Consider the following 57130-nt stretch of genomic DNA (forward strand, 5'->3'; position numbering starts at 1 on the left):
GCTTAGCGCCGATGGTAGTGTGGGGCTTCCCCATGCGAGAGTAGGTCATCGTCAGGCATTTATTTCGAACCCCGGCCATTGGTCGGGGTTCATTCATTGAGGGCCTTCCCCATGGAGAGTCCCGGATGGCCGGCCCCGTCATCGGCAGGCATTTATTCGAAAACCCCCGCTTCATACGAAGCGGGGGTTTTGTCGTTCAGGGGCCTCTACCCACATGCACGTCTAAGCAGTACAATTCGCGGCAAGAATCCATCCTTTTCAGTCAGATGCTTGATCAGCCTCGACTGCCGCAAATCAGCGAAGTATATCGATGTCAGACACTCAAGTGGCTAAAGAAGCAGAATTACGCCGGACCTTCGCCATTATCTCGCACCCCGACGCTGGCAAGACCACTATTACCGAAAAGATGCTGCTGTTCGGCAACGCCATTCAGCTCGCCGGCTCGGTCAAGAGCAAGCGCGATGAACGCCATGCGACCTCCGATTGGATGAAGATGGAGCAGGATCGTGGTATCTCGGTGACGACTTCGGTGATGCAGTTCCCGTACAACGGACGGATCGTCAATCTGCTCGATACACCTGGCCACGAAGACTTTTCCGAGGATACCTACCGTACGCTGACAGCCGTGGATTCGGCGCTGATGGTGATAGATGGCGCCAAAGGAGTCGAGGACCGTACCATCAAGCTGATGGACGTCTGTCGTTTGCGGACGACGCCAATCCTGACATTCATCAACAAGATGGATCGTGATGTCCGTGATCCGGTCGAGGTGATGGATGAAGTCGAAACGGTACTGAACATTCAGTGTGCACCGATGACTTGGCCGGTGGGGATGGGACGCCATTTTCGGGGTGTCTACCATCTCTACAATGACGTCATTCACCTTTACAAGCAGGGCCAGGGCAACCGGATTCCGGAAGATCTGCGTATCGAAGGGCTCGATAGCCCCGAGGTAGAGGAAACGTTGGGCAAAGAGGCTGCGGAGGAATTGCGAGCGGAAGTCGAGCTGGTCCGCGGCGCGTCTCATACTTTTGATCTTGATGCCTATCGCCGAGGTGAACTTACTCCTGTGTATTTCGGCACGGCGATGGGGAATTTCGGGGTGCGGGAAATGCTCGATGGTTTCGTCGAATATGCCCCCTCGCCGTTAGCGCGCGATACCGATAAGCGTACCGTAGAAGCAAGTGACGAACGTTTTACCGGTTTCGTCTTCAAGATCCAGGCCAACATGGATCCCAAGCACCGTGACCGTGTTGCTTTCCTGCGTGTATGTTCGGGCAAATACGACAAGAACATGAAGATGCGCCACGTGCGCATTGGCAAGGACGTCAAGATTGCCGATGCGCTGACTTTCATGGCATCCGACCGCTCGCATGTCGAAGAAGCCTGGCCCGGTGACATCATCGGCCTGCACAATCATGGCACGATTCAGATCGGCGATACGTTCACCCTGAACGAGAACATGCGCTTCACGGGCATTCCGCACTTTGCGCCCGAACTGTTCAAGCGTGTGCGATTGCGTGATCCACTCAAGATGAAGGCCCTGCAAAAAGGATTGAAGCAGCTTTCGGAGGAGGGGGCGACACAGGTGTTCATGCCCATGGACAACAATGACTTGATTGTCGGTGCCGTAGGGTCGCTACAGTTCGATGTCGTCTCGCATCGCCTAAAGCAGGAATACAAGGTCGACTGCCTGTACGAGCCGGTCAATGTGCAAACGGCACGGTGGGTGTATTGCAACGACGCCAAGATGCTTGATGATCTAAAGCGCAAGGCTAGCACCAATCTTGCCTGGGACGGCGGAGACTACCTCACTTATCTGGCACCGACGCGCGTCAACCTGCAGATGACGCAAGAGCGTTGGCCAGAAGTCAAATTCCGTGCCACACGTGAACACTGAGGCCTAAGCTCTGTCTGAAGTCGGCTCGAGAGGGACGCATGTCCGCAACGCTGATCGATGCCCATTGTCATCTTGACTTCGATGTCTTCGATGAAGACCGCGACGCTGTACTGGCACGTGCGGCCAACGCCGGAGTGGGGCACTACATCGTCCCGGGGACGACGCGTGAGCGTTGGCCACAGGTAGCCGATCTTGGGCGACGTCAAGAGATCAGCGTCTGCTATGGGCTGCACCCTTACTTTCTTTCAGTGCACGCGTCGGGAGATATCGATGCTTTGGAAACCCAACTCGACGCTCACCCCGAGACCGTCGCTCTCGGCGAATGTGGCATTGATGCGCGTCTTGATGACCTCGATCGTCAATGGCAACTTTTCGATGCGCAATTGCGCGTTGCGAAGCGCCGTCATCTGCCAGCCGTGATTCACTGTGTCCAAGCCAACGACCAGGTGGTAAAGCGCTTGCGTCAGCTCGCATTGCCCGCCGGTGGCCTGATACACGCGTTTTCGGGAAGCCCGGAGCAAGCTCGGGGCTTTCTGGAGTTGGGATTCGTTCTGGGGCTCGGCGGGGGGGCGACCTACACACGCGCCAAGCGCCTGCGCCGTACTATACGTTCGCTGCCCGACGACGGTTATGTACTCGAGACCGATAGCCCCGACATGCCGCTTTCCGGCGCGCAGGGACACCGCAATGAGCCATCTCGTGTTCATGCTATCTGTGCAACGCTAGCCGAGCTCCGAGAACAGTCCTATGCCACGGTGGCGACGCAGAGCACCGCCACCGTGCGCCGCCTATTCGGATTGGTGGCACATCAGGCCTGAAGGGGCATGCTTTCCGGATCGACACGTTCGATTGCATAGGGCAACGCCAGGCGCTCGAGCGGCACGCCATCGACGTTGAGATCGCGGGGTTCGTCGCGCTGAGTGATGATGGCGAGTACCTCGGCCTTTCCATCCACGTTCAAGGCGGCGCATACGACATCGCCTTGAGACTTGCCGTTAGCATCGTGGACGGGCGTCCCCGGCGCCGGTAGCGTGTCGTTTTCTAACTGAGCACGCAGCAGACGCTTCTTGACCTGACCGCGGAAATGCGCCCGCGCAACCACTTCTTGTCCGGTGTAGCAGCCTTTGCGAAAACTGATTCCGCCCAACGCTTCCCAATTGATCATCTGGGGAAGATAACTGTCACGTTGCGCATCTCCCAGCCAGGCGAGACCGGCCTGGATGTCATGCAGGCGCCATACTGAGTTCCCGACGGGCGTAGCGAAGCTCTCGAAAGCCTTCCATGCGGGCAGGGCTGCATCCTCCGGGACGACGACCATGAACCTTGGAGTCGGGCCGGGATGGTGAAGGATGGCCGCTGCATCGCTTTGAGCCATGGCCCATGTGGCAGGGGTCGCGACATCGAGTTGCGCCTCGACCTGAGCTGCCGCGTCCTCGCCTAGCACACCGAATATCTGCGTTGCCGGCTGCGTGATCTCGACCTTGTAAAAGGGCGCATATTTCGCCAGATGCGTGTGCAGCGGATCGGCCACGCCGATATCCAGCACCAGCCAATAGCGTGTCTCGTCCACGCGCATCAATTGGCCGTTGGCCAGCATGCGCCCCTTGGGAGAACAAAACGCCGTCAAAGGTGCGAACTCACCATCGGCAAGCGCTACCTGGGCACTGGTCTGGCCCTGGAGAAAACGTTCGGCATCGGGACCGGCAATTTCCATGATCGAGTACTGCGGCAGCGGCGCAATTGCCGTGGACGACAAGGGCACGCGAGCCTGGGACACGGCCTCGCCGAAGTGCCACTCATTCTCCGCTGCGCGCACTAGCCCTTGCGTTTCAAGATGCCTGATCCAATCGTTCATGGAATAACTCCGTATCGCGAACGCGACGGTCACTCGACCGTATTCGAATGTCACTCATGAATATCAGGGCGGGCAAGGGATTTTCCAACCACCGCGGCGCTGCCGTCGTGCCATGATAAACTTCCACCTGCAAACGAATGAATAGATGGAGAAACCCCATGGCGCGTATACCACTGACCTTCGAGCAGGTCGATAGTACCGAGGATGTCAATCGCATCACCACGGCTCTTATGGAGATGGACGGCGTCGAAGAGGCCGAAGTCGGTCGTCATGGTGCCGAAGTGGAAGGGCGCGTGCGGCGCGAGGCGTTGCTGAGAACCGTCCAGGCATTGGGGTACAAGGCACACTGACTGCCATACGGGAACAACTAATGATTGTCAGCGACGTGGATATCGCTACGCGGCCGGCCTGACCGCGGGTACGGCTCGAGGCTTGAACAGCCCTTACCTCGCCCTTATGTGAGACTCATGAGCAAACCCTTTCGCATTCAGTCGCAATTCCAGCCTGCGGGCGATCAGCCAACGGCCATTGAAGGCTTGATACATGGCTACAACGCCGGGCTTGCGCATCAAACGCTGCTCGGTGTCACTGGGTCGGGGAAAACGTTCACCATGGCCAACGTGGTGGAACGCTTACAGCGTCCGACCATCGTCATGGCGCCGAACAAAACGCTGGCCGCCCAGCTTTACGGCGAGTTCAAGAGCTTCTTTCCTGATAATGCGGTCGAGTATTTCGTTTCGTATTACGACTACTATCAGCCGGAAGCCTATGTGCCGTCATCGGACACATTCATCGAGAAAGATGCCTCGGTCAACGACCATATCGAGCAGATGCGTCTCTCGGCAACCAAAGCGCTGCTCGAGCGTCGTGATGCGTTGATCGTGGTGTCCGTCTCGGCCATTTACGGCTTGGGGGACCCCGATCAATACCTGAAGATGCGCCTGCACTTCAACCGTGGCGAGTTGATCGATCAGCGCACCTTCCTGCGGCGCCTCGCCGAACTACAATATACCCGCAACGATATGGATTTCCGCCGCGGTACTTATCGCGTTCGTGGCGATGTCATCGACGTTTTTCCGGCGGATGCGGAAGATGAAGCGGTGCGAGTGGAGCTATTCGATGACGAGATCGAGACCATCAGCTTGTTCGATCCGCTGACCGGCGAAGTGCGTGGCAAGGTGCCGCGTATGACGATCTACCCTAAAAGCCACTACGTGACACCGCGCGAGACGATACTCAGCGCTGTGGATGACATCAAGGCCGAGCTGGCCGAGCGGTTGGATTGGTTGCGCAAGAACGATAAGCTCGTCGAAGCCCAGCGTCTCGAGCAGCGTACGCTTTATGACATCGAGATGATGCTCGAACTGGGCTATTGCAACGGCATCGAAAACTACTCACGTTATCTATCGGGCCGCGCGCCGGGCGAGGCGCCCCCAACGTTCTTCGATTACCTTCCGGATGACGCGCTGTTGTTCATCGATGAATCCCATGTCAGCGTTCCCCAAGTGGGCGGCATGTACAAGGGGGACCGTTCACGCAAGGAAACGCTGGTCGAATACGGCTTCCGATTGCCTTCGGCACTGGACAATCGTCCCATGAAGTTCGAGGAGTGGGAGCGTATTTGTCCGCAGGCTACCTTCGTCTCCGCGACGCCGGGCAAGTATGAGGCCGAACATGCCGGTCAGGTCGTCGAACAGGTCGTGCGTCCCACCGGCTTGGTTGACCCCGAAATCGAAGTGCGGTCGGCGGGGACGCAGGTAGACGATTTGCTCTCCGAGATTCGGTTGCGTACCGACGTGGGAGAGCGCGTTCTGGTAACCACGTTGACCAAGCGCATGGCCGAGGACCTCACCGAATATCTCGGCGAGCACGATATCCGTGTTCGCTATCTGCACTCCGATATCGATACCGTCGAGCGCATAGAGATCATTCGCGATCTGCGATTGGGGAAATTCGACGTCCTCGTAGGCATCAACTTGCTGCGCGAGGGACTGGATATACCGGAAGTCTCGTTGGTAGCGATTCTCGATGCCGATAAGGAAGGCTTTCTGCGCGCCGAGCGCTCACTGGTCCAGACGATCGGGCGTACAGCACGTAACGCACACGGCAAGGCGATTCTCTATGGTGACCGGATAACGGATTCGATGCGTCGGGCGATGGATGAAACCGAGCGCCGTCGTGCTAAGCAGATTGCGTTCAACGAAGAGCATGGCATCACGCCCAAGACAGTGACGAAGTCGGTTGCCGACATCATGGAAGGAGCGCAGACACCGGGTAAGAAAGTAGGTCACCAGCGCCCCGACAAGCGTGTTGCCGAAGCTCCCGGCGATTACAGTGCCGAGCAGCTCAATCAGATGGATGCTGCGGGCCTGACCCGGGAAATCGGCAAGCTCGAGGATGCCATGCACGAAGCCGCTAAAAATCTGGAATTCGAAGAAGCCACACGGCTACGCGATCAGTTGCAAACCCTGAAGGCACGGTTAATCGAGTTGGGTTAATATCCAAAACTAAATTTTATACCGTTATCTCATAAAAAATACCCGACAACAAAAGAAAGACTTTAGGCGTGAAGAAGCCCCGTATAGTCGCCATCGAGGCTATCAGTATGGTGGAATTTATGAGTTCGATGTCGAAGACATGCCGTTGACAGTCAAGGCGAATCGGCCCAGCAGATCGGTCCGGCGAAATGGAAAGAGATTATCGCCGCGAGTGCATGATCATGCGATGATCGTCGACTCAGGCCCCGTCCACGCGGGGCCTGATTTTTAACCAGTGTGCGCTTCGAAGGTTTCAGGGAGGAGCCGACATGACATCCGGACTGATCGGTATCCTGATCGTGACGATCCATGTACTGGGTGCGTTGTCCGCCATCATGGCATTGATGTCGAGTCGTACCTCTCAAGGGGCGGTTGCCTGGATCGTTACGCTGTTGACCTTTCCCTATCTGGCCGTTCCCATCTACTGGATCTTTGGGCGCCCACGTTTCTACGGGTACACCTCCGCACGTGGCGAACGCGATACCGTACTACGCCAGGTCCTATTGCGTTTCAGGCCTCGGCTCGAACCTTTCTTTTCCCGTCCTTCGTTTGACACCACGCGCATTCAAGCCGTCGAGCGCTTGGCCATGATGCCCATGAGCACAGGCAATCGAGCCGAACTGCTCATCGATGGGGACGAAACCTTCCAGAGCTTGCTAGAGGGAATCGATGCCGCACGCGAATATATCCTCATGCAGTTCTTCATTCTCCGGGCCGATGAAATAGGTACCTTGTTCAAGCAGCACTTGATGCGTCGGGCAGAGCAGGGCGTGCGGGTTTGCCTGCTGTATGACGAAATCGGCAGCCGCAGTTTACCCAGTGACTACTTGCACGAGTTGTCGGATGCAGGCATCGAGGTCACCGCCTTCAACTCGTCGCGCGGGTGGCGGCACCGTTTCCAGATCAACTTCCGCAATCATCGCAAGATCGTGGTCGTCGACGGTCGAGAGGGTTGGACCGGCGGCTTCAACGTGGCCGATGAATATCTAGGGCGGGTGGCGCGCTATGGCCCCTGGCGCGATACTCATCTCAAGCTTACCGGGCCGAGCGTCATGGGTTTGCAGGAAGCCTTCTGGGAGGATTGGTACTGGGCCACTGAAGAGATCCTGTCCCTGAACTGGGAACCGTCGATTACCTGCGATGAATGCCAGCACGTGGTGGTCGTACCCTCCGGGCCGGCTGATAACTGCGAGACAGCAAGCCTGCTGATTCAGCACACCATTCATGGGGCTCATGAACGACTTTGGGTGACCAGCCCATACTTCGTCCCGGACCAGGGGGTGCAAGATGCCTTGAAGCTTGCCGCGCTGCGCGGTGTCGATGTGCGCGTGATGATCCCTGAGCGTCCCGATCACTTGCTGGTCTTCCTCTCGGCTTTTTCCTTCTTGCCCGAGATGATTCGCCACGGCGTGCGTATTTTTCGCTATCAGCCGGGATTCTTGCACCAGAAAGTCGTTCTGGTCGATGACGAGACGGCGCTGGTCGGCTCAGTCAATCTCGATAACCGCTCGTTTCGACTCAATTTCGAGATTACCGCGTATGTTCCCAATGCGATGTTTGCTAGCCAGGTAGAGGACATGCTACGTCGGGATTTTGCCGCATGCCGCGAGGTATCGCTGAACGAACTCAACAATCGTCCCATCTGGCGTAAACTCGTGTCTCGGGCAGCGTACCTGCTAGCCCCCATACAATGACATCCTTTGGGTGTCGAGACGTCAGATCCACATGCTGGCGACTGTCGTACATCTACTGTGTGACCACCAGGAGTACCGGTGAATCTTGAAACCAAGTGGCTCGAAGATTTCGTTGCCCTCGCCAATACACGCAGTTTTTCCGCGTCGGCGAGGCAACGGCACGTCACCCAGCCTGCTTTCAGCCGACGCATCCGCTCCCTGGAACAAGCCGTGGGGGCTACCTTGGTCGACCGTTCCACGACCCCTATCGGGCTGACGCCGGAAGGGCAGTTGTTCCTGGTCACGGCCCGCAGCATGGTCGAGCAGCTGAGTGAATGCCTTGCCCATTTGCGCGGCCTGTCGATGGCCAACGAAGCGCTCGATATCGTCGCCGCGCATTCGCTGGCGTTGACGTTTTTCCCGCGTTGGATTTCGCGCTTGCAAAAGGGCGTGGGTGAACTTCCGACCCGGCTGGTGGCCATGAATGTCGGGGATGCCATTCATGTGTTGCGCGAGGGCAACTGCGATCTGATGCTGGCGTATTACGATCCCTACGCCAGCATGCAACTCGACGCCGAGGCCTTTCCATCGTTCTCCATCGGGCAAGTGAAAATGCTGCCGGTTTGTGTGCCCAATAGCGATGGTACGCCACGCTTTGCGCTGGACGACGAGGCGGGGATCCCCTTTCTCGCCTATACACAAGGCGCTTTTCTGGGACGTAGCGTACGCATGCTGCTCAAGAATGATCCACTACGCATGCGCCTCAATACCGTTTATGAGACCGCCATGGCGGAAGGCCTCAAAGGTATGGCTCTGCAGGGGGTCGGCATGGCATGGATTCCCGATTTCTGCATACGCGAAGAACTCACCGCAGGGCGTTTGATCCGCGCGGGAGACTCGCAATGGGACATTCCGCTCGAGATTCGCTTGTACCGGTGTTCGCTGGTGCATAAGCCCGGCGTCGAGAAGCTCTGGCGACAGATGATGAAGTTACCGCGCGACTTCTTGCAGGCATGAACATCTGACAGCGAGTCGCGTCACGGTGTGGCCATGCCGGCCGGCAAGCCTAGAAAGTTCTGAATGATGAAGAAATGGTCCTCGAACAACGCTTCGGGGTCGAGATCAGCCAATGCCACCCAATGCGCTTGCTCGCCACTGCGTGAGGGCTTGAGATGGGGGAGTTGCTGTTCGGGCCGCAGGGCGAAATAGAAGGCTTGCGCCAAGGTGCGTCCGCGCCAACTGCGATGGGGAGCATCGAACAAGCGCTGGCCACGTAAAGAGCCTTTGAGAACGGCTTCGGGAATCTTGAGTCGTACCCTCTCACGCAGCTCGCGCAAGCAGGCATCCAGCAAGCGCTCCTGGGGCTGAATGAAGCCTCCCGGCAAAGCGAGTAACCCTTTGCCTGGCGCGGCTCGACGCTCGACCAGCAGCACATGCCCGGATTGCACCACGACAGCATCGACAGTCACGAACATCGGCGGATAGGGTGCCTGCGACCAAGCCTCACGATACTGCTCGAGCAGGCGCTGTTCTTCCCACAGTTGCGCACATTCAGGCGTTTCGATAAAGCGCCGCAACACATCGCGTACCGGTGCCGACAGTCCGCTGCTTTCCTCGCGTGCCAAGTAATCACCTGCCAATGCCGGTTGGCTAAACAACGCCTCGCGAATTCGACTGGCCGAGACATCACTGACCAGCGGGACACTGACCGACTCCCACTGCGGAAACAGCGTGAGATAGTAGCTCGATTGACCGCGACCGGCGCCAATCAAACCGATTCGGGGTAACCGACCTTGTTGGGGAACGGCCACATCACGCACCCGACGCTGCACATCGCGTACCCAAACATCGTTATTGTAGAGTGCATCCAGTAACGGCGTGATTTCGAGACGCGCGTTGTCATCGGCGTCGAAGCATTCGCGCAGCATGTCTCGGCGCTCTTCGAAGCGCCAGGGGTTGCGCAGTGAGCGAGCCTGCCAGGCGGATCCCACCATGACGACCACCTGCCGTGCCTGCCGCAACGCCTCGCGTATGACACTGATATGCCCTAGATGCGGCGGTTGGAAACGCCCAATGAAGACCAGGCAATCGAAGGCATAGGATGTATTAGAGGCGGGAATGGGCGTCGTGGCGTTGGACATGAAAGCTCCGTCAGCAAGGCCGAGACATTATGGGCAGCCTCAAGGGGCTCTGCAATATAAGCAGTGGCCCGGGATATCTGCGCTATCCTGAGACCAAGCTTCGCTATGCCCGGCATGTATCATTTCCGACAAGGAGTGTCCGTGATCAATCTCTCGCCGCGCTATTGGTACCGAATCGTCGTCAACGCCGTTACCTTATGGCTTGAACACAATGCTTTCAGTTTCGCGGGTTCCCTGGCGTTTTACACTCTGTTTTCACTGGCGCCGACGATCATCATCGCCGTCACCGTGATTGGGCTGGTACTGGGGGAAGACGCCGCGCAAGGCCAGATCGTGGCGCAGTTGCAAGACACCATGGGTCAAGACGCCGCTACAGCGATACAGCAAGCGGTGGCCCAGTCGCGCATCGAAAGCTCCGGTATCTTGCCGACTTTACTGGGCATCGGCGCGCTGGTGGTGGGGGCAACGACCGTCTTCGCGCAGATGCAATTTTCCCTCAATACGCTGTGGGGCGTGACGGCGCGTCCTGATCGTAACGGGCTTTGGCTGTTCATCAAAAAGCGGCTGCTGTCGCTGACCGTGGTGCTGGCGGTGGGCTTCATCCTCATGGTGTCGTTGGCGCTGAGCGTGATGCTGCGCGCCTTCTTCAGGTATGCAAGCGACTGGCTGCCGGGGGCCAACGCGCTCTTGGGCAGTGCCGAATTTCTCGTCTCACTGGCGGTGATTGCATTGTTTTTCGCCGCTATTTTCAAGGTGTTGCCGGATGTCGTGGTGAGTTGGCGAGATGTTATGGTCGGCGCGATCGTGACGGCGGTGCTGTTTGCGATCGGGCGCTACGCTATCGCTGCCTACCTCGCGTATACCGCCACGGCATCGACGTATGGCGCAGCAGGCTCGGTCGTTTTGGTATTGCTATGGGTTTACTACAGTTCGCTGATACTACTGTATGGCGCCGCTTTCACCCGCACCCATCTCGAAGCGCGTGGCAAGCGTATCGTGCCTCGCAATTCTGCAGTCTTGGTCAAGCGCGAGTTCGTGGATTCGCAACGTTATGCTGCACACAACGCGACACCCCCAAGCAAAGGAGAGGGCCATGCATGAATATTGTCTCAAGGCCTGGGTCACCGGCCGCGTGCAAGGCGTCGGATTTCGCGCCGCGTCACGCGCTCAAGCGTTGCGGGAAGGACTCACGGGGCACGCCAGGAATCTTGGCGACGGCCGTGTCGAAGTGCTGCTGTGCGGCGAGCAGGCGGCCGTTGACCGTGTCGTACGCTGGTTATGGCAAGGGCCACCGGCGTCGCGCGTTACGCATGTCGAGTGCGAAAAGGTCGACGTTGCGTCCCCGAGTGCCTTCGAGCTCGGGTAAAACTGCCCCCGAAACGTTCCAGTATGATCGTGCAAGCGGGGGCAGTGATCCTCAACGGGTCAGTATCTCGACGATCCAGTCCACGACGGCTTTACCTTCGGCGTTCATGCACACATCGACGAGCGGCGAACGCGCCCAACGCGGATCGATGAAGGTCCGCTCTTGTGGTGCGAACAGCGTCTGACCTTCGGCGTCACCCTCGGTGACGACATTCAAGTGCCCGCGTGCGGTGGTGAAGAGTTCCGGACGCATCAACCACGCCAAGGCACAGCTGTCGTGCGGGCAGCAGCCATCGATATCCAGCGCGGTACGGTAGAACGCACGATAAAACGAATAGCTACCCGCCAATACCTCGCCCAGCTTGCCTTGGGCCGCGGCGATCTTGTCCATCTGCGCGGGGCCCAGCACGCAGCGATGCGTGGCATCGAGCCCCACCAAAGTCAGTGGCCAGCCCGCCGTCAATACTCGTGCAGCAGCATGCGGATCATTGAAGATATTGGCCTCGGCAACAGGCGTTACGTTGCCGCCCTCGCGAATCGATCCGCCCATGACGACGACCTGCTTGACGCGGTCGACGATACCCGGGTCGAGCTGTAGTGCGGCGGCGAGATTGCCCAGCGGGCCCACGGCGACCAGCGAGATCTCGCCGGGGCGGGCATTGACCTGTTCGACGATAAACTGTGGCGCACTGGTCGTCTCGGCGCGATGGTTCGGAGTAGGCAAGGGATGGTTGCCCAGCCCGTTGTCACCGTGTATATGGGCGGGCGCCGGATGCTTGCGCTTGATCAGAGGCGCCGCCGCGCCTTGCGCTACAGGGATACGCTGGTCGGCGAGTTCCGCGAGCAGCAGCGCATTGGTGGTGGCGGTATCGATATCGACATTGCCGTAGGTCGTGGTCATGCCGAGCAATTCGATCTCGGGATGCGCCAGGGCAATGGCAATGGCTTGGGCGTCGTCTACGCCAGGGTCGGTATCGAAAATCAGAGGTGTCGTCATGAGAATCCTGTTTCAAATAATGTCCAAGTAATCCCAAAAGGAGGCGCCGGTAAATCAATGACGCAAGATGTCGCGCGCTAGCCAATCACGAGAAGGACGCTGCTACCTCGCTGGCAAGCGGAATGCTTGGCGCCGCGCCGCTGCATTGCACGCACAAGGCCGCGGCGGTGCTCGCTTCATGCAGGCAAGTCTCGATGGGCTCGTTGCGCTGGCGTGCGGCCATGAAGTAACCGATGAAAGTATCGCCGGCCGCGGTCGTATCCACGGCTTCGACAGGGAAGGCAGGAAGCTCGAGGCGCTGAGCGCCATGCTGATAACGCACGCCATCGCGTCCCAGCGTCAATACCTGCTCGACCTCGGGCAGGCGTTGATAGAGGGCATCCATGAGTTCGGCGACCCCAGCGTGTTCGTCGAGCCCCGCCAGTGCCGCAGCTTCGCCACGATTGAGGAAGAGTATCTGGCACAATTCAAGCGGTAACGCATGCACATTGTCCCCTAGGGGGGCGGGGTTGAAAGCGATCCGCATGCCATGTCGCGCGGCAAGCGTCATGACACTCTCGAGTGCATTGCACTCGTTTTGCAGCAGCAGCCAATCGTCAGGACTCACCGAAGTCATGAGGGCGTCGAGGTGACGCTCGCTGAAGCCGTGGTTAGCCCCGGGGCTGAGAATGATGGCGTTCTCGGCGTGATCGTCGACCTGAATGATGGCGTGCCCGCTAGCGTCGGCGGTGAGTTCGATCAGAGACGTGTTGACGCCCGCCTGAGCCAGGATTTCCAGCACCCAGCGATCCTTCTGCGACACTCGCCCCCAATGCGTCACGTCACCGCTTGCACGCGCCATGGCCAATGACTGATTGGCGCCTTTACCCCCCAGTACCTGCGTAAAGCTCTGGCTGGACAATGTCTCGCCGGGGCGCACCAGATGACTGACACGGTAGACGTGGTCGATATTGATGGAACCGTAGTTGTAAAGCATGCAAGCTCCCGGCTTCAAAGCTTATGTATTAAGCACGCGAGGCGAGCCAGTCGCGCAGGTTGTCACGCGTCAGACTGACGACGTTGGCGCGAGCTTCCGGCGAGATCCAAGCGCTGTGCGGCGTGACGATGAGATTGAGCGCCTCGTCCATGGCATCGATGAGCGCATGTCCCTCGCGTGGTGGCTCTTGAGGTAGGCTATCGACGCCGAGTCCACCGATCGATCCGTCCCGAAGCGCGTCCAACGCGGCGTTTTCATCTATGATACCGCCCCGCGCACAATTGATCAGCAAGGCACCGGGTTTGAAACGGGCCAGCATCTCGGTGTCGACGAGATGCCGCGTGTGATCGGTCAGCGGGCAGTGCAGGCTCAATATATCGAGCTCACTTGCCAGCGACGCGAGGGAAGGGCGTGAATCCTGCGTTTCGTTGCCGGGGCGTGCGGCGAACGTGACGCGCATACCGAAGGCCTGGGCCAGGTGGGCCACCGCACGCCCGAGTTCACCGTGCCCGACGATGACAAGGTGCTTGCCGGCCAGTTGCAGGGTGCGATGGTCGAGCAGGCAGAACATGGGGCTATCGTTCCAGCGACCGGCAGCGACATCGCGCATGTAAAGGGGAAGGCGGTTGGCCAGAGCCAGCATCAGCATCAACGTATGCTGCGCCACGCTCGCCGTGCCGTAGGCAGAGACGTTGCGCACCTCGATGCCACGGGCTCGAGCCGTCTCCATGTCGATATTGTTGGTGCCTGTCGCCAACACACAGATCAACTTGAGGGTGGGCAGTGAAGCGAGCAGTTCGCCGTCGAGCACGACTTTATTGGTGATGGCGATATCCGCGTTGTCGAGACGCGCCTGGCGCTCATCGAGGGCGGTATGCGCATGGACCTCGAGGGTATCGACCGCCGCGTGCAACGGCGAGAGGTCAATATCGTCGCCGAGGCTGGCGGCATCGAGAATCACGGCTTTCATGCGAGATCCTTTTCTTTTAACGGAATCAAGTGAGTCTAGCATCGTGGCGGCAAGCTACATGATCGAGCTTCGATACGCTTGCCCGCTGGGTGGCGCAACGCGCTATAATGAGCGACTTTCGGAAAAGGCTTGGAAAGTGCGATCTCCGGCCCTATATCCCTGCCACCGCGCGAGCGTCGCGCGGGCGCTTCTTGATGACATGAATGGTGAGAACCATGCCCATCTACGAGTATGAGTGCAAGGCCTGCGGCCATCGCCTGGAAAAGCTGCAAAAAGTCAACGCGGCAGCGTTGACCGATTGTCCACGCTGCGAGCGCGCAGAATTATCACGTCTGGTCTCCGCAGCGGGCTTTCGCCTGGCCGGCGGCGGGTGGTATGAAACTGACTTCAAATCGGGGCAAAAACGCAATCTCGCGGAAGAGGCTTCCGCGCCCTCCACGTCTACCGAGACCGGCGGCAAGACGTCCGCCTGACGCGTTCGGTGCCGTTCGGGCGGCGCCGAATCGCCCCATGAAATACGCAACGAAACAGGATAAGACATGCGCAGTCACTATTGCGGTCAATTGAACGAAACCCAGGTGGATCAGGAAGTCGCACTCTGTGGCTGGGTACATCGTCGTCGCGACCACGGGGGAGTGATCTTCCTTGATTTGCGCGACCGCGATGGTATCGCCCAGGTGGTGGTCGATCCCGATACTCCCGAGGCATTCGCCAATGCCGATCGTGCCCGCAACGAGTTTGTACTGCGCATTCGCGGACGCATTCGCCTGCGCCCCGAAGGTACCCAGAACCCCAATATGCCCACCGGCATGATCGAGGTGCTGGCATCAGACGTCGAGGTGCTCAACACGGCAGCGACGCCGCCATTCCAGCTCGACGAGCATGGCAAGGTCGGTGAGGAAATCCGCCTCAAGCATCGTTACATCGATCTGCGCCGCCCGGAGATGATCGACAAGTTGCGATTGCGTTCGCGGATCACGCATAGCGTGCGAGCCTATCTCGAAGCCCAGGGCTTTCTGGACATCGAGACGCCGATTCTGACGCGTGCCACGCCGGAAGGAGCTCGCGATTACCTGGTGCCGAGCCGTACGCATCCGGGTGACTTCTTCGCTCTGCCGCAGTCACCGCAGCTGTTCAAGCAACTGTTGATGGTGTCGGGCTTCGACCGTTACTACCAGATCGCCAAGTGCTTCCGTGACGAAGACCTGCGTGCCGATCGTCAGCCCGAGTTCACCCAGATCGACCTGGAAGCCTCGTTCGTCGAAGAAGACGACATCATGTCCTTGGCCGAAGACATGATCCGTCAACTGTTCCAGAACGTGCTCGATGTCAGCCTGCCGGCATTCCCCAAGATGCCGTACAGCGAAGCGATGAACCGTTACGGCTCGGACAAGCCCGATCTGCGTATCCCCCTCGAGCTGGTCGATGTCAACGATCTGATGCGTGATGTCGATTTCAAGGTATTCTCCGGCCCAGCCAAGGCTGATGACGGGCGCGTTGCAGCGCTCAAGGTCACCGATGGCGCCAAGCTGTCACGCAAGGAAATCGATGCCTATACCGATTTCGTGAACATCTATGGCGCAAAGGGGCTGGCCTGGATCAAGGTCAACGAGCGTGCCAAGGGCATTGAAGGGCTGCAGTCGCCCATCGTCAAGTTCATGGACGGCATCATCGAGCCGTTGCTCGACCGCGTTGGCGCCGAGGATGGCGACATCATCTTCTTCGGCGCCGACAAGACTCGCGTCGTCAATGAGGCGCTAGGCGCGTTGCGCGTCAAGCTCGGCGAGGATCTCGATCTTTATACCCAAGCGTGGGCGCCACTGTGGGTCGTGGACTTCCCCATGTTCGAAACTGACGACGCCGGTCGCCTGGCCGCCTTGCACCATCCGTTCACCGCGCCGTCGTGCACGCCGGAGGCGTTCAAGGCGGATCCCGCCAATGCGTTGTCGCGCGCCTACGACATGGTCTTGAACGGTACCGAACTGGGCGGTGGTTCGATTCGTATCCACGATCAATCCATGCAGCGTGCGGTCTTCGAGGTGCTGGGCATTGGCGAGGCCGAAGCAGAAGAGAAGTTCGGCTTTTTGCTCGACGCCCTCCGCTTCGGCGCTCCCCCCCACGGTGGACTGGCCTTCGGTCTCGACCGTCTGGTCATGTTGATGAGCGGTGCCAAGATGATTCGTGAAGTGATCGCCTTCCCCAAGACGCAAAGCGCCGCTTGCCTGATGACCGATGCGCCGGGCGAGGTCAGCGCCGAGCAGCTCAAGGAGCTCAACATTCGCTTGCGCCAGAAGGCACAGCAAGGTGGCAACGGCGAGGCCTGATGGGCCCGTTGGTCTCACTTTCTTCTCGTTTTCCCGGCGTCGCCCTCGGCGTCGGGTGTGCTGCAAACGCGAATGCCTGTTTTTTCAAGGAGTGACGTCGATATGGCAGGCCATAGTAAATGGGCGAATATCAAGCACCGCAAGGCCGCCCAGGATGCCAAACGCGGCAAGATCTTCAGCAAGCTCATTCGTGAGCTGACCGTTGCTTCCCGCCAGGGTGGCGGCGAGGTGGCCGATAATCCTCGCCTGCGCGCCGCCATCGACAAGGCGCTGGCCAACAACATGACCAAGGACACCATCCAGCGTGCCATCGAGCGCGGCGCCGGCAATACCGATGGCGACGAGATGGAGGAAACCGTCTACGAGGGCTACGGTCCCGAAGGCGTCGCCGTAATGGTCGAGTGCATGACCGACAACCGCAATCGCACGGTTTCCGAAGTGCGCCACGCCTTCAATAAGAACGGCGGCAATTTGGGTACATCTGGGTCCGTCGCCTTCATGTTCCATAAGCAAGGGCGTTTGACGCTGCCGACAGGTGTCTCCGAGGAGGCCGCCATGGAGGCAACGCTAGCCGCCGAGCCCGAGGACATCGTCACTCAAGATGATGGTACGCTCGAGATCGTGACGTCCGTGGAAGGCTTTGGTGCGGTCAAGGATGCGCTCATCGAAGCGGGCATCGAGCCCTCCGCGAGCGATGTCGGATCCTATCCCGATAACTATTCCTCCATCGACGACGTCGACACGGCGCGCAAGGTTCTCAAGTTGTTCGACAGGCTCGAAGACCTCGACGACGTGCAGAACGTTTATTCCAACGCCGATTTCTCCGATGCGGTCATGGCGGAACTCGAGTGAGTGACGTGACGCGAGTCAGTAGCGCCACGGAGATGGTGAGTCGATGATCCTGCTGGGAATCGATCCCGGGTCGCGCATCACCGGTTACGGCGTCGTCGATGTCGCCTCGGCGACGCCACGTTACATTGCCAGCGGCTGCATCCGCATCAAGAGCGACCCACTGGCCCAGAAGCTCGCCCAAGTGTATGCCGGCATCGCCGAGTTGATCGGCGTGCATCGTCCGTATGAAGTCGCCATCGAGCAGGTGTTCATGTCCAAGAATGCCGACTCCGCACTCAAGCTGGGGCAGGCACGCGGCACGGCCATCGTCTGCGCCGCCAATCATGGCCTCGAAGTCTTCGAGTACGCCCCCACCCAGATCAAGCAGGCCGTCACCGGTACCGGCGCGGGAACCAAGGAGCAAGTACAGCATATGGTGACGGCGATGCTAGGGCTCGACGGCACGCCACAGGCCGATGCCGCCGACGCCCTGGCCATCGCCCTGACCCATGCCTACGCCCGACAAGGGCGGACGCCGCAAGCGGGACGTGGACGGCGGCGAAGCGGTTCTCGTCAGCGTTGGCGGGACTTCCGCCCCGACTGAGGCATCGCATGTCGAGTGCTGGTCAGTCGCGAGGCGGATCAGTATAGTGTCAACCCAGTCAATCGAAGGACTCGATGTGCATGATTGGACGCTTGCGTGGCACCCTGCTGGAAAAGCAACCGCCGTGGATCGTCGTCGATGTCGGCGGCATCGGTTATGAACTGGAGACCTCCATGACCACCCTGCTGGCATTGCCGGCGGTGGGCGAAGAGGTTCAGCTCCACACGCATATGGCGGTGCGCGAGGACGCGCATCTGCTGTATGGCTTTGCACGTGGCGAGGAACGCCAATTGTTTCGCGCCCTGATCAAGGTCAACGGGGTAGGGCCCAAGCTCGCCTTGGCGATTCTCTCTGGTATGGATCAGGAAGCCTTCATCCGCTGCGTCATGGAAGACGACAGCAAGGCGCTGACACGTCTACCCGGGGTCGGCAAGAAAACCGCCGATCGCTTGGTCGTGGAAATGCGTGACCGCTTCCCGCATTGGCAGCTCGAGCAAGAAAACGGACTGCATGCGCTTGAGCTGGGTGCCTCACCCGAAGCGCCTGCAGCCGATCCTTTCGCCGATGCAGAATCGGCCCTCGTCGCTCTGGGCTACAAATCTACTGAAGCCTCGCGCATGCTGTCCGGGCTGGACGAAAGCCTCTCCACGGAAGGCCTGATCAAAGCCGCCTTGACACGCAAGATGGCAGGTTAAGGACCACGAATGATCGATACCGACCGTCTGATTGCGGCACAACCTCAGGGAAGCGAGGTGCACGTGGACCATGCCATCCGGCCGCAGCGGCTTGCCGAGTACATCGGTCAGCCCCGTGTGCGCGAGCAGATGGATATCTTCATCAGCGCGGCCCGTCAGCGCGGCGACAGCCTCGATCATACCCTGATCTTCGGGCCACCCGGCCTTGGCAAGACCACGTTGGCTAACATCATCGCCGCCGAGATGGAGGTCGATATCAAATCGACCTCCGGCCCCGCGCTAGAGCGCGCCGGTGACCTCGCTGCCATGCTCACCAACCTGCAAGCCGGTGATGTGCTGTTCATCGACGAGATCCATCGCCTTCCCGCTTCGGTGGAAGAGGTGCTGTATCCGGCGATGGAGGATTATAAGCTCGACATCATGATCGGCGAGGGACCGGCCGCACGCTCCATTAAACTCGACCTGCCCGCATTCACGCTGGTGGGTGCGACCACACGCGCAGGATTGCTCACGTCACCATTGCGCGATCGGTTCGGTATCGTGCAACGCCTGGAATTCTACGCGGTCGATGAGTTGACCGAGATCGTCGTGCGTTCAGCGCAGTTGCTGGGAGTGGAGGCCGACCGTGACGGTGCGGCCGAAATCGCCCGTCGAGCACGCGGCACGCCGCGCATCGCCAATCGCCTGCTGCGACGCGTGCGTGATTTCACCGAAGTGCGTGGCGACGGTCGCCTGAACGAAGAAATAGCCGATCAAGCGCTGAACATGCTGCATGTCGACCGGCATGGCCTCGACCATATGGATCGACGCCTGTTGATGGCGATGATCGAGAAATTCGATGGCGGCCCGGTCGGCGTCGACAGCCTGGCAGCCGCTATCAGCGAGGAACGCGACACGATCGAGGATGTCCTAGAACCGTACCTGATCCAACAGGGGTTCATGATGCGCACCGCGCGTGGACGTGTGGTGACACGTTTGGCTTACGAACACTTCGGCCTGACGCCGACCGATGCCGTTGTCGCGGCGCCGTCGCTTGACGATAAGCGACAGGAGGGTGGTGCATGAGCGCTTTCACGCATACGGTTAAAGTTTACATCGAAGACACCGATGCCGGCGGCATCGTCTATTACGTCAATTATCTCAAATACATGGAGCGGGCACGCAGCGAGTGGTTAAACCACCACGGCCTGACCCAGCGCGATTTGCTCGCACAGGGTATCCAGCTGGTCGTGCATCAACTGGAATGCCGTTATGCCAAGCCCGCCCACCTCGACGACGAACTGCACATCACTGCAGACGTCGTCGAATCCACTGCCTGCCGAGCGACCTTTGCCCAGACAGTGACACGTCGCGGGGAACGACTGTGCGAAGCCCGGGTAGACATCGTCTGCCTTGAGGCTTCTCGGCTTAAACCCGTACGTTGGCCGGATGCGCTGCAACCGCTAATGCACGGATAAACCAAGCGAAACGAACTCTCAAGCGACACGAGGACTGCCGTGAACGACTCCATGTCCATTCCGCATCTGATCATGAACGCCAGCCTGATCGTTCAACTGGTCATGCTCCTGCTCCTGGCTGCCTCAATAGCCTCATGGATCATCATTTTCCAGCGCAGCATCGCATTGCGTCGCGCCGAAAAGGCGTATCGGGATTTCGAGGACCATTTCTGGTCCGGCGTCGATCTCAACGAGCTCTATCGCGACCTGCCCGCTGAACAGGAGTCAGTGGGCGCAGAGCACGTTTTCCGCTCCGGCTTTCGCGAATTCAATCGTCTGATGCCCAAGACCCAAAGCACCGATGCGGTGCTCGAAGGCGTGCAACGGGGCCAGCGCGTCGCGCTTTCGCGTGAAGAAGACCGCCTGCAGTTGCATCTCACTTTCCTCGCCACGGTCGCTTCGGCGAGCCCTTATATCGGCCTGTTCGGTACCGTATGGGGCATCATGGGATCGTTCCAGAGCTTGTCGATGGCACAGCAGGCGACGCTGTCCACCGTGGCGCCCTGGATCGCAGAAGCGTTGGTCGCCACGGCCATGGGGTTGTTTGCAGCGATTCCTGCGGTGATCTTCTATAACCGACTATCCGCCCATGCGGGACGCTTGCTCGGCAAATACGAAAACTTTGCCGAGGAATTCCACGCCATCCTGCACCGTAATCTGCAAGGGCGTAGCGAACGCGAGGCATCCTGAGGGAGGAAGCATGTACGGATCCTATCATCATCGCCAGCGGCGCAAGCCGATGGGCGAGATCAATGTCGTGCCGTTCATCGATGTGATGTTGGTGCTGCTGGTGATCTTCATGATCACCGCCCCCATGCTCAATCAAGGCGTCGATGTCGAACTGCCACAAGTGTCGTCCGATCCCATCGATACCGAGGAGCAAGAGCCACTGATCGTGTCGGTGGATCGTGAAGGGCAGTACTACATTTCCCTGGGAGACGAAGAGACCTCCGTCGCGCTTGATGAACTCGGCGAAAAGGTCAAGGCCATGTTGAGCCGCAACGCGAATACGCCGGTCATGGTGCGTGGCGATCGTAATGTCGCCTATGGTCAGATCGTGACATTGATGAGTACGCTGCAAGGGTCGGGAGTGGGCAACGTCGGGCTGATCTCCGAACCCCCTTCCGGTGGTGAAGAGTGAGGCATCGACATGGCGAAACGTGAACGCCGTGTAGGCTATGGCTGGCCAGTGCTGCTGGCCACTGGCGTGCATATCGCAGCGCTGATGCTCACTATCGTTAAATGGCCTGAAAGCGAGTCCGACCCGACCTCTTCATCGGTGGTCCAGGCGACGCTAGTGCGCGCTGAAACGGCGACTGATCAACCCCAGCAGACCGAAGATTCCACTCCACCCGCTTCTCAGCCGGAAGAAGAGGATGTGCAGGAACCCGAAGAACCGGCGCCTTCGGAATCGTCCGAAGAGCCAGCGTCCGATAGTGACGCCGAGGTAACGGATAGCGCAGTGGAGGAAGCCCAGGCCGAAGCGCAGCGCTTGCAGGAAGAAGCGCAACGCGCAGAGGAGCAGCGAGCCGAAGCCGAGCGGAAACGCCAGGCAGAAGCCGAAGCCGAGCGGAAACGCCAGGAAGCAGCCGAAGCCGAGCGGAAACGCCAGGAAGAAGCAGAAGCCGAGCGGAAGCGCCAGGCAGAAGCCGAAGCCGAGCGGAAGCGTCAGGCAGAAGCAGAAGCCGAACGGAAACGCCAGGCAGAAGCAGAAGCCGAGCGGAAGCGTCAGGCAGAAGCCGAAGCCGAGCGGAAGCGCCAGGCAGAAGCCGAAGCCGAGCGGAAGCGTCAGGAAGAACTTGCCGAGCGGGCGGCTCAGGCTAATGACTCGTCACTGGACAGCATGATCAGTGATGAAGAACAATCTATTGCTAACGCCAAGCAGGCCAGCGAAGCTGCTAATGGCTTCAAGAACCTGGTTCGCCGCTACGTCGAACAAAACTGGAATATACCTTCCAATGCGTCGTCGGAGTTACGCGCCATCGTGCGAATCCAATTACTACCCACTGGCGAGCTGGTAAGCGCCACGATTACACAAAGTAGTGGCAATTCCGTTTTCGACCATTCCGTGATCAATGCCGTCGAAAAGGCGGCACCATTTCGTGAGATGCGCGAACTCGATGCTTCGGTAAAAGGTCAGTTCCGTGAATTCAATCTGGACTTCAACCCAGAGGACATCCGCCGATGAAACGACTCAATCTTTGGGCAGCCGCGCTGCTGCTGACGTTGTGTGCCGGAATGGCGCATGCCGAGCTGACCATCGAAATCACCAAGGGCAGCGACCAGGCCATTCCCATTGCCATCGTGCCGATGGAAGGTGGAGATGAACTGCCGGAAGAGGTCTCGCGCATCGTCGGCAATGACCTGGAACGCAGCGGTCGTTTCAAGCCATTGTCGCGAGATTCACTGATCTCCCGGCCCAGCAGCAGCGATGATGTTCACTATCAGGATTGGCAGCAGTTAGATAGCGAGTACCTGGTGGTGGGCAAGGTCGATAACCAGGATGGCCAGTATCGTATTCAATACGAGCTTCTGGACGTCAATGGTGAAGATCGCATGCTAGGCGAAGTCGTGACCTCCAGCCGCGATCAGTTGCGCGACAGCGCACACTATATCAGCGATCAGATCTTTGAAGAGATCACCGGCATTCGTGGCGCTTTCTCGACGAGCATCGCCTATGTCACGTCCAATGGCGTCGATGACAATATCAAATATGCTTTGAATATCGCCGATTCCGACGGGCACAACAATCAGGAAATCCTCTCCTCGGGTGAGCCCATCATGTCGCCGGCGTGGTCGCCCGACGGTCGCAAGCTAGCCTATGTTTCGTTCGAGACGGGGCGGCCTGCCATCTATGTCCAGAATCTTTCGACAGGGCAGCGTATCCAGTTGACCTCTTTCGAAGGGATCAACGGCGCACCGGCGTGGTCACCGGACGGACGCAAGCTAGCGATGTCCCTTTCCAAGGATGGCCAGCCGGAGATCTACGTCATGGATGTCGGCTCGCGTGATCTCACGCGCCTGACGCATAGCGATGCGATCGACACCGAACCCGAGTGGGCACCGAACGGTCGTAGCCTGATTTTCACCTCCGACCGGAGTGGCAACCCGCAAATTTATCGTTACAACCTGGGCGATGAGCAGGCCCAGCGGATCACCTTCACCGGCAGCTATAATTCACGTGGTCGTTTCAACCCGGACGGTGATGCGATATTTATGGTGACCCGTGACGACGACGGTTTCCACATTGCTCGCCAGGATCTGGATACCGATCGCATGACGGTCCTCACCGATTCCAACTGGGATGAATCTCCCAGTGTCGCGCCGAATGGCACCATGGTAATCTTCGCCACGCAAGAAGGGACCCGCGGTGTATTGGGGGCCGTATCAGACGATGGCAGTGCTTCCTTTCGACTGCCATCGCCGCAAGGAGACGTGCGTGAACCCGCATGGTCACCCTTTTTAGACTAAACCGCGTTAGAGTCATCAGACTTCCAAGCAAGGAGAAAACAATGCAACTCAAACCATATGCCCAAGGTTTCGCCGTCGCCATTTCACTCGCCGTCCTTGCGGGTTGCTCCAGCACCGGAGGCACCCAGGATGGCAGCATGGATGGTACGTCTGGAACAGGTACCGCTGGTTCAGGCTCCGCCTCCAGCCAAGGCATGGAAAGTGGGCAAGGCACTTCGGGAAGCGAGATGAGCGACCGCGATGCCATCCCCGAAGAGCGCACCATCTACTTCGCTTTCGATCGCGACACCATTCGTCCGGAATTCGAATCGGTACTCGAAGCGCATGCTCAATATCTCAAGAATCATCCCAATACCGACGTTGTCCTGGAAGGGCATACTGACGAACGTGGCACTCGCGAGTACAACCTGGGGCTCGGTGAGCGCCGTGCACAAGCCGTCGAGCAGTATCTCAGCGTGGAAGGAGTCTCATCCTCGCAGATCGAAATCGTCAGCTATGGCGAAGAGCGTCCGGCGGCACGCGGCCACGATGAAGAATCGTACGCCCAGAATCGCCGCGTCGTCTTTTCCTACTAAACGTCGCCGGAGTCAGGTATGAAACACGGTCTGAAAAGACTGTGCGGCGCGGGAGCCCTGGTGCTCCCGCTGTCCGTATGGGCTCAACCCTCGGTCGATGATTTGAACGACCAGTCCAGTAGCAGTATCTATAGCCAGACTGCCGCACGTGAAGAATCCAGCGGCGGTGGCGGAAATCTGGCCTTGTTCAATCAACTGCAGGACAGCCAGCGCGAGATCAAGCAATTGCGTGGACAGCTCGAAGAGTTGCGCTACCAGCTCGAACAGCAAAAGAAACTTTCGCAAGAACGTTTTCTGGATCTTGAAAAGCGCGTCGATAATATCGCGTCGCGCTCTGACGCCTCCGGGGCTTCTGCCGGCGTCGATAGCGATGCAGCCGAGTCGGTCACCGGAAACGCCGGTACCAACGCATCGCAAGCCGATAGCGCTCAAGAGGGCACGTCAGCCGACCAGGGACGCGAAGATTATCAGGCGGCTTTCAAGAAGGTTCAGGCGCGCAAGTTCGATGCGGCAATTCAGGCCTTCGAGGATTTCATCGGCGACTACCCGAATTCCGATTTACGTCCCAACGCGCATTATTGGCTAGGCGAGTTGTATTCCGCGCAATCGCAATTGGACACAGCCGCCGATTCTTTCCAGACAGTCATCGATGACTATCCCGACAGCAACAAGGTCGCGGATGCTCTCTACAAGCTGGGATTGCTCAAGGCGCGTCAAGGCCATCCCGATGAGAGCGAGGAACTTCTGAATCGCGTTCGCGACGACTATCCTGATAGCAATGCCGCCGAAATGGCCGAGGACTTCCTCAATCAATCGGACGACTGATAGAGCAACGCCAAGTGCTCAGGGCGCCGCTCACAAGGGGAGTAGCGTCCGCTTTCGCATAGGAGGTGTCGTCAGCCCGAATGCACAGCCATGTCGTTTTCGCCGGGCCAAAGTGCCTGCGTCAAGCTTTCCGGCGTTTCGAACCAACGATCCACCGGCCAGGTGCTCGGGGCCTCCTCGTCGCCGATATAGCCATAACGTACCGCGATGGCCTGCATGCCTGCCGCCCGTGCCGCCTGCATGTCACGTAGATGGTCACCGATGTACCAGCAATCGCCGGGTGCAATGCCCAAACGCCGCGCCGCCTCGAGTAGCGGCGCAGGGTCGGGCTTCTTGAGCGGTAAGTCATCTGCAGCCAGCAATACGCCGTGCGTCAGATTCAGTGCTTCGACCAGCGGCGCAGCATAGGCGCGCGGTTTGTTGGTTACGATTCCCCAGGGGCGATGTGCGCTGTCCCATGCTGTCAGCAACGGCTCCAGCCCAGGAAACACGCGACTGTGCTGCGCAACATCGCGCCCGTAGACCTCAAGCAGAAAGCGCCTCGCCTCATCATGATCGGCATGCGTAGGTGCCAATCCCAGCGCCAGTTCTACTAGAGCGCTGCCGCCGTTCGAGACCTGAGGGCGGATAGTCGCATAAGGCAATGGCGCGAGGCCGTGATGTGTTCGCAAGGCATTAGTGGCTTGTGCCAGATCGGGAGCCGTGTCGACGAGCGTGCCGTCGAGATCGAAAAGCAGCGCCGCCGGCTGGGCGTAGCTCATTGCGCCTCTCCTGTGCCCGTCCATTCCGGCGTGCAATGCATCATGTAATTCACGGACACATCGTTGGCCACCAGGCGATAGCGCTTGGTCACCGGGTTGTAGGTCAGGCCAGTCTGACGACGCACGCGTAAGCCGGCGTCACGGCACCAGGCCGACAATTCCGCCGGGCGAATGAACTTGTTGTAGGTGTGCGTCCCCCGGGGCAATAGCTGTAACACGTACTCGGCACCTAGAATGGCGAACATATACGCCTTGGGATTGCGGTTGATGGTCGAGAAAAATAAGTGGCCGCCGGGTTTGACCAGCGTCGCGCATGCTCGCACGACCGCCGCTGGATCGGGAACATGCTCGAGCATTTCCAGGCAGGTGACGACATCGAATTCACCAGGGTGCTGGGCGGCCATTTCCTCGGCGCTGATCTGGTGGTAGTCGACTGCGACCTCGCTTTCCTGCTGGTGCAGACGCGCGACGGCGAGCGGTGCTTCTCCCATGTCGATGCCCGTGACCCGAGCGCCGCGATGCGCCATCGCCTCGCTGAGAATGCCGCCACCGCATCCCACATCGATGGCGGTCTTGCCCGCCAGATTGGCCTGCTCATCGATGAAGTTCAGGCGCAGCGGGTTGATCTCATGCAGCGGTTTGAACTCGCTTTCAGGATCCCACCAGCGGCTGGCAAGCGCTTCGAACTTGGCGATCTCGGCGTGATCCACGTTGTTACCGAACGTTTCGCTCATGGGGCTTCCTCTTGGAGAAATGATCGAACCGATGCCGCGGCATACGTATCGAAATCGAATGTCTATATATGTCGTCACGTGCCGGCACGCCAATAACGCACATTCTACAATGTTACGCGCGGATGTTGAGGGGCGCATTCCGCCAACCTCGAAATGCTAGACAGTGCGAACCTCTTTGTCTGAATACCATCAAAAGAATGCCGAATCGGTGGCGCCGCCACGCTTTTCACTATGGCATACTGCCGACACTCGACCCTAGAACGCTAAGGAAGGACTCCTCATGATCAAGAAGGCCGTACTCCCCGTCGCTGGACTCGGTACGCGTTGCCTACCTGCCTCCAAGGCCATTCCCAAGGAAATGATCACTATCGTCGACAAGCCGGTCATTCAGTACGTCGTCGAAGAGGCGGTGGCCGCCGGCATCAAGGAAATCGTGCTGGTGACGCACTCCAGTAAAAGCGCCATCGAGAACCACTTCGACAAGAACTTCGAGCTCGAGGCGATGCTCGAGGCCAAGGGCAAGGATGAATTACTCGCCGAAGTGCGCAACATCGTCCCAGAGGATGTGAGCATCATCGCCGTGCGCCAGTCGGTCGCCCTGGGGCTTGGGCACGCCGTACTATGCGCGCAGTCAGTGATTGGCGACGATCCGTTTGCCGTGCTGCTGCCCGACGTGCTGGTAGATGCCGGCAATCTATCGCAGAACGATCTGGCCGGCATGATCGCGGCTTACGACAAGAGCGGTCAGGCACAGATCATGGTCGAAAACGTGCCACAAGAGATGACCCACAAATATGGGATCGTCGCGCTCGAGGGCGAGACACCGGCCCCCGGTGATAGCGCACCGCTGACGGGCATGGTCGAAAAACCCAAGGTGGAGGAAGCACCTTCCAGCCTGGCGGTGATCGGGCGTTATCTGTTGCCGGCCGCCATCTTCCCATTGCTGGCTGAAACCAAACCCGGTGCGGGGAATGAGATCCAGCTTACCGATGCCCTCGAGGTCCTTCGCCAGCAGCAGGGCGCCGAAGCTTATCGCATGCGTGGCAATACCTACGATTGCGGGCATCAACTAGGCTACCTGGAAGCCACACTGGCACTCGCCAAGCGTCATCCCCAGTATGGCGAAGGCTTCCGCTCCCTATTGAGCCGTTACGCAAACGAGGGCTGATGCCATGCGCGTGAACGTGTATGGAAGCGAGCTATCGGCGGGCGTGGCAGCGGCAGCGCTTTCCTCGGTGGGGCACCAGGTCGACTGGTGCCCGCATCCCGAATTGCCCTGGCAACGTCTGGAGCATGCCGAATGGTTGCTTCGCGAACCGGGACTCAAGTCCCAGATCGATGCAGGGTGTCGCTCGGGCCTGCTACGCCTGGTCGATACGCCCGCGCGGGAAGATATCGAGATTCATTGGCTGGCGCTGGCTCCGGACCAACGTGAATCTGCGGAAGCCTATGTGGCCGATATCCCCGCAGCGCAAAGCACTCCGCTGGTGATCGTCAATAATTCGACGTTTCCGGTCGGGCACACCGAACGCCTCGAGGCGTTGCTTGGCCATACCGGCCAAACGGCAGTCGCCTTGCCGGACATGCTGGAAGAAGGCCGTGCCTGGGAAACCTTCACCCGCCCGGCACGCTGGTTGCTAGGTAGCGAAGATAGCCAGGCCACTGCCCAGGTACGCGAGCTGCTGCGTGCCTTCAACCGGCGCCAGGACGTCTTCCAGCTCATGCCGCGCCGCGCTGCGGAGCTCGCCAAACTGGCGATCATCGGCATGTTGGCGACACGCATCAGTTATATGAACGAATTGGCAGGCCTGGCCGACTCCCTGGATGTCGATGTCGAACACGTACGCCTGGGAATGGGCGCCGATAGCCGTATCGGTTTCGAGTACCTGTATCCCGGCTGTGGCTTTGGCGGTCCCAGCTTCTCGCGTGATCTCATGCGGCTGGCCGATGTTCAACATGCCTCCGGTCGCGAGTCGTTACTGCTCGAGCATGTCCTCGACATCAACGAGCAGAAGAAGGAGACGCTGTTCCGCAAATTCTGGCACTACTTCCATGGACAGCTCTACGAGCGGCGCGTCGCCATCTGGGGAGCGGCGTTCAAGCCCGGGACCACCCGCATCGACCAAGCGCCGGTGCTCACCTTGATCGATGCGCTGTTGGCGCAGGGCGTTAACGTCAGCATTCACGACCCCGAGGCGTTGCCGGCACTGTGTGAACTCTACGAGCAGCATCCTCGCGTACGCTTTTGCGACGATGATTTCTACGCCGCTTGCGAGGGAGCGGATGCTCTGATGCTGGTCACCGAGTGGAAATGCTACTGGAACCCCAATTGGCGCCGCCTGAGCGAACTCATGATCACGCCATTGATTCTTGATGGCCGCAATATTTACGATCCCGATTATGTTGCGGCACGTGGCTTGATCTATCGGGGGATCGGTCGGCGAGCGGATCCGGTCAACGCCTGAAGGACATACGCCCCCTCAACGCGGGGCGTGCATGATACGCGTCGACGTCAGAGCTTATCTCGCTGGGTGATCAATCATTGAAGTTCTGGGCGATGAAATCCCAGTTGATGACATTCCAAACGGCATCCAGGTATTTGGGACGCGCATTGCGATAATCGATGTAGTAAGCATGCTCCCAGACATCGATGGTCATCAGCGGCGTCTGGCCGTGCACGATAGGGCAGTCGGCATCGTCGGTGTTGCTGATGTCCACCCCGCCGTCGGCGGTCTTGATCAGCCAGGTCCAGCCAGAGCCGAAATTACCCGCCGCCTTGGCATTGAACGCCTCCTTGAACTGCTCGAAGGAGCCGAACGTCACCTTGATCGCATCGCCTAGCGCGCCCTTGGGTTCGCCACCACCGTGCGGAGAGAGACAGTGCCAGTAAAAAGTATGGTTCCATACTTGGGCCGCCTGATTGAACAGGACGCCGGAAGCCGATTGAATGATCTCTTCGAGCGACTTGTCGTCGTCGGCGGTGCCCTGGGTCAGCTCGTTGAGCTTGTTCACGTAGGCTTGATGATGCTTAGCGTAGTGATACTCCAGTGTTTCGGCGGAGATATACGGTTCGAGCGCGTTTTTTTCATACGGCAGGGCGGGTAGTTCAAAGGCCATGGTGTTCTCCTTTTGCTAAAAAACCTTACAATACCAAGCATCTGCGTTCTCAACGGCGCCCGGCATCTTAGCACCGGCCCCGGTAAGCGCCAATTTCGCCACACCCGTGGATGCGCCAGGGTATTGATACATAACGTAGTCGAGACGAGAGCCGAGCATGTCTGAACGACCGGAAGGAACACGTCAGGAACCGCGTATCGTACCCGAGCGCGATACCGATCCCATCGCCGACAGCCGTCCACGCCCTGCCGGCAAAGGTACGCGGCGTCGACGCTCACGCGTCTGGCCACTGTGGTGTCTGACGTTACTTCTCATCGTCGCCTTGGTGGGGATCGCGAGCTTTTACTGGCAAGAGCGTCAAGCCTGGCAGGTGCGGTTTTCCAACCTCGAAGCACGTCAAAACACCTTGACCGATCGCCTCGACGCCACGGGCAGTTCGCTGGATGCCTCCGGCGACAGCCTGCGCGATGAACTGGACCGGCTGCGCTCCGAATTGGACTCCTCCCGTGCCGTGATCGGCAATCTGGAAAACAAGGTTAGCGAACTGGAGGAAGGCACGGGATCGAGCAGCGCCCTGAAGAATTTACGCGAGACGCAAGGCACGCAGCAAACGCTCATTGCCGCCCAGCAAGCCTCACTCAAGGCCCTGGAAAGCACCGGCGAGGATGCGCGCGCTACCTTGTCGTCACGCCTGGAGTCACTCTCCTCGCGTCAGGAAGAGCAGGGCAGTGGGCTCGAGACGCTGACACAGCGTCTCGAGGGACTGGCCGACACACGGCAGGCCCGTGGCGAAACGCTTGACGACCTGCAAGACAACCTCGACGATCTGAGCGCTCGGCTCGCATCACTATCAGGTGACCACGATGAAGTCGCCAATGAGGTCGCTAGCATTCAGGACGACTTACGGGAACTTCGCCAGGGACAATTGGCTCTCAATGCCAATGTGGAAGCACTTTCCGCTTCTCAGTAATGCCGCCGTCGACTAATTACGCGATCTCACGACAAGGATTGAGTCATTGGAAATCAGCCGAGATCAATGCCCGGGGGTTATCGCCCCTCCACGGATGGACGTTGTCGATCAACAACGCCGGAGAGGCTGACCTCGATGCGCCACTCCATGACACGGCGCATCCTGTGGGGAGCGGCATTGAGTATCGTCACGTCCGGCGCTTATGCGCTGGACGCGTCCGTTGAGGGACTCGAAGGCCCCGCTGCTGACAATATCGTCACCTTCCTGCGCGCGATCGATACCCAGAACATCAGCGAAGATCGTCTGGACAGCGAGGTCCGCGATCGCACCCAACGGGCATTGCGTGCCTTCGGCTATTACTCACCCCAGATCGAAACAGTGTATCCCGACGGAACGTTCGATGCCGATGCCGTTATTACCATCGACCCCGGTCCACAGACACATATCACTCAGCTCGACGTGGGCATCGATGGCGAGGCCCACGATGACAGCGCCTTTCAGCGCGCACTCGATCAAGTGGCGCTCAAGGAAGGCGATGCATTACGCCATGATCGCTACGAAAGCGCCAAGAGCCGCTTCTCCACATTGGCGCTCGCGCGCGGCTATTTCGATGCCGGTTTTACCCAACGGCGGATGGAAGTGCGCCCCTGGGAGTCAAGCGCTCGTATCTTCCTGAGGATGAATAGCGGGCCGCGTTATCATTTCGGCAATATCCGTTTCTCGGGGAGCCAGATCGAAGAAGATCGCCTGCGCCGCATGTTACCGTTCGAGGACGGTGATCCCTACCTGGCCGGGCAACTGGCCGAGTACAACCAGCGTCTGGGGAAAACCGACTGGTTTCGCGGCATTGCCGTGCGTCCTCGTATCGACAGCGGCGGGCGTGGCGCGAATAGCGGACAATGGTGGCAAGAAGCCACCGGGCGCAGACCGCCTTTGACGAGTGGCCCAGGGTTTGCCGCCGTGCGCCGACTGCATGGCCAGCAGCGCACCGATGTGCCGGTCGATGTCTCTGTGATTCCCGCCGACCGCCATCAGTTCGAAACCGGAATCGGCTACGCCACCGATGTAGGGCCACGCGTTCAATTCAGTTGGGACATGCCCTGGCTCAATGATCGTGGCCACAGCCTCTCGAATGCCTTGTACCTCTCGGGTCCCGAACAGCGCTTCGACGGTGAGTATCTGATACCGCTGGCAGACCCGCTACGCGATAACTACCGCCTAGGCTACGGTCTGCGCAAACTCGACAACGAGGACACACAAAGTTTCGAGAGTTCGGTCGAGTTGGCACGCCGTTGGAAATTCGATGACGACTGGGTGCAAGAGCTCTATTTTCGTACCACATACGAGGATTTCACCCAGGCGGATCAGGACGAACAAGTCCTGCTGCTTTATCCCGGGATCAGTTGGACCCGTAATCGAACGCGGCAACCCAATTTTCCCATGTGGGGTGATCGGCAGCGGTTGGCGCTGGAAGTCTCCGATCCCAAGTGGGGGTCGGACGCGCGCTTTGTGCGCACGACGTTCGACTCACAGTGGATTCGCTCGCTGGGCCAGAACAATCGCTTCGTCGGCCGCGTGGGCGGTGGCGCCATGGCGACTGACACCTTCGACAAGATCCCTCCGTCACTGCGTTTCTTTGCCGGGGGCGATCAAAGCGTGCGCGGCTACAGCTACGAGAGCCTGTCGCCGGAGAATGACGACGGCGAACTACTCGGGGGCCAGCACATGCTGACCGCCAGCGCCGAGTACCAGCGACGGGTTACCGGCAACTGGTGGGGAGCAACGTTCATCGACACCGGCAACGCCTTCGATGAATGGTGGCCCGAGGAACTCAAGACCGGTGCGGGTATCGGTGTGCGATGGATTTCGCCTGTGGGCCCCGTACGTTTCGATATCGCCCATCCTTTCGACAATGAGGAGGACGCGTGGCGTCTGCACTTCGCCATCGGACCGGAATTCTGATCCGTGCACTGATTTATGTACCGCTGTGGCTCTTGGGACTGGTGTTGTTGTTGCTCGGGGTGGCCTTGTCGCCCTGGGGGACCGCGTGGCTGGCCGATCAGGGCCAGTCACGCGGCTGGTACGAAGTCGATGGGGTAGAAGGGGCACCGCTGGACACGCTGACGTTACGTGGCCTGCATCTCGATCTCGGCTCTCTCATCCTCGATGTCGAGCGCTTGCATCTGAGCTGGGCCGACGATTGTCTGCTGGACGGCAAACTCTGCCTTCAAGGGCTGCAAGTCGAGGGCGCACACATCATCTTGGCATCCAGCAACGCGAGTGACGATGCCCAGCCTGATGCATCGTCCAGCGGGGGAATGCCCACGCTCTGGTTTCCGTTCCCCATCGAGATACGCGCCCTCGGGCTCGAGGACGTACGCGTCGATCTGGCCGATGGCACGCAAGTGCACTGGGATGACTTCACCACCGGTGCGCGCGTCTCCGGCAAAGACCTCACATTACTGCCCACCCGCCTGGAGGGGGCACAACTATACCTGCCTTTGAGCGAGGGGCAGCGCCTGACCCAAGGGATGGCATCGCCGAGCATTCCTGCAGGTACTATCGATGCGGCCTCACAGGCGGCGGTGGGCAGCTCTGCCGAGGAAAACGCCTCCCATGACGCGTCTGCAACCAATGAAGCGCCTGCGGTTGATAACAAGACAGCCGATACCGATGACGAACAACGCCGCTTGGCATTGCCTGAGATCGACTTGCCGCTCGATATTCGCGCTCCAAGTCTAGTGGTCGACGACTTCCAGTTGCATGGCGCGACGTCCTACCATCTGACGCGAGCCACGCTGTCGCTTTCCAGCGAAGGCAGCGATGTCGCCATTCATCGGTTGCACGTGCTCAGCGATGACGGTGAGGCGGAGCTTGCCTTGCAGACTAATCTGAGCGGCGACTACCCCCTCCATGGCAGCTTGGACGCGCACATCGCGCGTGCCCCGTTGGCCGGTCAGCGGGCCGAGTTGACGTTGGATGGCTCCCTGGCCGATCTGGCGCTCGACCTCGACGCCAGCGGCCCCGTCACGGCCACGCTGAAGGGCACGGTCGATGCGCTCGCTCCGACCTTGCCATTCAATCTATCGCTCGATGCCAACGATATCACTTGGCCGCTGGCGGGCACGCTCACCGCGCCTGAGCTCACGGCGCGAAGTCGTCTCGACGCCGCCGCTGTGTCGGCAGCGCAGCACGTAGGCGCAGGCAAGGCAGACTATCGGCTCGACACGCTCCAACTCGACGCCGATGGCTCGCTGGAGGATTATCGCATCGCACTCGACTTGACGGCGCGCGGGGACGGCCTTCCCGAAAGCCGGTTGACGCTCGATGGCCGTGGCGACGCCGCGCACTTTGCCTGGTCACCGCTCACGCTCCAGGCCGAAGGCGGCACCTTGAGCGGTCGTGGCCAAGTGGACTGGTCCTCGGCGCTATCGGTGGAAAGCGATCTCCAACTCGACAAGCTGCCCGTGGGCGCCTTCACTGAGGCCGTCGAGGGGATGCTCAACGGTAAGGCGCGCGTCGGCTTCGACATGCAGCCTCAAGGCTGGCGGCTGCGCATACCGCAGTTGGCCATCGACGGGACCTTGCAAGACAGAGCCCTACGTTTGAATGCCAAACTCAGTGGCAATAGCCAGATGCAATGGGCGATCGACCAGCTCGACCTTCGCCAAGGCGATAATCGCATCACTGCGGAAGGCAACATCGGGGAGCGTCTGGACCTGCGCAGTCGCATTGAGGCGCCGCAGCTCTCTACGCTTTGGCCCAGGCTCGGTGGCACCTTGCAGGGCGATCTCGACGCCCAAGGCTCGCTCGAATCGCCACGTCTCGATCTCGACATGTCTGGAGAAGCGCTGCGCTATCAGACGCAACAAGTCCAGTCCTTGTCGCTGAAGGCGCATAGCGAAGGGATCGACGACCCGCGTGTGAATGCCGACGTGTCTATCGAAGGACTCGAGGCCGGCGGCCAACGTGTCGATGCCTTGAGCCTCGCGCTGGGTGGGCATCTGTCCCAGCACACGCTGAAACTCAATGCTCAACTGGGAAGCGGCCTGCCGCTCTCACAGGCGGGTCTCACGCTCGACGGTCAGTACGACGCAGACGCTCAGCGCTATCGCGGGTCGCTGGCGCCCCTCGAGCTGGCGACTCAATACGGCGATATCGCGCTCGATGACGCGCTGGAATTCAATGCCGATATTGCCGCCCAACGCGTGACACTCTCACCGTTCTGTCTGGTTCGCCAGCAGGGCGGCGAGGCGTGTCTCGTCGACCAAGCGCGACTCTCCGCCGATACTGGCGACGCGTCGCTGGCCTTGCGCGACATTCCCATGGACCTGCTTGCCGACAAGCTGCCGTCCGGCTGGCACGTGGACGGCGATACCCAGGGCGAGGCCAATCTGAGTTGGCAACAGGCGGGCCAACAGTGGCACGCCGAGGGTCAGATCGATAGCCAGCTGGACGTCACCGGCGAAGATGCGCGTGGCAACCCCTGGGAACTGCCGGACAGCCGCCTTGCGGTGAGGTTCGATGCCACGCCATCTCGCGCCGATACACGGCTGACACTCGATCAGGGCGATACCGGGCAATTGGCGCTGACGCTGGGTATCGACGATCCGCTGGGTGACGCCGCCTTGGAAGGGCGCCTGCAGGTCGATGACGTTGCCTTCGCGCCGTATCGCGCACTCGTCGAAGGTTTATCCAACCTCGAAGGGGCACTCGCCGGTGATGTCACCTTCGCTGGAACGTTGCGTGAGCCCGCGCTCGATGGCGAACTGACCGTCAAGGGCGTAAAAGCACGTGGCGCGGCCATTCCCGTGGCGATACGCGATGCCCGTCTGGGCATTGACTTCGCTGGACAACGCGCCGACGTCGAAGGGTTTGTGGCCGGTGAGAAAGGGCAGCTTAACCTGGATGGCGAGGCCGACTGGCAGGCCCCATCAGCCTGGCAGGCACGTTTAGGCATTGAGGGGCAGGACAACCCGCTGGAGGTCAGTCTGCCGGATTTCGGGCGCTTGCGTGTCGCCCCGGACTTACGTGTCGACGCCAATCCAGACCGCTTGCAAGTACGCGGTGATGTCGATGTGCCCTGGGCGCGCCTAGAGGTGGGCAAGATTCCACCCTCCGCCGTGGCACCGAGCAGCGACGAGGTCATCATCACGCGTGAGGAAGATGCCGCCCAGCAAGAAGCCGCAGCCTCGGGCGAGCAGGGTGAAGCCACGGCCCAAGCACTTTCTGAGGCCGGCATGGCGTTGGATATCAGCGTCATGCTGCATCTCGGTCCGGACATGAGCCTGGAAGCTTATGGCCTCGAGTCACAATTGGAAGGCCAACTCGAAGTGCGCCAGGGCAGCGGGCCGGTACAGTTGTTCGGCGATGTCAACTTGGTCGACGGCAGTTATACCGCATTCGGACAGGATCTGATCATTCGCCAGGGGCAGATTCTCTTCAGCGGGCCGGCATCCCAACCGCGTCTGCAATTCGAGGCGATTCGCAATCCCGACACCATCGAGGACGACGTGACCGCAGGTCTACGCGTCACGGGCCGGGCGGAAAGCCCGCAATTGAGCATTTTCTCGGAACCCGCGATGTCGGAAAGCCGGGCTCTTTCCTATCTGCTTAGAGGCCGAGCCCCGGGTGACGACGGCGGCGATGGGGCGCTGACCTCGGCGCTGATCGGGCTCTCGCTGTCGCAAAGTGGGCGCGCCGTGGGCCAACTCGGCCAGGCATTCGGGGTCGATGATTTAAGTCTCGACACCTCGGGCTCGGGCGAGGATAGTCAGGTCGTCGTCAGTGGCTATGTCTTCGATGACTTGAAAGTTAGCTACGGCGTTGGCATTTTCTCTCCCATTGCCGAGTTGACACTGCGCTACCGACTGATTCAGAACCTGTATCTGGAGGCGGTATCCGGCGCGGCTCAAGCACTCGACTTGATCTATACCTTCAGCCTCGGGCGCAGCAGCGCTTCGCCTTGAGGCCACTGCCGCAGGGACACGCGGCATTGCGGCCGATGTCACGGCGACGCCACTGGGTGTCGCCGTCGACATAGAACCACTGGTCGGCATGAGTGACGAACCGAAAGCGGCTAGTTTCGGTAAGGCGCTGAAAGCCATCGGTGTCGATGAAATCGGCACTAAACGTTACCGTGCCTTTCTCGCCTTGTTGGGTGCTGTCATGGATGATCAGCTTCAGCCAACGTGCTGTGTTCGTGGCCAGAGAGTCGCGGGTAGGGCATGTGGCGGGATCCCAGGTAGCGATCAACGCGTCGTACGCATCGTGCGCGAAAGCGCTATAGCGTGCTCGCATCAGCGCCTCGGGTGTCCTGGCGCGGCGCGGGTCCTCATGGATCGGCGCGCAGCATTCATCGAAGCGCCGTGGCTGCCCACAGGGGCAGGTGTTGGACGCTTTTTTACTCATCGTCATGCGAGATTTTCCCTATGTGGCCACAAGAATCGCTCGAGCTTCCCACGCCGGAAACGGCACTCGAGGGGCGTGATACGCCTATACGTATCAGCGGCACTCATTATGTCAACGGTCGCTCGATGTTGTCGCCGTTCCCGGAAGGGCATGAGGAAATCGTGCTAGGGCTTGGTTGTTTCTGGGGTGCAGAGCGTCTGTTCTGGGAAATGCCGGGTGTTTACGTGACAGCGGTGGGTTACGCTGGCGGCTATACGCCCAACCCGACCTACGAGGAAGCCTGCACTGGGCATACCGGACACGCCGAGGTAGTCCATGTCGTGTTCGACCCCACCGAAATCGGATTACCCGAATTGCTGCGTGCTTTCTGGGAAGCGCACGATCCGACGCAAGGCATGCGCCAAGGCAATGACATCGGCAGCCAGTACCGGAGCGTCATCTACACCACGGATGAGCTACAGCGCCCACTGGTCGACAAGAGCTGGCAAGAATACGACCAGGCCCTTCGTCAGCAAGGGTTGGGGAATGTCACCACGGAAGTCGCACCGCTCGAGGTCTTTTATTATGCGGAAGAGTACCACCAGCAGTATCTGGCCAAGAATCCGGCGGGATATTGCGGCCTCAAGGGCACAGGAGTGGCTTGCCCGGTGACGTGAAGGGCCAGGCCTCTTACCCGCCCCTCTCCTGAAAGCTTGACGAGCATCAACCGTCGGGACCCGCCGCCAGCGAGCGGTGGGGAGCCAAATGCGCGGCCCAACATTCCAATTGCCATGCGACACGCCGTGCCAGCCAGGAGCCGAGTCGGCCCTGGCGTGACTCGACAAAGCCGACATGCCCGCCTTGGCGGGCGATTTCCAGGCGTACGGCATCGGCTGGAGCCGGCAGCCGAGAGAACAGGTCGGCGGGCATGAAGGGATCGTCTGCGGCATGCAGGATCAAGGTCGGCAGTTCTATGTCGTCCAGCAGACGACCGGCGGAAGCGCGACGATAATAGTCACTGGCCGACTGAAAACCGTGTAAAGGCGCCGTGACGGCGTTGTCGTACGCCCAGAACGTCTCCAGGCCTGCGAGCTGTCGTGCGCTGAGCGTGATCGGCAGGGGGCCAGCCAACAGTTTGGTGGTGACCTTGCGTTTGAGGGCGTGGAGCAGGTGACGCTGATAGACGCGAGAAAAGCCGCGGTTGAGCGCATCGGCGCTGGCTGCCAGATCGAGTGGCGCACTAATGGCAATGGCCCCGGCCAGATCGAGGCCGTCGCCACCTTGCTCGGCGACCAATTTGAGAAGCATGTTGCCGCCCAGCGAGACACCGGCCGCGACCTTGATGGCGCGTGGATAACGTAGCGCCAACTGCCCAATGACCCAATAGGCATCCGCCGTATCACCCGAATGATAGGCCCGGGCAAGCCGGTTGGGCGCCTGCCCACAGCCACGAAAGTGCATCAGAACCGCCCGCCAGCCCATTTCACTCGCCGCGCGCATCAGCTCGCGTGCATACGGTGAGTCGAACGAGCCTTCCAAGCCATGAAACAGTACGAACACCGGTGCGTCCGCTCGCGTAGGGGCCGGCAGGGCCCAGGCCAGCTCGACGAAGTCGCCATCGGGCAAGTTGATGATTTCCGTTTCACGCTCAAGCGAGGGCAAACGGAGAAAGCGAGGCAGCAGGGTCTGCACATGGCGATTACCCAACCCTCGTGGCGCGCAAAAATCGGCGCAAAACAGCGTGCGTGACATCGGCGTTGCTCTTACGAATCTATCTGTAGCTTAGGCGCTGTCTGCAAAGTCGGCGAGCGAATGCCTAACGCGTTGCGCTTGCTCGGCAAGTACATTCAGGCATTACCGTACGTTGCCTCGAGTTGTTGCCATAAACCGGGCACACCGGGGTGACGTGAATCCTTGCGGACGTACAAACGCAGATCCAGCGGGACATCCCAACGCTCATCGCCGGCGCGCACCAATTCGCCATTGGCCATCGGCGTAATCACGCTGCGCTGCGGCAGCCATCCAAGCCCGTAGCCTTGTACTACCAGCTCGCGAATATTAGTGGCTTGCACACTTTCATTGAGCGTATTCAGGTAGACGGCATCCGGCTGGCGGCCAAGGTGCGCCTCGAGCGCGGCCGCCATCAATCCGCGTGGATGAAAGGCAATCAGCGGTTGGGGCTGACGGCGCGTTCCTGGCAACGAAAAGCGTGAACGCCCCTCGGTATCGGGAGCGCTCACCGGAACGAGTCGCTCTTCGCCCAGACTCAGATATTCAAGCTCACTCATCTCAATATCGAGAGCGATACGTCCATGCGGCCAGTAAAAAAGTGCTAAATCACATTCGCCGCGTTCCAGTCCATGCAGATAATCACCGATCAACCAGCTCGTGGCGCGCAAGTAAGGCGATATCGCCGGTGTCAGGCCGTGCTGATCGAGCCAACCGGGCAGGAAGTTCGACACCAAGCTCTGCGGCGCGGCCAGCAGGATGCGCCTGGCTTCATCGGCTGCAATCGACTGCAAACGGTCACGCGTCAATCGCACGCGCTCGGTGATCTGCTCGCAAAGCGCTAGAAACTCCTCGCCGGCGGGCGTCAGACTCAACGGCAGCGTTTGGCGGTTGATCAAGGTGGTCCCCATTTCCTCCTCGAGCAGCTTGATACGCCGCGAAAAAGTCGGTTGGGTCACATTCTGGGCATCGGCGGCCCGGGAAAAATGGCGTTCCCTGGCCAGCACGATGAAGTCTTCGAGCCAGCGAATTTCCATCTTCAGACGCCATCCATCATCGTTGACGCCGCACGCCAGCCGAGGCGCACGGCGTCGCCCCGTTACGCTCAGGTAAACGGGGCACCGCAAGTATTTTGCTCCACAATACGCTCAGAGTCGGCCTTCCTCGACCGCATGACACGCCACCTGGTTGCCATCGTCGGTGACGATGAGCTGGGGTACCTCCTGGCGACAGCGCTCCATGGCGTGCGAACACCGGCCATGAAAGACACACCCCGAAGGAAGGTGAACCGGCGTGGGCACTTCGCCGGAAAGGCGTACATGCTCGGGGCGGTCATCTTCGAGACGGGGAATCGCCGAGAGCAGCGCTTGCGTATAGGGATGCTTGGGGCTCGCGAACAGCGAACGCGTATCGGCCAGCTCACACACCGTGCCCAGGTACATGACCGCCACGCGCGTGCCGAAATGCTCCACGACCGCCAAGTCATGGGTGATGAAGAGATACGTCAGATGACGTTCGGCCTGCGCGTCCATCAGCAGGTTGAGCACCTGTGCCTGGATCGACACATCGAGCGCCGAGATCGGCTCGTCAGCGACGATGAACTCAGGGTCGACGGCCAACGCTCGGGCAATCGCGATCCGTTGGCGCTGACCACCGGAAAACTCGTGCCCGAAACGCTTGCCCCATTCCGGGTCGATGCCCACCGACGCCATCACGTCGGCCACCTTGTCCTGAACCTGCGGTGTCGTCCAGTTCGGGTGATGAAAGCGCAGAGGTTCTTCCAGCGTCTGTTGAATCGTCATGCGCGGGTTAAGCGAGGCATACGGATTCTGGAAGATCATCTGCATACGCTGGCGATAGGGCAGTAGCCGCTTGCCACGCATGTTATCGATACGCTGACCGTCGTACGTAATCTCCCCGGCGCTGGGGGACAGTAGCCCCATGACCAGGCGCGCCACGGTAGACTTGCCACAGCCGGACTCGCCGACCACGCACAAGGCTTCGCCTCGGTGAACGCTGAGGTCCACGCCGTTGATGGCATGCACCTGCTCATTGCGTCGCACCAGGCGGCCTTTTTCGAAGTGCAACTGTTCGAGAAATCCGTCGGCTAGCGGGAAATACTTGTACATCCCGCGAATCTCCAGCAGGGACTCGGCCTCGGCGTGGGACTGAGACGCGATCACGGATGATGCTTGGGCGGTAACGGCGTTCATGAGGCCTCCTTGGCGAGCATGTCACGCACCATGTGGCACGCGACCTCGCAATTCCCCGAGGTGACGAACTCGGGGACCTCTTCAAGGCAATCGCGGCGCGGCTGTCCCGAAGCGTCGTAACGATATTGGCAACGCGGATGAAATGCGCAACCGCTCGGCGTATTGGCGAGTGATGGCATCGAGCCGGGGATTTGATTGAGCCGGCCACCGGGCGTGGTCATCTGGGGCAGGGCATTGAGCAACCCCTGCGTGTAGGGGTGCTGGGCATCGTTGATGATTTCGCGCGTCGGTCCTTGCTCGATGACGCGCCCTGCGTACATGACCAGCGTACGCTGGGTCATCTGGCTGACCACTCCCAAATCATGAGTGATCAACACCAGTCCCACGTTGTGCTTCTCGCATAGCTCACGCAGGAGCGTCATGATTTCGGCTTGAATCGTCACATCCAACGCCGTGGTGGGCTCGTCGGCGACGATGATATCCGGATCCAGCAGGAGCGCGATCGCAATGATGATGCGCTGGCGCATGCCCCCGGAGAGCTCGTGAGGATACTGATCCAGACGCGTTTCCGGCGATGGAATATAAACCTGCTTGAGCTTGTGTAGGGCAATGGCGCGCGCTTCGCGTGTCGAGATGCGCCGATGCGCCTTCAGGCTCTCGACCATTTGCTCGCCAATGGAAAGCACGGGGTTGAGCGTCATCATCGGATCCTGAAAGATCATCGAGATCCGGTTGCCGCGCACACGACGCAGATCGCGTGCCGACATTCGCGCCAAGTCGTTTCCCTCGAAGCGAATGCTGCCGTCGGCGATATACCCCGGCTTGGCGATAAGATTGAGCAAGGTGAACGCGGCCACCGATTTGCCCGCGCCGGATTCGCCGACAATGCCCAGGCGCTCGCCGCGATCCAGTGTAAAGCTGACGTCACGCAAGGCGCGCACCTCACCTAGGCGCAAGGCGAAGCGCACATCGAGATTGGAAACTTCGAGTAAGGCCATATGCGTTACCCCTTGTAGAGCCGAGGATTCATGACGTCGCGCAGCCAATCGCCAAGCAAGTTGACCACCAGTACCAGCACCACGAGGACCGCGCCGGGAATCAACGTGATCCACCAGGACCCGGATTGCAGGTAATCGAAGCCAGACTTGATCAATGAGCCTAGAGAAGGCTGGGTTTCCGGCATGCCCAGGCCCAAGAAGGAGAGGGCGGCCTCGGAAATGATGGCATTGGCGATCTGCACGGTCGAGATGACGAAAATCGGCGAGAGCGTGTTGGGCAAGATGTGGCGGAACATGATGCGCCGGTCGCGATACCCCATGACACGGGCGGCATCCACGTATTCCTTGGAACGCTCGGCCAGCACCGAAGCACGCACCGTGCGGGCGTATTGCGGCCATTCAGCAAGCCCGATGATCAACACCAACAGCCAGACGGCATAGTCGCTATACACGGCACCGCCGAAGACAGCCTTGATCAACGCCCCGACGATGATGGCGACCATCAATGTGGAGAACGATAGCTGAATGTCCGCCAGACGCATCAGAAACGCATCGATCCGGCCACCCAAGTAGCCGGCCATCAGTCCTACGGTGACACCGATCAGCGCCTGGAGCATCACTGCCCCGAAGCCAATGATCAGCGAGACGCGTGCACCATAGAGAATCGTCGACAGCAAATCACGCCCCTGGGCATCGGTCCCCAGGGGAAAGAGCGGGTCGGCGCCATCGATCCACAAGGGTGGCAGCTCGGAGTCGAGAATGCTGATCTGGGTAAGATCGTAGGGGTTCATCGGCGCAAGCCACGGCGCGAAGATCGCCCCCAGCAGTAGACACAAGAAGATAGCCAGACAGAATTGCGCGATCCAATCACGCTTGAAGCTGTAGACCAGGTAAGAATTACGGAAACGCTTCCAGCGGGAAGGCGTTGTTGCAGTCGGTGTCGTCATGCCGGCTTCCCTGTCAGTTTCACTGTCGGATTGATCAGTCCGTAGACCAAATCAACCAGCGTGTTGGTAACCACGAAGATCAAGCCGACAATCATCAAGTAGGTCACGATGAGCGGGATATCCGAGCGCTGGATGGCTTCAAGGAACATGAGCCCCATGCCCGGCCACTGGAAGACGGTCTCGGTCAGGATGGTGTAAGCCACCATGGTGCCGAGTTGAACGCCACCGACGGTAATGACCGGCAACATGGTGTTCTTGAGTGCATGCACGAAGTAGATGCGCTTGAGCGAGATCCCTTTGGCCGTGGCGAACTTGACGTATTCCGACTGCAGGACCTCGAGCATTTCGGCACGTATCAGACGAATGAACAGTGGTAGCATGATCGACGCCAACGAAACGGCGGGCAATACCAAGTATGTCAGGCCATCAAGGGAGAAGAAGTTGCTATCCCAGGTGCCGAAGAGATGCGTCAAGTCGTTGCCGCGACCGTATGACGGCATCCCGCCTTCGGTGGACAGCACACCGTTGAGCCACTGTCCCCAGCCCGTATCCACCGGAAACGGCGAGAAATCGACGCCAATTGCGAAGAGTTGAATCAACATGATGGCCGTCAGGAAAACGGGGATCGAAATACCGATGATGGACACGCTCATGAAAAAGCGTGACAGGGCCGATCGTGGGCGTATGGCACAGTAGACCCCAATGGGCACCGAGAACACTACGATAATGAGTGTCGCGGCAATCACCAGTTCCAGCGTCGCCGGTAAATGGCGCTGGATGACCTCTGTCGTCGGCTCGTTGAAAAAGTACGAGTAACCGAAATCGCCTTGCAGGGCGTTGGTCGCGAAGCGACCGTACTGCACGAGGAAAGAGTCGTTGAGCCCCAGCTCCTCTCGCAGTTCGGCCCGTTGGCTCTCCGGCACGGACTGTCCCACCATCTGCTGGATGGGATCGCCCAGATTGCTCTGGATGGCGAAACTGATAACGCTGATGACGAACATGACCACGAAGGCATGCATCAGTCGCTTGATCAGAAAAGCGATCATGGATGGCGTGTCCTATTAAACGGGCATCTCCGTCCCATGCCCTGAATGGGCTGGGCCGGAGAAACATCATGAATGGGAATAGGGCAATGCCGCCCGATGGCGGCATTGCATGGTCGCGTTCTTACTGTTCGACCACGAGATCCCCGAGATATGGGAAGTTCATGACATTCACCACGGGCTCGAGCTTGACGTTCTTCTTCGCCGCCCAGGCAAGATCCTGCCAGTGCAGCGGCATGAAGGCGGCGTCGTCATACAGCGCCTTCTCGACCGCCTGCAACATCTTCGCGCGCTTGTCACGATCGGTTTCGATATTCGCCTGCGCGACTTTCTCGTCGATTTCCGGGTTGCAGTAGTTGGCCGCGTTGTACTGGCCAGCCCCTGTTTCGGGGTCCGGGCACTCGGTGAGGTACTGATACAAGTTGGCGGAGTCTTCAGTATCGGCATGCCAACCGATCATCATGATGTCGGCAGCGCGATCGTCGTATTCACCCCAATACTGCGCTTTGGGCAAGGTCTTGAGGTCCACGTCGATATTAATGCGCGATAGCATCGTGGCCACCGCCTGGGCGATCTTGGCGTCGTTCACGTAGCGGTTGTTGGGCGCCATCATAGTGACCGAGAAGCCATCTTCGTAGCCCGCTTCCTTCATCAACTCCTTGGCTTTCTCGACGTCATAGCGCGGTTCCAGGCTATCGTTGTAACCGTCGTAGCCCTTGGGAGAGAGTTGCGCTGCTGGGGTCGCGAAGCCTTTCATCAGACGGTCGGCGATGGCTTGCTGATTGACCGCGTAGTTGAAGGCCTTGCGGACACGTGGGTCCTCGAACGCTTCTACACGTTTTTGATTGAGCTGCATGAGGATAATGCGCGTCCCTGACATGGTGGTCAGCTCGACATTCTTGTCGGCTTTAACGCGTTCCAGGTCATTGGGCGGCACAGGGGCGATGAAATCGACATCACCGGACAACAATGCCGACACACGGGTGGCGTTCTCGCCGATCGGCGTCAGCACGAGACGTTCGACATTGCCCGGGGAGTCTTTGTCCCAGTAATCATCGAAGCGCTCGAACTCGACCTTGACGCCTTGTTGTCGCGACACGACCTCGTAGGGGCCAGTGCCCGACGAGTGCCGCGACGCGAAGGAATCGCCATTCTTGACGATTTCGTCCTTGGGATCGCCGTCTTCCGTCTTGCCGGAGTAGTACTCGCTATCCATGGGGAAGATATAGGTTGCGAGGTTGAGAACGAGTGGGTAGGGCTTATGCGTCTTTATTTCGACGGTGTGTTCGTCGATGGCGTTTGCCGACGCGATGGGATCGAAGATCGCCTTGAAATCGGCACTGCGCTTCAGACGGTTGATGGTCCAGACCACGTCCTCGGCCGTGAAGTCATTACCGGTATGGAATTTGACGCCATCACGTAGCGTGAAGCGCATCGTCTTGTCGTCGATGCGTTCCCAGTTCGCCGCCAGGCGCGGCTCGAACTTGACGTCCTTGGTCCAGCGCACGAGGGGATCGTGCGTCAGATGCGAAAGCTGAAGAATGCCGCCGGAAAGTTGTTCGTGGATATCCAACGACACCGGGTCGGCATCGTACGCCATGCGTAATGTCACGGGATCACTATCGCTGGACGAATCTTGCGCCAGCGCTGGCAGTGGAAGCACGACGGAAGCGCCGAGCAACGAGGCCAGGAGAGTCTTCTTATCGATCATGTTGAAGCCCTATTGTGTATTGTTATGCGACGAGAATCGTCAGCTTCAACATAAAGAGCTTTATGTAACCACGACAATCGAAATCTTGATGGTCGCCATTCGTTAGATGAATAACGCCGTCCTGGCAGCTTCCTGCGCGTGATGGGTATCAGCGCACGACTTGATCGAAACGATGAATGTGTGCGGCTTCGTCGAGTTGCGATACCGTGCACTCCAGATCGTTCACACAGCCGTCGGCCAAGCCGTAGACCCAACCATGCACCGATAGTTTTTGTCCTCGCTGCCAGGCACGCTGCACGACCTTGGTACGACATAGGTTGGCGACTTGTGCGCGTACGTTGAGTTCGCACATCCGATCGACCTTCTCGTCGAACGATAGCGGCGCCAGCGCCTCACGGTTGATGCTGTACAATTCGCGAACGCTGTGCAGCCAGTAGTCGATCATGCCGTTATCGCCGTCGGTGATTGCGGCCCGCACGCCACCGCAGCCATAGTGGCCGACCACCATGATGTGCTCGACCTGCAGCACATCAACCGCGAATTGCACCACCGACAGCGCATTCATGTCATTGTGATACAGCAAATTGGCCACGTTGCGATGCACGAAGACTTCGCCCGGTGGCAAATCGATGATCTGGTTTGCCGGCACGCGGCTGTCCGAGCATCCGATCCACAGATAGTCGGGATTCTGCTGATGCGACAAGCGCTCGAAGAATTCCGGGTCACGTTCGCGAACACTAGCCGCCCACTCACGATTTTGTTCCAGCAGCTTCTTGATATCGCTCATGTAATTCTCTTCATGCAGAGGGTATTCCAACAACTTTTACCTCCTGTGCTAGCAAGCGTCAATCTAGCCCCTCCCTCAGCGTTCGCCGGACTGTTATCATCTGCGACATTGAAAAGTCAGGAGATCGACGTGGCTCAGTACGATTACGACCTATTTGTCATCGGCGCGGGCTCCGGTGGTGTACGCGCCGCACGCACGGCGGCCGCCACAGGGGCGCGCGTCGCCATCGCCGAAGACCGCTATCTCGGTGGCACCTGTGTGAATGTCGGGTGTGTGCCCAAGAAGCTCTATTCCTATGCAGCGCATTTCCACGATGCCTTCGAGGATAGTGCCGGCTTCGGCTGGACACTGCCCGAGGCACCACGCTTTGACTGGGCCACGTTGCGCGACAACAAGATCGAGGAGATCAAGCGCCTCAACGGTATTTACGAGCGCTTGCTCGATGGCGCCGATGTCACGTTGATCAATGGTCGCGCTCGGATTACCGGGCCGCATAGCGTCGAGATCAACGGCGAAACGGTCGCCGCCGAGAAGATTCTGGTCGCGACCGGCGGCTGGCCCTGGGTGCCCGATATCGAGGGCGCGGAACACGCTGTGGACTCCAACCGCGTCTTCGATTTAGAGACCTTTCCCGAACGTTTCCTGGTACTCGGCGGTGGTTATATCGCGGTCGAGTTCGCCAGCATCTTCAATGGTCTCGGCAGCGACGCGCACCTGGTCTATCGCGGCGAGCTGTTTCTGCGCGGCTTCGACCGTGAAGTGCGTGAGTTCACCCGTGACGAGATGCAGAAGAAGGGCGTCAACCTGCACTTCGAAACCACCATCGAGCGTATCGAGCCGGTCGGCAATGCCTACCGCGTAAATCTGACCAATGGCGAAACGCTGGAAGTGGACGTCGTGCTGGCGGCCACCGGACGCCGCCCGAACCTTGCCGGCCTGGGGCTCGATACGCTGGATGTCGAACTCAACCCCAATGGCACTTTGAAGGTAGACGAGCGTTATCAGACCTCCGAACCCTCGATCCTTGCCCTGGGCGACGTGACTGGCGCCCCTGAGCTCACCCCTGTGGCGCTCGCCGAGGCCATGCATCTCGTTCAGCACCATTACGGTGATGCGACGCCGGGGCCTCTGGATTACCAGGACATCGCCACGGCAGTCTTCTGTCATCCCAATATCGGCACCGTCGGCCTGAGCGAAGAAGAAGCGCGCGAACAGTGTGAGGCTGGGGTACGCATCTACCGCACCGACTTCCGGCCCATGAAGCACACGCTCTCGGGCAGTCAGGAACGTTGCCTGATGAAGCTGGTGGTCGACGACGCGACCGACCGTGTGGTCGGTGCCCACATGGTGGGCGACGATGCCGGCGAACTCATTCAGGGGATCGCCATCGCCGTGCGCGCACGCCTGACCAAGACCGACTTTGACGCCACGGTGGGCATTCATCCCACTAGTGCCGAGGAGTTCGTCACAATGCGCTCCTTGTCACGTCACTAGCGATGTGATGAAGTTTCGAATAGCAAACGGGCCACCTCGGTGGCCCGTTTGCGTTGATACACTACGAAAAGGCGTCTCAGGCAATGCATACGCATCATGATTGACTAGACTAAGAAAGGTCGTGGTCACATAAGCTCAGGATAGCGGTGCATTACATATACGCATACCCGATTATAACGTTTGCTTATTTGATAGCGACATAACGATAACGTCTTACTTTGATCAATGCATAAGTCGCTGTTATTATTGAGCGCACATTCGCCATTAGCGAAAATGGATATGACACCCACGACCGAGAACTTCACGCCTTCCGCCGATCTGGCGCGTCCTAGCGTCGCCGACACCGTCATCGGCAGTGCACAGAAGACTCTTTTTATCCGCAAGCCCACGACCGATGATGGGTGGGGAATCTACGAGCTCGTCAAAGCGTGCCCCCCCTTGGATGTCAACTCAGGATACGCCTATCTACTGCTCGCGACGCAGTTTCGCGACACCTGTGCTGTGGCCACGGACGAAGAAGGGGAGATCGTCGGTTTCGTCTCCGGTTACGTGAAGCGCAACGCGCCGGATACCTATTTCCTGTGGCAAGTGGCCGTCGGTGAGAAAGCCCGCGGAACGGGCTTGGCACGGCGTCTCGTCGAAGCCGTACTGCTACGTTCCGGGATGAGCGATGTCCGCCATCTCGAAACTACCATCACACCCGATAATGAGGCATCGTGGGGGCTGTTCAAACGCCTTGCCAACCATTGGCAGGCACCGTTGAACAGCCGTGAGTATTTCTCCACAGGGCAACTGGGTGGCGAGCACGATCCGGAAAATCTCGTCCGAATCGGCCCGTTCGAGCCGCAACGAATTTGACCCGCTTAAAGAGGCAATCTATGCAGACCGAGATTCTCGAACGTATGGAATCTGAAGTTCGGACCTATTCGCGTTCGTTTCCCACCGTTTTCACGGAAGCCAAGGGTGCCCGTCTGCACTCTGAAGACGGTAAGCAGTACATCGACTTTCTCGCGGGCGCCGGCACGCTGAACTACGGCCACAACAATCCCCACCTCAAGCAGGCGCTGGTGGATTACATCGCGTCAGACGGCATCGTTCATGGCCTCGACATGTGGACCCAGGCCAAACGCGAGTATATGGAAACTCTCGAAGAGGTGATCCTCAAACCGCGTGGGCTGGACTACAAGGTTCAGCTCCCGGGGCCGACGGGTACCAATGCCGTGGAAGCCGCGATTCGCATCGCGCGCAATGCCAAAGGGCGTCATAATATCGTCGCCTTCACCAATGGTTTCCATGGGGTCACCATGGGGGCGCTGGCCACTACGGGTAATCGCAAATTCCGTGAAGCCACCGGCGGCATCCCGATGCAGAGCGGAAGCTTCATGCCCTTCGATGGCTACATGGGCGAAGGCAACGATACCCTGAGCTATTTCGAAAAACTGCTGGGCGACAACTCCAGCGGTCTCGATATTCCCGCCGCCGTGATCGTCGAAACGGTGCAGGGCGAGGGCGGTATCAATCCGGCCAGCATTCCATGGCTACAACACCTGGATAAAATCTGCCGCGCCCACGACATCCTGTTGATCGTCGATGACATTCAGGCAGGCTGCGGTCGTACCGGCAAGTTTTTCAGCTTCGAGCATGCCGACATCAAACCGGACATCGTCACCAATTCCAAATCGCTGTCAGGCTACGGACTGCCGTTCGCTCACGTGCTGATGCGCCCAGAACTGGACATCTGGAAACCTGGTCAATACAACGGCACGTTCCGTGGGTTCAGCCTTGCTCTCGTCACAGCCGCCGCCGCCATGCGCCACTTCTGGAGCGACGATACCTTCGAGCGTGATGTGCAGCGTAAAGGCGGCATCGTCGAAGAGCGCTTCCAGAAAATCGCCACCTTCATGACCGAGCAAGGGCATGAAGCCAGCGAACGTGGCCGTGGCCTGATGCGTGGCCTGGATGTCGTCGACGGCGATATGGCCGACAAGATTATCGCTCAAGCCTTCAAGAACGGCTTGATCATCGAAACGTCAGGTCACTCCGGCCAGGTCGTCAAATGCCTGTGCCCGTTGACCATCTCCGACGAAGACCTCAATGGAGGTCTGGATATCCTTGAACGCAGCGTCAAGGAAGTCATTGGTCAAGCCTGAACGCGCTATTCGTTAGTCTACTAAGTTGTTATCGTCACATACGTTACAGTGGACTTTGGATGTGGCCCGCGAGATCGCGGGCCCTTTATTGAGCCCCATGGAGGATGCGCGACATGATCATTCGTAACCTGGAAGAGTGCCGCAAGAGCGAGCGTTTCGTCGAAGCCGACAACGGCAACTGGGACAGTACACGCCTGGTGTTGGCCGACGACAATGTTGGTTTCTCATTCAACATTACCCGCATTCATCCGGGTACCGAGACCCACATCCACTACAAGCATCACTTCGAAGCCGTGTTTTGCTATGAAGGTGAAGGTGAAGTCGAAACACTGGCTGATGGCAAGATCCATCCCATCAAGGCCGGTGACATGTATTTGCTCGACCAGCACGATGAACACCTGCTGCGCGGCAAGGAAAAAGGCATGACCGTCACATGCGTGTTCAATCCCGCCTTGACCGGGCGTGAAGTACACCGCGAAGACGGCTCCTACGCGCCGCTCGACGAATAAGCGCTAGCGTCTAGTGCGACCGCAAAAACGCTGCCGAGTATGGCAGCGTTTTCTTTTGTGTATGAGTTGGTGAGGACGTCGTTCAACGTCATGGAAGGTGGCGATAATAGACGATGAATAGTGTTGGCGATTGTGTTCGTGTTGGCACACCTCTTGGTTCGCATAATATATATTATGTTAAATACTATATATTATCTCGTGTCGGCAATGGACACCCCAGCAACTGAATCCGTATGATCAAGCGCGTTTTTTCAGGCACCTGAGCCTCACGCCCTCTCGTTTCGTTTTAAATGCGTTGCCAAGATGGCCCTCGACAGGAATATGCTATGCGCTCCCGCTCGTTATTTCTTTCCGCTTTGTGCGTTGGTGTGCTGACACTCGGAGGTTGCGTCGCACCACAAGCGACACATCACACCGACGACTTGACCGAGACGGCTTTCAACCAACGCCTGGAAAGACTAGAAAACAACCTGGCACTACGCTGCTCGACCCAAACCGAGCTGTTACGCGTTCAAGCCGAGCGTGCGCAGCGCATCGGTAACAATGTGCGAGCCAATGGCAAGCTGCTGCGTCATTTACGTGCCGATGTCGAGAATATCGGTCAAGAACCGCGCGTAGTGACCACGTGTCCCATCGAGCAAAGCGATACGGCCAGCAAGGAAATGCTGGGACGCAATGAATGGGTCGGCTTTCCCACGGTCGGCACCTATCTCAAGGCTCGTGTAGATTCCGGTGCCAATACTTCCTCACTCTCGGCGCATGACGTGACGGAATTCGAACGCGATGGCGAAAGCTGGGTGCGTTTCAAGCTGGCGCTCGAAGATGATGAGCCAGCCGTCGACGGTATGCGTGACGATGTCATCGAGGCGCCGGTGACACGCCGCGTCAAGATCATTCAAGCATCGGGTACCGATAGCCGCCCCGTGATCAGCTTGCTGATGACACTGGGCCCCCTGAAGCAGCGCGTCGAGTTCACGCTCAACGATCGCTCGCATCTCGATTACCCCGTCTTGCTGGGCCGGCGCTTCCTCATGGATATTGCGCTGATCGACGTCAGCCAGGCCTACATCCACCCGCGGCCGGAATTTCCCGGTGGCAAGAGCGCAGCAGAGGCGGACAAGGACCAGCAGGACAACGATAGCGAGGAAGAAGCTCGCTGAGTCGGCCCCATGGCCCATCTCGATAACCTCTAGTTTTTAGACGGCGTCACAGCAGCGCCGCCTTATCGACAAGGATAATGCATGTCTCGAGTGCCCTTTTACCTGTTGGTCGGCACCTTGCTGGCCATCGGTATCGTCTTGACCATCTTCCGGCATTTTCACTACGACGTTCCCTTCATGCCGGGTGAGCAACGGCAGGTGTGGGAAGTCGAGGCACAGGTCAATTTCGATGCCGAAAACGGCCCCGTCAGGGTCGATCTTGCCCTGCCCTCCACTCAGCCCGGTTTTCGTCTGCTGACGGAAAACACTGCCTCCTCGGGATTCGGATTGTCATATCTGCGTGACGACAAGGCACGCCATGCGCAGTGGGCAATCCGGCAAGCCAATGGGTCCCAGCAACTTTATTACTCGGCTCAGCTGCTGGTGACCGATGGCGAGGAGGAGTTTCTAGCCGAGCCCCCGGCATTGCAACGCGATATCGGCTGGGAGCGGCCCTACGACACGGCTGCCAGAGAAGTCATTGGTCAAGCACATGCGCGTTCGGCGGATGCCTTCACGTTCACGCGTGAGTTGATCAAGGAATTCACCGATCAACGTCAGGGAGAAAACGCCCGACTCCTGCTCTCTCAATACGAGCGTCCTGTCTTGCTGACCCGCTTGCTCAATCAAGCCGATGTTCACGCTCGGATCGTCAATGGCTTGAGGCTGGAAGACGGCCGTCGTCGACAGTCGCTGACCCCGTGGCTGCAAGTGTTCGAAAACGACAAATGGGTACTGATCAACCCCCGGACGGGCGATCAAGGCAAGCCGGATGATCTCTTGCTGTGGGAGCGTAACGGCAATGCCGTGCTCGAAGTCCAGGGGGGCAGCGACTCTCGCGTGACTTTCTCGATGTTGCGTCATAACGAGCCGGCATCGGTCGCGGTGCGCAATCAGTTTGCCGACGACACCCTGCTCAACTTCTCCATTCACAGCTTGCCCATCGAGGAACAGTCACTCTTCAAGACGATTCTGTTGATTCCCATCGGAGCGCTGGTCGTCGTGCTGCTGCGTGTTCTCGTGGGGCTCGAGACCTCCGGTACTTTCATGCCGGTATTGATCGCGCTGGCCTTCATCCAGACGACCTTGATCACCGGCTTGGTCGGTTTCCTGCTCGTCGTCGCCGTGGGCCTGGTGATTCGCAGCTATCTATCGCGACTCAATCTATTACTGGTGGCGCGAGTGTCGGCGGTGATCATCACGGTCATCGCCATCATTTCGTTATTCTCGGTCATGGCCTATCGCTTCGGCCTCAACGCAGGGCTGACCATTACCTTCTTCCCGATGATCATTCTCTCCTGGACCATCGAGCGCATGTCGATCCTATGGGAGGAAGAAGGTCCCAAGGAAGTCTTCAAGCAGGGATTCGGCAGCTTGTTGACCGCCGTGCTGGCCTATCTGGCCATGAACAACCCCTGGGTACGCCATATCACCTTCAACTTCCTGGGCGTACAGCTGATTCTCATGTCCATGATTCTGCTGCTGGGGAATTATACCGGGTACCGTTTGCTGGAGTTGCGACGCTTCCAACCCTTGGCGAAGGATGACTGACATGTGGGCGACTCCAGCCAGGTTGCAAGCCAAGGGCGTCATCGGCATGAACCGCCGCAACATACGCTACATCGGCCGCTATAACGATCGCCGGCTCTATCCTCTCGTTGACGACAAGCTGCAGACCAAGCTCTTGACCAAACGCCACGGAATCACCACGCCGGACTTGATTGGCACCGTGAGCACGCAGTTCGACGTGAAGCACGTCATCGAGATGGTGAAAGACGCGCCCGGCTTCGTCATCAAACCCGCCAAGGGCAGTGGTGGCAAGGGCATTCTCGTCGTCGAACGTCAGCAGGATGGTGGTTACATCAAGCCCAATGGTGCGCGTATCGAGCGTGTGGACCTGGAACGCCACGTATCCAATATACTGTCCGGACTTTATTCGCTGGGCGGCACATCCGATGTCGCCGTGATCGAGTCATTGATCGCTTTCGATGAAGTTTTCGCCGCGTATACCTACGAAGGCGTGCCCGATATCCGCGTCATTATTTTCCGCGGATATCCGGTCATGGCGATGATGCGCCTTTCCACGGCGGCATCGGATGGCAAGGCCAACTTGCACCAGGGCGCGGTCGGCGTAGGACTCGATATTACCACGGGGGCGGCCTTGCGAGGCGTACAGTTCAATCGCCCCCGTGAAGACCATCCCGATACCGGTCGTGGCCTGGCCTCCTTGCACGTTCCAGGCTGGGATGCCCTGCTCCACCTGGCAGCCAGTTGCTATGAAGTGACCGGGCTCGGTTACTTGGGCACCGACATGGTACTCGATCGCCACCACGGCCCAATGCTCCTCGAGCTCAACGCACGCCCGGGACTAGCCATTCAGATGGCCAATGGCGAAGGACTTCGGCGGCGGCTGGACCTGATCGAGAAACAGACCGAGACACGCTCGATCGAGGCACGCGTCGCTTTCGCGCAGCAGCATTTCGCCCGGGAAGGCGAGCTGGCTAGCTCCGCATGATCACGTCTGAAAATGAGGTGCGTCTGGCCCCACCCTAGGCAACGGCGTAGAATGCTCCGCATTACCGAGACCGATGGTGTTGCGATGCTCGATTCCCATGCGCTACTGACTCAGGCCGAACGCCAGTGCCAACAGCACGGTGCGCGCTTCACCCCGATACGCCGGCGTGTTCTGGAAATGATCGCCACATCGCCTGGTGGTCTCAAGGCTTATGATCTACTTGACCGTCTCGCGACGGAACATGCCTCGGCGCGCCCTCCAACTGTCTACCGTGCGTTGGAATTCCTCATCGAGCAAGGCTTGGTACATCGCATCGAGTCGCTCAATGCCTACGTCGCCTGCCCCTGTCCCGAACACGCGCATGGCTTTCAACTTCTGATATGCCGTGCATGCGGACGAGTGGAAGAATTGCATCTCGATAACGTCAATGAGCAACTGGCTCAGGAGGCTCATCAACAGGGCTATCGTATCGAGCGGCAGACTATCGAACTACTGGGGGTGTGTGCGTCGTGCATTGCACAAGCTTCTGCCTAACTCATCAACGCCAAGACAACGATATGCCATGACTGACCTCTTCAAGCAACTCGAGCCGGCCCCGCAAGACACGCGCGAACCGACAAACACACTCCTCGACGCCGCGCATTGGAATGATGACGGGCTGATTCCCGCCATTGCGCAGCAGCATGAGAGTGGCGAAGTATTGATGATGGCGTGGATGAATCGGGCCGCGCTGGAGGAAACGCTCACCACCGGACGTGTCTGTTATTGGTCACGTTCACGCGGCAAGCCGTGGCGCAAGGGCGAGTCCTCGGGGCAGGTTCAGCGGCTAATGGCGGCGTACCTCGACTGCGACGGTGACACTCTATTGCTGAGCGTCGATCAGCAAGGTCCTGCGTGCCATACCGGGCGGCGTAGCTGCTTCTACATTGCATTGGGCGAGGAAACCTCGGAAGTCGACAGCGCCCCGCTGATGGAACCCGCCGAGCTATACGGCCAGCGCTAGTCGCCATGCGTCGCCTTCTTCGCAAGTGCCTTTCCGGCTTCATGATCGGCCTGCTGCGCGGCTACCAGTACGTCATCAGCCCCCTGCTCGGCCCGCGCTGCCGCTTCTGGCCCAGTTGCTCGCAATACGCCGTGGAGGCCATCCAGATTCATGGCCCCTTGAAAGGTGGCTGGCTGGCGCTCAAGCGAATCTTGAAATGCCATCCTGGCCACCCCGGCGGTGTCGACCCCGTGCCGCCCGGACCAGGTGAATGTGGCTCTCACGCCGATCACGAGCGCCCCAATACGCACTGACGGTTTTCCACGTTTCCAGCAACTCACCATTCAGCCAAGCTACGCGGCTTGCTTGGCCACCGTATAGATACGATCCAGCATGGAATGTAGCCCGTTGCTGCGCGTCGGTGACAAATGCTTGTCGAGGCCAAGCTCGCCCAGGAAGTCCGGCGGCGTCGCCTGAATCTCACTGGGCGGCCGGTCGTTGTAGATCCGCAATAGAACAGCAATCAGCCCCGAGACGATGGCAGCATCGGAGGTCGCATCGAAATGCAGCCGGCCATCCTCCAGGCGGTCGTGAATCCAGACATTGGACTGACAACCCTGAATCTTGGTGTCATCGCTTTTCAACGACTCAGGGAATGTCGGCAATTGTTTGCCCATGTCGATGATGTACTGGTAGCGATCCATCCAGTTATCGAATATGGCGAACTCATCGGCTAGTTCGGCTTGTGCTTCGCGTGCTGTCATGCGCCCTCCTCGCGATTCGTTTGCCCATTATAACGTGCCATTGCCATGCGTGTCGGCGTCCGTGAGCCGGTGATGTGCCAATTGACGATGCCATTCTTCAGCCTCGGCGTGCAGATAACGCGCAGTGGTATCCAGGCGCGCATGGCGGGCGGTACGCGCCAGATAACGCAGCTCCACGCCGGCCTGTGCCTGATGCGTCAACGCAGTATGGCGCAGCCAATGGGGGGTGGCCTGCTTCAACGGCGCACGCGTGGCTTCGGCAAGATCATCAAGGGCATGGAAACCTGCGCGAAATGCCTCGCGGATCAGCCGATAGAGCTGGTTGCCCCCTACTCCGCGCCGACCATCCAGCGCACGCAGCAGCGGCGTGGTATCGTCGGGCTCAGGCTGCGGCGACATGCCCAGCGTCATTCGCCAATCCGCGAGCAGCGTCATCATGTCAGGCGGCACCGGCACCTCAGCCAGCTTGTCGCCCTTCCCCACGACCCGCCACCACCAGCGTCCTTCGCGCTGAATGAAGTCTCCCATGCAGGCCTGTGACATTTCGCCAAGGCGCGGCGCCAGCAGATAGGCAAAGCCGAACAGAAATCGACGCCGCGCCCAACGATAATAGGCGCCGTCGCCCGCCTGCGGGGATGGCGGCACTTGTAGCCATGCCCAGAAGCGTTGCCACAGCGTCCTTTCGAGATAACGCTCGATACGTTCACTGCGATTGTCCATGCGCCGACGTTTGTCGCGCATCAGACGAAACGGATTGTGCTCGAGCCATCCTGCCTCGACCAGCCAGGCGAACATGCCTTGCAGAATGACCAGCGCCTGACGTCGGCTGGCCGCCGATAGCGGCTGACGAAACGGCCGCCACTGCCGCGCATGCCGAGCCCGA

56 protein-coding genes (1 of these 56 cut by a window edge) are annotated in these 57130 nt (G+C 59.2%); 37 read left to right on the forward strand and 19 right to left on the reverse strand.

The window, feature by feature from the left end; genetic code table 11:
• The first annotated feature begins 310 nt into the window (after positions 1-310).
• Both OP496_RS02775 and OP496_RS02780 read left to right on the forward strand, forming a co-directional pair.
• Positions 311-1900, forward strand: a complete 1590-nt coding sequence (locus tag OP496_RS02775) for a peptide chain release factor 3 (protein ID WP_280561903.1) — start codon at positions 311-313, stop codon at positions 1898-1900.
• Positions 1901-1938: 38 nt separating this feature from the next.
• A complete protein-coding gene (locus OP496_RS02780; RefSeq protein ID WP_280561904.1) occupies positions 1939-2718 on the forward strand; it encodes a TatD family hydrolase in 780 nt (259 codons plus the stop codon).
• Here OP496_RS02780 and OP496_RS02785 read toward each other — a convergent pair.
• On the reverse strand, positions 2709-3755 hold the full coding sequence (locus tag OP496_RS02785) for a folate-binding protein (RefSeq protein ID WP_280561905.1): 1047 nt from the start codon (positions 3753-3755) through the stop codon (positions 2709-2711). The two genes, OP496_RS02780 and OP496_RS02785, sit on opposite strands and share 10 nt — an antisense overlap.
• 158 nt (positions 3756-3913) lie before the next feature.
• Here OP496_RS02785 and OP496_RS02790 point away from each other — a divergent pair, with 158 nt between their 5' ends.
• The 4 genes from OP496_RS02790 (at position 3914) to OP496_RS02805 (ending at position 8982) form a co-directional block, all read left to right on the forward strand.
• Positions 3914-4105, forward strand: coding sequence for a hypothetical protein (locus OP496_RS02790; protein ID WP_280561907.1), 192 nt, complete (start codon positions 3914-3916; stop codon positions 4103-4105).
• 117 nt (positions 4106-4222) lie between these two features.
• The gene (uvrB, locus tag OP496_RS02795) at positions 4223-6253 is read left to right on the forward strand and encodes an excinuclease ABC subunit UvrB (RefSeq protein WP_280561908.1); all 2031 of its coding nucleotides are present in this window, start codon (positions 4223-4225) and stop codon (positions 6251-6253) included.
• 308 nt (positions 6254-6561) lie between these two features.
• Entirely contained in the window at positions 6562-7986 is a 1425-nt protein-coding gene (gene cls, locus OP496_RS02800; RefSeq protein WP_280561910.1) for a cardiolipin synthase, read from the forward strand.
• Between the two features lie 78 nt (positions 7987-8064).
• On the forward strand, positions 8065-8982 hold the full coding sequence (locus tag OP496_RS02805; RefSeq protein ID WP_280561911.1) for a LysR substrate-binding domain-containing protein: 918 nt from the start codon (positions 8065-8067) through the stop codon (positions 8980-8982).
• A gap of 20 nt (positions 8983-9002) precedes the next feature.
• Here the strand turns inward: OP496_RS02805 and OP496_RS02810 are convergent, their stop codons facing one another.
• Positions 9003-10106 carry a bifunctional nicotinamide-nucleotide adenylyltransferase/Nudix hydroxylase gene (locus OP496_RS02810; protein ID WP_280561912.1) on the reverse strand — a complete coding sequence of 368 codons (1104 nt, stop codon included), beginning with the start codon at positions 10104-10106 and terminating at the stop codon, positions 9003-9005.
• A gap of 114 nt (positions 10107-10220) precedes the next feature.
• On the opposite strand from OP496_RS02810, the gene OP496_RS02815 reads away from it, so the two are divergent.
• A complete protein-coding gene (locus OP496_RS02815) occupies positions 10221-11207 on the forward strand; it encodes a YihY/virulence factor BrkB family protein (protein WP_280562371.1) in 987 nt (328 codons plus the stop codon).
• Positions 11200-11472, forward strand: a complete 273-nt coding sequence (gene yccX / locus OP496_RS02820; RefSeq protein ID WP_280561913.1) for an acylphosphatase — start codon at positions 11200-11202, stop codon at positions 11470-11472. The genes OP496_RS02815 and yccX overlap by 8 nt, the downstream gene beginning before the upstream one ends.
• A gap of 51 nt (positions 11473-11523) precedes the next feature.
• Here the strand turns inward: yccX and OP496_RS02825 are convergent, their stop codons facing one another.
• From OP496_RS02825 to OP496_RS02835, 3 genes are all read right to left on the reverse strand, one after another.
• A complete protein-coding gene (locus OP496_RS02825) occupies positions 11524-12468 on the reverse strand; it encodes a nucleoside hydrolase (protein WP_280561914.1) in 945 nt (314 codons plus the stop codon).
• Between the two features lie 85 nt (positions 12469-12553).
• Positions 12554-13444, reverse strand: coding sequence for a ribokinase (locus tag OP496_RS02830; RefSeq protein WP_280561915.1), 891 nt, complete (start codon positions 13442-13444; stop codon positions 12554-12556).
• A 28-nt stretch (positions 13445-13472) separates the two neighbouring features.
• Positions 13473-14414: a D-2-hydroxyacid dehydrogenase gene (locus OP496_RS02835; protein WP_280561916.1), complete on the reverse strand. Its 942-nt coding sequence runs from the start codon at positions 14412-14414 to the stop codon at positions 13473-13475.
• Between the two features lie 215 nt (positions 14415-14629).
• On the opposite strand from OP496_RS02835, the gene OP496_RS02840 reads away from it, so the two are divergent.
• From OP496_RS02840 to ybgF, 13 genes are all read left to right on the forward strand, one after another.
• A complete protein-coding gene (locus tag OP496_RS02840; protein ID WP_280561917.1) occupies positions 14630-14887 on the forward strand; it encodes a zinc ribbon domain-containing protein in 258 nt (85 codons plus the stop codon).
• A 66-nt stretch (positions 14888-14953) separates the two neighbouring features.
• Positions 14954-16738, forward strand: a complete 1785-nt coding sequence (aspS, locus tag OP496_RS02845) for an aspartate--tRNA ligase (RefSeq protein WP_280561918.1) — start codon at positions 14954-14956, stop codon at positions 16736-16738.
• Between the two features lie 102 nt (positions 16739-16840).
• Positions 16841-17590, forward strand: coding sequence for a YebC/PmpR family DNA-binding transcriptional regulator (locus OP496_RS02850; RefSeq protein ID WP_280561919.1), 750 nt, complete (start codon positions 16841-16843; stop codon positions 17588-17590).
• A 43-nt stretch (positions 17591-17633) separates the two neighbouring features.
• Positions 17634-18173 carry a crossover junction endodeoxyribonuclease RuvC gene (ruvC, locus tag OP496_RS02855; RefSeq protein WP_280561920.1) on the forward strand — a complete coding sequence of 180 codons (540 nt, stop codon included), beginning with the start codon at positions 17634-17636 and terminating at the stop codon, positions 18171-18173.
• Between the two features lie 80 nt (positions 18174-18253).
• Positions 18254-18868, forward strand: a complete 615-nt coding sequence (gene ruvA / locus OP496_RS02860; RefSeq protein ID WP_280561922.1) for a Holliday junction branch migration protein RuvA — start codon at positions 18254-18256, stop codon at positions 18866-18868.
• A gap of 9 nt (positions 18869-18877) precedes the next feature.
• Positions 18878-19933, forward strand: coding sequence for a Holliday junction branch migration DNA helicase RuvB (ruvB, locus tag OP496_RS02865; RefSeq protein ID WP_280561924.1), 1056 nt, complete (start codon positions 18878-18880; stop codon positions 19931-19933).
• The gene (ybgC, locus tag OP496_RS02870) at positions 19930-20325 is read left to right on the forward strand and encodes a tol-pal system-associated acyl-CoA thioesterase (protein WP_280561925.1); all 396 of its coding nucleotides are present in this window, start codon (positions 19930-19932) and stop codon (positions 20323-20325) included. Before ruvB ends, ybgC begins: the two co-directional genes overlap by 4 nt.
• Before the next feature lie 39 nt (positions 20326-20364).
• The gene (tolQ, locus tag OP496_RS02875; protein WP_280561926.1) at positions 20365-21054 is read left to right on the forward strand and encodes a protein TolQ; all 690 of its coding nucleotides are present in this window, start codon (positions 20365-20367) and stop codon (positions 21052-21054) included.
• 10 nt (positions 21055-21064) lie between these two features.
• Positions 21065-21505 (forward strand): protein TolR, encoded by a 441-nt coding sequence (gene tolR / locus OP496_RS02880; protein ID WP_280561927.1) that lies wholly within the window; start codon positions 21065-21067, stop codon positions 21503-21505.
• 9 nt (positions 21506-21514) lie between these two features.
• Positions 21515-22552 (forward strand): cell envelope integrity protein TolA, encoded by a 1038-nt coding sequence (tolA, locus tag OP496_RS02885; RefSeq protein ID WP_280561929.1) that lies wholly within the window; start codon positions 21515-21517, stop codon positions 22550-22552.
• On the forward strand, positions 22549-23835 hold the full coding sequence (tolB, locus tag OP496_RS02890; RefSeq protein ID WP_280561930.1) for a Tol-Pal system beta propeller repeat protein TolB: 1287 nt from the start codon (positions 22549-22551) through the stop codon (positions 23833-23835). The genes tolA and tolB overlap by 4 nt, the downstream gene beginning before the upstream one ends.
• Positions 23836-23876: 41 nt before the next feature.
• Entirely contained in the window at positions 23877-24410 is a 534-nt protein-coding gene (pal, locus tag OP496_RS02895) for a peptidoglycan-associated lipoprotein Pal (protein ID WP_280561931.1), read from the forward strand.
• A gap of 18 nt (positions 24411-24428) precedes the next feature.
• Positions 24429-25235: a tol-pal system protein YbgF gene (ybgF, locus tag OP496_RS02900; RefSeq protein WP_280561932.1), complete on the forward strand. Its 807-nt coding sequence runs from the start codon at positions 24429-24431 to the stop codon at positions 25233-25235.
• A gap of 71 nt (positions 25236-25306) precedes the next feature.
• On the opposite strand, the gene OP496_RS02905 is transcribed toward ybgF, so the two are convergent.
• Positions 25307-25996 carry an HAD-IA family hydrolase gene (locus OP496_RS02905; RefSeq protein WP_280561934.1) on the reverse strand — a complete coding sequence of 230 codons (690 nt, stop codon included), beginning with the start codon at positions 25994-25996 and terminating at the stop codon, positions 25307-25309.
• Positions 25993-26730 (reverse strand): bifunctional 2-polyprenyl-6-hydroxyphenol methylase/3-demethylubiquinol 3-O-methyltransferase UbiG, encoded by a 738-nt coding sequence (gene ubiG, locus OP496_RS02910; RefSeq protein ID WP_280561935.1) that lies wholly within the window; start codon positions 26728-26730, stop codon positions 25993-25995. The genes OP496_RS02905 and ubiG overlap by 4 nt, the downstream gene beginning before the upstream one ends.
• 280 nt (positions 26731-27010) lie before the next feature.
• Here ubiG and galU point away from each other — a divergent pair, with 280 nt between their 5' ends.
• Entirely contained in the window at positions 27011-27898 is an 888-nt protein-coding gene (gene galU, locus OP496_RS02915) for a UTP--glucose-1-phosphate uridylyltransferase GalU (RefSeq protein WP_280561937.1), read from the forward strand.
• A 4-nt stretch (positions 27899-27902) separates the two neighbouring features.
• Positions 27903-29195 carry a nucleotide sugar dehydrogenase gene (locus tag OP496_RS02920; protein WP_280561938.1) on the forward strand — a complete coding sequence of 431 codons (1293 nt, stop codon included), beginning with the start codon at positions 27903-27905 and terminating at the stop codon, positions 29193-29195.
• Positions 29196-29265: 70 nt separating this feature from the next.
• Here OP496_RS02920 and OP496_RS02925 read toward each other — a convergent pair whose 3' ends face one another.
• A complete protein-coding gene (locus OP496_RS02925; RefSeq protein WP_280561939.1) occupies positions 29266-29847 on the reverse strand; it encodes a Fe-Mn family superoxide dismutase in 582 nt (193 codons plus the stop codon).
• 157 nt (positions 29848-30004) lie between these two features.
• Between OP496_RS02925 and OP496_RS02930 the strand changes: the two genes are divergently transcribed.
• The 3 genes from OP496_RS02930 (at position 30005) to OP496_RS02940 (ending at position 36786) form a co-directional block, all read left to right on the forward strand.
• Complete coding sequence (locus OP496_RS02930; protein ID WP_280561940.1) at positions 30005-30817, forward strand: hypothetical protein; 813 nt, start codon at positions 30005-30007, stop codon at positions 30815-30817.
• Between the two features lie 147 nt (positions 30818-30964).
• Positions 30965-32779, forward strand: coding sequence for an autotransporter assembly complex family protein (locus OP496_RS02935; RefSeq protein ID WP_280561942.1), 1815 nt, complete (start codon positions 30965-30967; stop codon positions 32777-32779).
• Positions 32743-36786 (forward strand): translocation/assembly module TamB domain-containing protein, encoded by a 4044-nt coding sequence (locus tag OP496_RS02940; protein WP_280561946.1) that lies wholly within the window; start codon positions 32743-32745, stop codon positions 36784-36786. Before OP496_RS02935 ends, OP496_RS02940 begins: the two co-directional genes overlap by 37 nt.
• Here OP496_RS02940 and OP496_RS02945 read toward each other — a convergent pair.
• On the reverse strand, positions 36755-37234 hold the full coding sequence (locus OP496_RS02945; protein WP_280561949.1) for a YchJ family metal-binding protein: 480 nt from the start codon (positions 37232-37234) through the stop codon (positions 36755-36757). The genes OP496_RS02940 and OP496_RS02945 overlap by 32 nt on opposite strands.
• Positions 37235-37248: 14 nt before the next feature.
• Here OP496_RS02945 and msrA point away from each other — a divergent pair, with 14 nt between their 5' ends.
• On the forward strand, positions 37249-37884 hold the full coding sequence (gene msrA, locus OP496_RS02950; protein ID WP_280561952.1) for a peptide-methionine (S)-S-oxide reductase MsrA: 636 nt from the start codon (positions 37249-37251) through the stop codon (positions 37882-37884).
• A 46-nt stretch (positions 37885-37930) separates the two neighbouring features.
• Here the strand turns inward: msrA and OP496_RS02955 are convergent, their stop codons facing one another.
• The 8 genes from OP496_RS02955 to can all read right to left on the reverse strand — a co-directional run bounded on the left by OP496_RS02955 (position 37931) and on the right by can (position 46634).
• Positions 37931-38959, reverse strand: coding sequence for a hydrolase (locus OP496_RS02955; protein WP_280561955.1), 1029 nt, complete (start codon positions 38957-38959; stop codon positions 37931-37933).
• A 95-nt stretch (positions 38960-39054) separates the two neighbouring features.
• Positions 39055-39972 (reverse strand): LysR family transcriptional regulator, encoded by a 918-nt coding sequence (locus OP496_RS02960; protein ID WP_280561957.1) that lies wholly within the window; start codon positions 39970-39972, stop codon positions 39055-39057.
• Between the two features lie 111 nt (positions 39973-40083).
• Positions 40084-41148, reverse strand: coding sequence for an oligopeptide/dipeptide ABC transporter ATP-binding protein (locus tag OP496_RS02965; protein ID WP_280561960.1), 1065 nt, complete (start codon positions 41146-41148; stop codon positions 40084-40086).
• A complete protein-coding gene (locus OP496_RS02970; protein ID WP_280561961.1) occupies positions 41145-42146 on the reverse strand; it encodes an ABC transporter ATP-binding protein in 1002 nt (333 codons plus the stop codon). Before OP496_RS02970 ends, OP496_RS02965 begins: the two co-directional genes overlap by 4 nt.
• A gap of 5 nt (positions 42147-42151) precedes the next feature.
• Positions 42152-43093, reverse strand: coding sequence for an ABC transporter permease (locus OP496_RS02975; protein ID WP_280561963.1), 942 nt, complete (start codon positions 43091-43093; stop codon positions 42152-42154).
• A complete protein-coding gene (locus tag OP496_RS02980; protein WP_280561965.1) occupies positions 43090-44139 on the reverse strand; it encodes an ABC transporter permease in 1050 nt (349 codons plus the stop codon). The genes OP496_RS02975 and OP496_RS02980 overlap by 4 nt, the downstream gene beginning before the upstream one ends.
• A 121-nt stretch (positions 44140-44260) precedes the next feature.
• Entirely contained in the window at positions 44261-45847 is a 1587-nt protein-coding gene (locus OP496_RS02985) for an ABC transporter substrate-binding protein (RefSeq protein WP_280561966.1), read from the reverse strand.
• A gap of 148 nt (positions 45848-45995) precedes the next feature.
• Positions 45996-46634 carry a carbonate dehydratase gene (can, locus tag OP496_RS02990; RefSeq protein ID WP_280561967.1) on the reverse strand — a complete coding sequence of 213 codons (639 nt, stop codon included), beginning with the start codon at positions 46632-46634 and terminating at the stop codon, positions 45996-45998.
• Between the two features lie 129 nt (positions 46635-46763).
• Between can and gorA the strand changes: the two genes are divergently transcribed.
• The 10 genes from gorA to yidD all read left to right on the forward strand — a co-directional run bounded on the left by gorA (position 46764) and on the right by yidD (position 55797).
• Positions 46764-48128 (forward strand): glutathione-disulfide reductase, encoded by a 1365-nt coding sequence (gorA, locus tag OP496_RS02995; RefSeq protein WP_280561968.1) that lies wholly within the window; start codon positions 46764-46766, stop codon positions 48126-48128.
• Positions 48129-48407: 279 nt separating this feature from the next.
• Entirely contained in the window at positions 48408-48986 is a 579-nt protein-coding gene (gene ectA / locus OP496_RS03000; protein WP_280561971.1) for a diaminobutyrate acetyltransferase, read from the forward strand.
• Between the two features lie 20 nt (positions 48987-49006).
• Positions 49007-50278 (forward strand): diaminobutyrate--2-oxoglutarate transaminase, encoded by a 1272-nt coding sequence (ectB, locus tag OP496_RS03005; protein ID WP_280561973.1) that lies wholly within the window; start codon positions 49007-49009, stop codon positions 50276-50278.
• A 113-nt stretch (positions 50279-50391) separates the two neighbouring features.
• Complete coding sequence (locus OP496_RS03010; protein WP_280561975.1) at positions 50392-50787, forward strand: ectoine synthase; 396 nt, start codon at positions 50392-50394, stop codon at positions 50785-50787.
• 326 nt (positions 50788-51113) lie between these two features.
• On the forward strand, positions 51114-51947 hold the full coding sequence (locus OP496_RS03015) for an ATP-dependent zinc protease (RefSeq protein ID WP_280561978.1): 834 nt from the start codon (positions 51114-51116) through the stop codon (positions 51945-51947).
• 81 nt (positions 51948-52028) lie between these two features.
• On the forward strand, positions 52029-53537 hold the full coding sequence (locus tag OP496_RS03020; RefSeq protein WP_280561980.1) for an inactive transglutaminase family protein: 1509 nt from the start codon (positions 52029-52031) through the stop codon (positions 53535-53537).
• 1 nt (position 53538) lies between these two features.
• Complete coding sequence (locus OP496_RS03025) at positions 53539-54501, forward strand: alpha-L-glutamate ligase-like protein (protein WP_280561982.1); 963 nt, start codon at positions 53539-53541, stop codon at positions 54499-54501.
• Between the two features lie 84 nt (positions 54502-54585).
• Positions 54586-55035, forward strand: coding sequence for a transcriptional repressor (locus tag OP496_RS03030; RefSeq protein WP_280562372.1), 450 nt, complete (start codon positions 54586-54588; stop codon positions 55033-55035).
• Between the two features lie 28 nt (positions 55036-55063).
• The gene (gene hisI / locus OP496_RS03035; RefSeq protein WP_280561983.1) at positions 55064-55504 is read left to right on the forward strand and encodes a phosphoribosyl-AMP cyclohydrolase; all 441 of its coding nucleotides are present in this window, start codon (positions 55064-55066) and stop codon (positions 55502-55504) included.
• Positions 55505-55509: 5 nt separating this feature from the next.
• The gene (gene yidD / locus OP496_RS03040; RefSeq protein ID WP_280561984.1) at positions 55510-55797 is read left to right on the forward strand and encodes a membrane protein insertion efficiency factor YidD; all 288 of its coding nucleotides are present in this window, start codon (positions 55510-55512) and stop codon (positions 55795-55797) included.
• A gap of 39 nt (positions 55798-55836) precedes the next feature.
• Here yidD and OP496_RS03045 read toward each other — a convergent pair whose 3' ends face one another.
• Together OP496_RS03045 and OP496_RS03050 are read right to left on the reverse strand one after the other, a co-directional pair.
• Positions 55837-56247 carry a SufE family protein gene (locus tag OP496_RS03045; protein ID WP_280561985.1) on the reverse strand — a complete coding sequence of 137 codons (411 nt, stop codon included), beginning with the start codon at positions 56245-56247 and terminating at the stop codon, positions 55837-55839.
• Positions 56248-56274: 27 nt separating this feature from the next.
• Positions 56275-57130 carry the 3' portion of a site-specific integrase gene (locus OP496_RS03050; protein ID WP_280562373.1) on the reverse strand. The gene runs 275 nt beyond the window's last position, so the window shows 856 of its 1131 coding nt (coding positions 276-1131); the start codon falls outside the window, past its right edge; it ends in the stop codon at positions 56275-56277.

It is taken from the genome of Chromohalobacter sp. 48-RD10, from assembly GCF_029889785.1.
GTDB lineage: Bacteria > Pseudomonadota > Gammaproteobacteria > Pseudomonadales > Halomonadaceae > Chromohalobacter.

Bases quoted from the DNA above. Each gene is read 5' to 3' on its own strand.
- OP496_RS02935 (WP_280561942.1), top strand. From the start codon at position 30,965: ATGACACGGCGCATCCTGTGGGGAGCGGCATTGAGTATCGTCACGTCC.
- OP496_RS02970 (WP_280561961.1), bottom strand. From the start codon at position 42,146: ATGGCCTTACTCGAAGTTTCCAATCTCGATGTGCGCTTCGCCTTGCGC.
- msrA (WP_280561952.1), top strand. From the start codon at position 37,249: ATGTGGCCACAAGAATCGCTCGAGCTTCCCACGCCGGAAACGGCACTC.
- ruvA (WP_280561922.1), top strand. From the start codon at position 18,254: ATGATTGGACGCTTGCGTGGCACCCTGCTGGAAAAGCAACCGCCGTGG.
- cls (WP_280561910.1), top strand. From the start codon at position 6,562: ATGACATCCGGACTGATCGGTATCCTGATCGTGACGATCCATGTACTG.
- ruvC (WP_280561920.1), top strand. From the start codon at position 17,634: ATGATCCTGCTGGGAATCGATCCCGGGTCGCGCATCACCGGTTACGGC.
- OP496_RS02965 (WP_280561960.1), bottom strand. From the start codon at position 41,148: ATGAACGCCGTTACCGCCCAAGCATCATCCGTGATCGCGTCTCAGTCC.
- OP496_RS03030 (WP_280562372.1), top strand. From the start codon at position 54,586: ATGCTCGATTCCCATGCGCTACTGACTCAGGCCGAACGCCAGTGCCAA.
- tolA (WP_280561929.1), top strand. From the start codon at position 21,515: ATGGCGAAACGTGAACGCCGTGTAGGCTATGGCTGGCCAGTGCTGCTG.
- OP496_RS02920 (WP_280561938.1), top strand. From the start codon at position 27,903: ATGCGCGTGAACGTGTATGGAAGCGAGCTATCGGCGGGCGTGGCAGCG.
- OP496_RS02980 (WP_280561965.1), bottom strand. From the start codon at position 44,139: ATGATCGCTTTTCTGATCAAGCGACTGATGCATGCCTTCGTGGTCATG.
- OP496_RS02780 (WP_280561904.1), top strand. From the start codon at position 1,939: ATGTCCGCAACGCTGATCGATGCCCATTGTCATCTTGACTTCGATGTC.
- OP496_RS02835 (WP_280561916.1), bottom strand. From the start codon at position 14,414: ATGAAAGCCGTGATTCTCGATGCCGCCAGCCTCGGCGACGATATTGAC.
- galU (WP_280561937.1), top strand. From the start codon at position 27,011: ATGATCAAGAAGGCCGTACTCCCCGTCGCTGGACTCGGTACGCGTTGC.
- OP496_RS02960 (WP_280561957.1), bottom strand. From the start codon at position 39,972: ATGGAAATTCGCTGGCTCGAAGACTTCATCGTGCTGGCCAGGGAACGC.
- ybgF (WP_280561932.1), top strand. From the start codon at position 24,429: ATGAAACACGGTCTGAAAAGACTGTGCGGCGCGGGAGCCCTGGTGCTC.
- tolR (WP_280561927.1), top strand. From the start codon at position 21,065: ATGTACGGATCCTATCATCATCGCCAGCGGCGCAAGCCGATGGGCGAG.
- ectA (WP_280561971.1), top strand. From the start codon at position 48,408: ATGACACCCACGACCGAGAACTTCACGCCTTCCGCCGATCTGGCGCGT.
- OP496_RS03045 (WP_280561985.1), bottom strand. From the start codon at position 56,247: ATGACAGCACGCGAAGCACAAGCCGAACTAGCCGATGAGTTCGCCATA.
- OP496_RS02825 (WP_280561914.1), bottom strand. From the start codon at position 12,468: ATGACGACACCTCTGATTTTCGATACCGACCCTGGCGTAGACGACGCC.
- OP496_RS02945 (WP_280561949.1), bottom strand. From the start codon at position 37,234: ATGACGATGAGTAAAAAAGCGTCCAACACCTGCCCCTGTGGGCAGCCA.
- yidD (WP_280561984.1), top strand. From the start codon at position 55,510: ATGCGTCGCCTTCTTCGCAAGTGCCTTTCCGGCTTCATGATCGGCCTG.
- OP496_RS02790 (WP_280561907.1), top strand. From the start codon at position 3,914: ATGGCGCGTATACCACTGACCTTCGAGCAGGTCGATAGTACCGAGGAT.
- OP496_RS02850 (WP_280561919.1), top strand. From the start codon at position 16,841: ATGGCAGGCCATAGTAAATGGGCGAATATCAAGCACCGCAAGGCCGCC.
- OP496_RS02930 (WP_280561940.1), top strand. From the start codon at position 30,005: ATGTCTGAACGACCGGAAGGAACACGTCAGGAACCGCGTATCGTACCC.
- tolB (WP_280561930.1), top strand. From the start codon at position 22,549: ATGAAACGACTCAATCTTTGGGCAGCCGCGCTGCTGCTGACGTTGTGT.
- OP496_RS03020 (WP_280561980.1), top strand. From the start codon at position 52,029: ATGTCTCGAGTGCCCTTTTACCTGTTGGTCGGCACCTTGCTGGCCATC.
- OP496_RS02955 (WP_280561955.1), bottom strand. From the start codon at position 38,959: ATGTCACGCACGCTGTTTTGCGCCGATTTTTGCGCGCCACGAGGGTTG.
- OP496_RS02830 (WP_280561915.1), bottom strand. From the start codon at position 13,444: ATGCTTTACAACTACGGTTCCATCAATATCGACCACGTCTACCGTGTC.
- OP496_RS02925 (WP_280561939.1), bottom strand. From the start codon at position 29,847: ATGGCCTTTGAACTACCCGCCCTGCCGTATGAAAAAAACGCGCTCGAA.
- OP496_RS02775 (WP_280561903.1), top strand. From the start codon at position 311: ATGTCAGACACTCAAGTGGCTAAAGAAGCAGAATTACGCCGGACCTTC.
- OP496_RS03025 (WP_280561982.1), top strand. From the start codon at position 53,539: ATGTGGGCGACTCCAGCCAGGTTGCAAGCCAAGGGCGTCATCGGCATG.
- uvrB (WP_280561908.1), top strand. From the start codon at position 4,223: ATGAGCAAACCCTTTCGCATTCAGTCGCAATTCCAGCCTGCGGGCGAT.
- OP496_RS02975 (WP_280561963.1), bottom strand. From the start codon at position 43,093: ATGACGACACCGACTGCAACAACGCCTTCCCGCTGGAAGCGTTTCCGT.
- OP496_RS02815 (WP_280562371.1), top strand. From the start codon at position 10,221: ATGTATCATTTCCGACAAGGAGTGTCCGTGATCAATCTCTCGCCGCGC.
- OP496_RS03015 (WP_280561978.1), top strand. From the start codon at position 51,114: ATGCGCTCCCGCTCGTTATTTCTTTCCGCTTTGTGCGTTGGTGTGCTG.
- OP496_RS02985 (WP_280561966.1), bottom strand. From the start codon at position 45,847: ATGATCGATAAGAAGACTCTCCTGGCCTCGTTGCTCGGCGCTTCCGTC.
- hisI (WP_280561983.1), top strand. From the start codon at position 55,064: ATGACTGACCTCTTCAAGCAACTCGAGCCGGCCCCGCAAGACACGCGC.
- ubiG (WP_280561935.1), bottom strand. From the start codon at position 26,730: ATGAGCGAAACGTTCGGTAACAACGTGGATCACGCCGAGATCGCCAAG.
- OP496_RS02840 (WP_280561917.1), top strand. From the start codon at position 14,630: ATGCCCATCTACGAGTATGAGTGCAAGGCCTGCGGCCATCGCCTGGAA.
- ectB (WP_280561973.1), top strand. From the start codon at position 49,007: ATGCAGACCGAGATTCTCGAACGTATGGAATCTGAAGTTCGGACCTAT.
- OP496_RS02810 (WP_280561912.1), bottom strand. From the start codon at position 10,106: ATGTCCAACGCCACGACGCCCATTCCCGCCTCTAATACATCCTATGCC.
- yccX (WP_280561913.1), top strand. From the start codon at position 11,200: ATGCATGAATATTGTCTCAAGGCCTGGGTCACCGGCCGCGTGCAAGGC.
- pal (WP_280561931.1), top strand. From the start codon at position 23,877: ATGCAACTCAAACCATATGCCCAAGGTTTCGCCGTCGCCATTTCACTC.
- ruvB (WP_280561924.1), top strand. From the start codon at position 18,878: ATGATCGATACCGACCGTCTGATTGCGGCACAACCTCAGGGAAGCGAG.
- OP496_RS02785 (WP_280561905.1), bottom strand. From the start codon at position 3,755: ATGAACGATTGGATCAGGCATCTTGAAACGCAAGGGCTAGTGCGCGCA.
- ybgC (WP_280561925.1), top strand. From the start codon at position 19,930: ATGAGCGCTTTCACGCATACGGTTAAAGTTTACATCGAAGACACCGAT.
- OP496_RS02905 (WP_280561934.1), bottom strand. From the start codon at position 25,996: ATGAGCTACGCCCAGCCGGCGGCGCTGCTTTTCGATCTCGACGGCACG.
- OP496_RS03010 (WP_280561975.1), top strand. From the start codon at position 50,392: ATGATCATTCGTAACCTGGAAGAGTGCCGCAAGAGCGAGCGTTTCGTC.
- can (WP_280561967.1), bottom strand. From the start codon at position 46,634: ATGAGCGATATCAAGAAGCTGCTGGAACAAAATCGTGAGTGGGCGGCT.
- aspS (WP_280561918.1), top strand. From the start codon at position 14,954: ATGCGCAGTCACTATTGCGGTCAATTGAACGAAACCCAGGTGGATCAG.